Annotated in this window: 37 protein-coding genes and 1 pseudogene (2 of these 38 running past the window's edge); 15 read left to right on the forward strand and 23 right to left on the reverse strand. The window is 71.9% G+C overall.

The features are described 5' to 3' along the window. The 4 genes in view from cydC to BUE48_RS23575 are tightly spaced (at most 49 nt apart) and all read right to left on the reverse strand, a layout consistent with a single transcriptional unit that may run on beyond the window. On the reverse strand, nt 1–954 hold the 5' portion of the coding sequence (gene cydC, locus BUE48_RS23560) for a thiol reductant ABC exporter subunit CydC (protein ID WP_286991064.1). Its footprint begins 834 nt before the window's first position; only the first 954 of its 1,788 coding nucleotides appear in the window; its start codon is at nt 952–954; its stop codon lies beyond the left edge, outside the window. Next, nucleotides 951–2,816 (reverse strand): ABC transporter ATP-binding protein/permease, encoded by a 1,866-nt coding sequence (locus tag BUE48_RS23565; RefSeq protein WP_286991065.1) that lies wholly within the window; start codon nt 2,814–2,816, stop codon nt 951–953. The genes cydC and BUE48_RS23565 overlap by 4 nt, the downstream gene beginning before the upstream one ends. A gap of 23 nt (nt 2,817–2,839) precedes the next feature. Continuing rightward, complete coding sequence (locus BUE48_RS23570; RefSeq protein WP_012855042.1) at nt 2,840–3,586, reverse strand: cytochrome d ubiquinol oxidase subunit II; 747 nt, start codon at nt 3,584–3,586, stop codon at nt 2,840–2,842. A 49-nt stretch (nt 3,587–3,635) separates the two neighbouring features. After that, a complete protein-coding gene (locus tag BUE48_RS23575; protein ID WP_286991066.1) occupies nt 3,636–4,820 on the reverse strand; it encodes a cytochrome ubiquinol oxidase subunit I in 1,185 nt (394 codons plus the stop codon). Between the two features lie 79 nt (nt 4,821–4,899). On the opposite strand from BUE48_RS23575, the gene BUE48_RS23580 reads away from it, so the two are divergent. Beyond that, a complete protein-coding gene (locus tag BUE48_RS23580; protein ID WP_012855044.1) occupies nt 4,900–5,250 on the forward strand; it encodes a helix-turn-helix transcriptional regulator in 351 nt (116 codons plus the stop codon). 12 nt (nt 5,251–5,262) lie between these two features. Here BUE48_RS23580 and BUE48_RS23585 read toward each other — a convergent pair whose 3' ends face one another. Continuing rightward, entirely contained in the window at nt 5,263–5,925 is a 663-nt protein-coding gene (locus tag BUE48_RS23585) for a permease prefix domain 1-containing protein (protein WP_012855045.1), read from the reverse strand. A gap of 135 nt (nt 5,926–6,060) precedes the next feature. On the opposite strand from BUE48_RS23585, the gene BUE48_RS23590 reads away from it, so the two are divergent. From BUE48_RS23590 to rho, 3 genes and pseudogenes are all read left to right on the forward strand, one after another. Further along, nucleotides 6,061–6,603 (forward strand): DUF4365 domain-containing protein, encoded by a 543-nt coding sequence (locus BUE48_RS23590; protein WP_012855046.1) that lies wholly within the window; start codon nt 6,061–6,063, stop codon nt 6,601–6,603. Between the two features lie 32 nt (nt 6,604–6,635). Next, a complete protein-coding gene (locus BUE48_RS23595; protein ID WP_286991067.1) occupies nt 6,636–7,763 on the forward strand; it encodes a hypothetical protein in 1,128 nt (375 codons plus the stop codon). A gap of 1,230 nt (nt 7,764–8,993) precedes the next feature. Beyond that, nucleotides 8,994–10,085: pseudogene (gene rho / locus BUE48_RS23600) on the forward strand (transcription termination factor Rho); the annotation flags it as partial. Nucleotides 10,086–10,101: 16 nt separating this feature from the next. Here rho and BUE48_RS23605 read toward each other — a convergent pair. Both BUE48_RS23605 and BUE48_RS23610 read right to left on the reverse strand, forming a co-directional pair. After that, nucleotides 10,102–11,514, reverse strand: a complete 1,413-nt coding sequence (locus tag BUE48_RS23605) for a serine/threonine-protein kinase (protein ID WP_286991068.1) — start codon at nt 11,512–11,514, stop codon at nt 10,102–10,104. A gap of 108 nt (nt 11,515–11,622) precedes the next feature. After that, entirely contained in the window at nt 11,623–13,209 is a 1,587-nt protein-coding gene (locus BUE48_RS23610) for an acyl-CoA synthetase (RefSeq protein WP_012855050.1), read from the reverse strand. A gap of 236 nt (nt 13,210–13,445) precedes the next feature. Here BUE48_RS23610 and sigE point away from each other — a divergent pair, with 236 nt between their 5' ends. The 3 genes from sigE to BUE48_RS23625 all read left to right on the forward strand — a co-directional run bounded on the left by sigE (nt 13,446) and on the right by BUE48_RS23625 (nt 15,699). Then, nucleotides 13,446–14,003 carry an RNA polymerase sigma factor SigE gene (gene sigE, locus BUE48_RS23615; protein WP_174315357.1) on the forward strand — a complete coding sequence of 186 codons (558 nt, stop codon included), beginning with the start codon at nt 13,446–13,448 and terminating at the stop codon, nt 14,001–14,003. Between the two features lie 131 nt (nt 14,004–14,134). Continuing rightward, nucleotides 14,135–14,941, forward strand: a complete 807-nt coding sequence (locus BUE48_RS23620) for an alpha/beta fold hydrolase (RefSeq protein WP_012855052.1) — start codon at nt 14,135–14,137, stop codon at nt 14,939–14,941. A 209-nt stretch (nt 14,942–15,150) separates the two neighbouring features. After that, nucleotides 15,151–15,699, forward strand: coding sequence for a YceI family protein (locus BUE48_RS23625; protein ID WP_012855053.1), 549 nt, complete (start codon nt 15,151–15,153; stop codon nt 15,697–15,699). A gap of 261 nt (nt 15,700–15,960) precedes the next feature. Here the strand turns inward: BUE48_RS23625 and BUE48_RS23630 are convergent, their stop codons facing one another. After that, nucleotides 15,961–17,325, reverse strand: coding sequence for a HAMP domain-containing sensor histidine kinase (locus tag BUE48_RS23630; protein WP_012855054.1), 1,365 nt, complete (start codon nt 17,323–17,325; stop codon nt 15,961–15,963). A gap of 242 nt (nt 17,326–17,567) precedes the next feature. Here BUE48_RS23630 and BUE48_RS23635 point away from each other — a divergent pair, with 242 nt between their 5' ends. Further along, nucleotides 17,568–19,049, forward strand: a complete 1,482-nt coding sequence (locus BUE48_RS23635; RefSeq protein WP_286991069.1) for a glutamate-cysteine ligase family protein — start codon at nt 17,568–17,570, stop codon at nt 19,047–19,049. 111 nt (nt 19,050–19,160) lie between these two features. On the opposite strand, the gene BUE48_RS23640 is transcribed toward BUE48_RS23635, so the two are convergent. The 3 genes from BUE48_RS23640 to BUE48_RS23650 form a co-directional block, all read right to left on the reverse strand. Continuing rightward, complete coding sequence (locus BUE48_RS23640) at nt 19,161–20,228, reverse strand: PucR-like N-terminal domain-containing protein (protein WP_286991070.1); 1,068 nt, start codon at nt 20,226–20,228, stop codon at nt 19,161–19,163. Nucleotides 20,229–20,592: 364 nt separating this feature from the next. After that, a complete protein-coding gene (ccrA, locus tag BUE48_RS23645) occupies nt 20,593–21,903 on the reverse strand; it encodes a crotonyl-CoA carboxylase/reductase (protein ID WP_012855057.1) in 1,311 nt (436 codons plus the stop codon). Between the two features lie 47 nt (nt 21,904–21,950). Continuing rightward, the gene (locus tag BUE48_RS23650) at nt 21,951–28,439 is read right to left on the reverse strand and encodes a type I polyketide synthase (RefSeq protein ID WP_012855058.1); all 6,489 of its coding nucleotides are present in this window, start codon (nt 28,437–28,439) and stop codon (nt 21,951–21,953) included. A gap of 299 nt (nt 28,440–28,738) precedes the next feature. On the opposite strand from BUE48_RS23650, the gene BUE48_RS23655 reads away from it, so the two are divergent. Together BUE48_RS23655 and BUE48_RS23660 are read left to right on the forward strand one after the other, a co-directional pair. Next, nucleotides 28,739–30,640 carry an MFS transporter gene (locus BUE48_RS23655; protein WP_012855059.1) on the forward strand — a complete coding sequence of 634 codons (1,902 nt, stop codon included), beginning with the start codon at nt 28,739–28,741 and terminating at the stop codon, nt 30,638–30,640. Nucleotides 30,641–30,942: 302 nt separating this feature from the next. Further along, nucleotides 30,943–32,199, forward strand: coding sequence for a glycosyltransferase (locus BUE48_RS23660; RefSeq protein ID WP_286991071.1), 1,257 nt, complete (start codon nt 30,943–30,945; stop codon nt 32,197–32,199). Nucleotides 32,200–32,208: 9 nt separating this feature from the next. Here BUE48_RS23660 and BUE48_RS23665 read toward each other — a convergent pair whose 3' ends face one another. From BUE48_RS23665 to BUE48_RS23675, 3 genes are all read right to left on the reverse strand, one after another. After that, nucleotides 32,209–34,575 carry an MMPL family transporter gene (locus tag BUE48_RS23665; protein ID WP_286991072.1) on the reverse strand — a complete coding sequence of 789 codons (2,367 nt, stop codon included), beginning with the start codon at nt 34,573–34,575 and terminating at the stop codon, nt 32,209–32,211. Nucleotides 34,576–34,713: 138 nt separating this feature from the next. Further along, entirely contained in the window at nt 34,714–36,507 is a 1,794-nt protein-coding gene (locus BUE48_RS23670) for a fatty acyl-AMP ligase (RefSeq protein ID WP_012855062.1), read from the reverse strand. A 218-nt stretch (nt 36,508–36,725) separates the two neighbouring features. Next, nucleotides 36,726–37,151: a hypothetical protein gene (locus tag BUE48_RS23675; protein WP_286991073.1), complete on the reverse strand. Its 426-nt coding sequence runs from the start codon at nt 37,149–37,151 to the stop codon at nt 36,726–36,728. A gap of 1,599 nt (nt 37,152–38,750) precedes the next feature. Here BUE48_RS23675 and BUE48_RS23680 point away from each other — a divergent pair. Next, entirely contained in the window at nt 38,751–39,497 is a 747-nt protein-coding gene (locus tag BUE48_RS23680) for an IclR family transcriptional regulator (RefSeq protein ID WP_012855064.1), read from the forward strand. A 120-nt stretch (nt 39,498–39,617) separates the two neighbouring features. Here the strand turns inward: BUE48_RS23680 and BUE48_RS23685 are convergent, their stop codons facing one another. Then, entirely contained in the window at nt 39,618–39,986 is a 369-nt protein-coding gene (locus BUE48_RS23685) for a YkvA family protein (RefSeq protein ID WP_286991074.1), read from the reverse strand. Between the two features lie 291 nt (nt 39,987–40,277). Here BUE48_RS23685 and BUE48_RS23690 point away from each other — a divergent pair, with 291 nt between their 5' ends. Then, a complete protein-coding gene (locus BUE48_RS23690; RefSeq protein ID WP_012855066.1) occupies nt 40,278–40,643 on the forward strand; it encodes a nuclear transport factor 2 family protein in 366 nt (121 codons plus the stop codon). Between the two features lie 57 nt (nt 40,644–40,700). On the opposite strand, the gene BUE48_RS23695 is transcribed toward BUE48_RS23690, so the two are convergent. Beyond that, nucleotides 40,701–41,240 carry a septal ring lytic transglycosylase RlpA family protein gene (locus BUE48_RS23695; RefSeq protein ID WP_286991075.1) on the reverse strand — a complete coding sequence of 180 codons (540 nt, stop codon included), beginning with the start codon at nt 41,238–41,240 and terminating at the stop codon, nt 40,701–40,703. A gap of 1,643 nt (nt 41,241–42,883) precedes the next feature. Between BUE48_RS23695 and BUE48_RS23700 the strand changes: the two genes are divergently transcribed. Beyond that, on the forward strand, nt 42,884–43,270 hold the full coding sequence (locus tag BUE48_RS23700) for a hypothetical protein (RefSeq protein WP_286991076.1): 387 nt from the start codon (nt 42,884–42,886) through the stop codon (nt 43,268–43,270). A gap of 671 nt (nt 43,271–43,941) precedes the next feature. On the opposite strand, the gene BUE48_RS24560 is transcribed toward BUE48_RS23700, so the two are convergent. The 4 genes from BUE48_RS24560 to BUE48_RS23715 all read right to left on the reverse strand — a co-directional run bounded on the left by BUE48_RS24560 (nt 43,942) and on the right by BUE48_RS23715 (nt 47,438). Next, a complete protein-coding gene (locus tag BUE48_RS24560) occupies nt 43,942–44,094 on the reverse strand; it encodes a WD40 repeat domain-containing protein (protein ID WP_353745310.1) in 153 nt (50 codons plus the stop codon). A 627-nt stretch (nt 44,095–44,721) separates the two neighbouring features. Continuing rightward, nucleotides 44,722–45,327, reverse strand: a complete 606-nt coding sequence (locus BUE48_RS23705) for a hypothetical protein (RefSeq protein ID WP_041440335.1) — start codon at nt 45,325–45,327, stop codon at nt 44,722–44,724. Nucleotides 45,328–45,604: 277 nt separating this feature from the next. Further along, nucleotides 45,605–46,717 (reverse strand): ferritin-like domain-containing protein, encoded by a 1,113-nt coding sequence (locus tag BUE48_RS23710; RefSeq protein ID WP_012855071.1) that lies wholly within the window; start codon nt 46,715–46,717, stop codon nt 45,605–45,607. 166 nt (nt 46,718–46,883) lie between these two features. Beyond that, nucleotides 46,884–47,438 carry a TetR/AcrR family transcriptional regulator gene (locus tag BUE48_RS23715; protein ID WP_012855072.1) on the reverse strand — a complete coding sequence of 185 codons (555 nt, stop codon included), beginning with the start codon at nt 47,436–47,438 and terminating at the stop codon, nt 46,884–46,886. A gap of 162 nt (nt 47,439–47,600) precedes the next feature. On the opposite strand from BUE48_RS23715, the gene BUE48_RS23720 reads away from it, so the two are divergent. After that, complete coding sequence (locus BUE48_RS23720; protein ID WP_286991077.1) at nt 47,601–48,944, forward strand: GH1 family beta-glucosidase; 1,344 nt, start codon at nt 47,601–47,603, stop codon at nt 48,942–48,944. Here BUE48_RS23720 and BUE48_RS23725 read toward each other — a convergent pair. The 3 genes from BUE48_RS23725 to BUE48_RS23735 all read right to left on the reverse strand — a co-directional run bounded on the left by BUE48_RS23725 (nt 48,941) and on the right by BUE48_RS23735 (nt 57,211). Continuing rightward, on the reverse strand, nt 48,941–49,237 hold the full coding sequence (locus BUE48_RS23725) for an STAS domain-containing protein (RefSeq protein WP_012855074.1): 297 nt from the start codon (nt 49,235–49,237) through the stop codon (nt 48,941–48,943). The genes BUE48_RS23720 and BUE48_RS23725 overlap by 4 nt on opposite strands. Continuing rightward, the gene (locus tag BUE48_RS23730) at nt 49,234–53,385 is read right to left on the reverse strand and encodes a SpoIIE family protein phosphatase (RefSeq protein WP_286991078.1); all 4,152 of its coding nucleotides are present in this window, start codon (nt 53,383–53,385) and stop codon (nt 49,234–49,236) included. The genes BUE48_RS23725 and BUE48_RS23730 overlap by 4 nt, the downstream gene beginning before the upstream one ends. Before the next feature lie 79 nt (nt 53,386–53,464). Then, nucleotides 53,465–57,211, reverse strand: a complete 3,747-nt coding sequence (locus tag BUE48_RS23735; RefSeq protein ID WP_286991079.1) for a SpoIIE family protein phosphatase — start codon at nt 57,209–57,211, stop codon at nt 53,465–53,467. Nucleotides 57,212–57,433: 222 nt separating this feature from the next. Here BUE48_RS23735 and BUE48_RS23740 point away from each other — a divergent pair, with 222 nt between their 5' ends. Next, nucleotides 57,434–57,671 carry the 5' end (the start) of a PEP/pyruvate-binding domain-containing protein gene (locus BUE48_RS23740; RefSeq protein ID WP_286991080.1) on the forward strand. The gene runs 2,228 nt beyond the window's last position, so only the first 238 of its 2,466 coding nucleotides appear in the window; the start codon lies at nt 57,434–57,436; its stop codon lies beyond the right edge, outside the window.

Raw genomic sequence — 57,671 nt, forward strand, 5'->3', positions numbered from 1 at the left:
CGCGATGATCTCGGCCAGGCGTTCCCCGGCGTCCGCCAGCGGCAGGACGGGCGCGAACGCCGCCAGCGCGGTGAGGGCGAGCACGGCCAGGGCCACCGGGTCGAGCACGGGACGGGCCTGCGCGACGATGACGGCCACGGTCACGCCCTGCACCGCCATTCCCATCGCGGGCATCGCCGCCCGCAGCCGCGCCCGGCGGCGCTCCAGCGCGGCCAGGTGCGCATCGGCCGCCGCGGCCGCCTTTTGGGCGCGTTCGGTCGCGTCGCAGGCCGCCAGGTCCATCGCGCCGTGCACCAGGTCGGCCACCCGCTCGGCGAGAGCGGCGCGGGCCGGGGCGAGCCGGGCCGCCCACCGGCGGGCCGCGACGGCGGACACGGCGGGCGGCCCCGCCCCGGCGGCCAGCAGCCCGGCCGCCAGGACCGGCGCCGCGGCGGGCAGCAGCCCGGCCGCCACGCCCACCGCGGCCACGGCGGTGACCAGGGCGGCGACGGCCGGCAGCAGGCAGCGCACCAGCAGGTCCACCGCGGCGTCGGTGTCGTCTGCCATCCGGGTGAGCAGGTCGGCGTTCCCCGAAGGCGGCGGGCGCGGCGGAATCAGCGCCCGCAGCAGCCCGCCGCGAACGGCCGCCTGGGCGCGCAGCGCCGCATCGTGCCCGGCCAGCCGCTCCAGGTAGCGGAAGACGCCCTTGCCGAGAGCGCATGCCCGGACCGCCACGACCGCCAGTCCCAGCGCCGCGACCGGCGGCTGCTGGGCGGCCCTGGCGATGAGCCACGCCGCGGCCGCGATCAGCCCGAGCCCGGCCAGTTCGGCGGCCGCCCCGGCCAGCGCCGCCATGATGAGCCGCCCCCACAGTCCCCGCAGCGGGCCGCCCGCATGATCGGCCTTCTTCGTCCGGTTCGGCGCTCCGCGCCCGCTCCCCGCCGGCCGCCGGGCGAACTCTGCCCGATACGTCATCCCGCAACCCCGCCGGTGATGACCCGTCCGCCGTGGAGGTGGACGATCCGGTCGGCCACGGCGAGCATCGCCGGACGGTGGGCGACGATCAGGGCGGTGCGGCCCGCGGCCTGCTCGGCGATGGCCGCCGCGACCGCCGCCTCGGTGCGTCCGTCCAGGTGAGCGGTCGGCTCGTCCACCAGCAGCGCCGTGCTCTGCGTCCGGCACAGCGCCCTGGCCAGCGCGATCCGCCGGCGCTGCCCGGCCGACAGCCCGCCGCCCCGCTCGCCGATGCGCGCCGCATAGCGGCCCGGCAGCGTCTCGATGAACTCCGCCGCCTGTGCGGCGATCGCCGCCCGCCGCACGTCCGCCAAGGTCGCCTCGGGCCGGCCGAGCCGGATGTTGTCGGCCACCGAGGCGGCCTGCAGATGGGGGCGCTGCGGGACGAACGCCAGGTGCCGCCGCCATTCCCGCAGGTCCATGTCGTTCAGGTCCACCCCGTCGATCAGGACCCGTCCGCGTTCGGGCGTCACGAATCCCATGACCAGGTGCAGCAGCGTGCTTTTCCCGCCGCCGCTCTCCCCGGCCAGCGCCACCCGCTCCCCGGGCTCGATGAGGAGATCGACGTCCTGCAAGGCGGGCTCTGCACGTCCCGGATAGCGCACCGTGACGCCTTCCAGCCGGATCTGTGGCGCGGCGCGTCCCGGCCGCCCGCATCGGCTCCGCCCGGTGGTGCCCTGCGGTTCGTGCGGCCCGGACGGGCGGCATGCCGCCGCCCGGCAGGTGTGCGGGCCGTTGCCCGGGCCATCCGGCTCCCGCCCGGCTGCCCGTTCATCCGAGCTGAACGGACGGTGCGCCGCCGCCCGGGGGGCATGGGGGTCTTCGGCCGGGCCGACCGGCTCCCGCTCCACGCGTCCGGTCGATCGTCCAGGACAGGGCCGGTCCGGACGATGCGAGAGGGCGCCGGGGGCGGGGCGTTCGAGCATGGCGAAGGCGTCGTCGGCCGCGGCGATTCCCGCCATCGACTCATGGAACCCGGCGCCCACCGCCCGCAGCGGCAGGTACGCCTCGGGGGCCAGCAGCAGCACCAGCAGCCCGGTCGTCAGATCCACCGAGCCGTTCACCAGCCGCAGGCCCACCGGCACGGCCACCAGCGCCAAAGACAGCGACGCGCACAGTTCCAGCACCAGGGACGACAAGAACGCCACGCGCAGGGTCCGCATGGCGGCGTCGCGGTGCTCTGCGGCGAGCCGGGCCAGCAGGTCGGCCTGGTGGCGGGCCCGGCCGAACGCCCGCAGCGTGGGCAGGCCGCGCAAGGTGTCCAGGAAGGAGCCGCCCAGCCGGGCCAGCGTCCGCCACTGCCGCCGGGTGACCGCCCGGGTGTGCAGGCCGACCAGCGCGCCGAACAGCGGGATCAGCGGCAGGGTGACCAGCACGATCACGGCACTGGCCGGGTCGGCGAGGCTCAGCCGGGCCAGCACTGCGACCGGCACGGCCGCGGCGACGGCCACCGCGGGCAGGTATCCGGTCAGGTAGGGGTCGAGCGCGTCCAGGCCCCGCACCGCCAAGGTCACCAGTTCCCCGCTGCGCCGGCCGGGGTCGGGCGGCCGGCGCAGCAGGCGGTGCCGCAACGCTGATTTCACCTCTGTCGCGGTGCGCCCCGCCAGTGCGCCCTGCGTCCACACCAGCAGCGCCCGCGCAGCCGCCACCGCGGCCAGGGCCGCCGCCGCGCCGGGCGGGAAGCGGCCCGACAGCAGCCCGGCGAGCAGCTCGGCCTGGACGAGGACGAGCAGGCCGGCGGCGACGGCGGCGCCCAGCGCGCCCGCCAGGTGGCGGCGCACCGCGCGTTCGGCCCGCATGAGCCGCAGCAGGTCCCCGTGCATGGGCCGCCGTACCCCGGTGCCGTTCAGAAGAAGGACGGGACGGGGCCGGCGCCGCGCCGGAAGGTGCGCCACACCCACACCTGCGCGGCCACCAGCAGCGGGACGAACGGCAGAACCAGCAGGCTCAACGTCTGCAGCGTGGCCGGGGAGGCCGCGCCGCCCCGCAGTTGCGGCGCCGCCGCCGCCAGGACGGCCAGCACCGGGGCCGGCACCAGCACCGCCGACAGCGCCGGGTTCCCGCCCGGCGCGAACCGCGGCACGCGCCGTCCCAGGAAGGCCCGCCCGTGGAGGGCGAACGCCAGGGTGAGGGTCACCCCCAGCAGCAGCCCGAGCGGATGCCACAGCGGCGCGGTGAACCCGGTGGTGATCGCATACAGGGCCATGCCCCAGCACAGCGACAGCGTCAGCGAGGCCGCGGCGATCACCGCGTCCCACAGCGTCCGCCAGGCGTCCCCGTCGAGGCGGCGGCGGAACCACAGCCCGGCGTCCCGCAGCACCCACGCGAGCAGCATCACCACCACCAGCGGGTACAGGCCGAACAGCACCTTCCCTTCCAGCAGCGGGAAGGCGCCGATCAAGACCCCGGCGGCCGCCACCAGCCATACCTCGTTGGCCAGGACGAACGGGGCGATCGCGGCGATCATCAGGTCCCGGTCACGCCGGGTGCGGCCGAGCACCGGCAGCAGCATCCCGACGCCCAGGTCGAAGCCCTCCAGCGCGAAGTAGCCGGCCGGCAGCGCCACCAGCAGGCCCAGCCAGATCAGTTCCATCGTGCGGTCCTTTCCGGTCTCCTCCAGGCCGTGCGTCCTCGGGCCGCGGTCACCGGCCCAGCGTGAGGGCGGGCCGGCCGGCCGGCGGCTCGTCCGGCTCGGGCGGGGCGCCGAGCGCCGGTGCGGCGGCGCCGCGCCGCACGATCTTGGCGATCAGCGCGTAGTCGATGACCGCCAGCAGCGTGAGCACGGTGGTGAAGCCGGCCAGCGAGGCGGTGATCATGCCGGGGGTCAGGCCCGGGGACAGGGCGTCGGCGACGGTGAGGCGGTCGCGGATCATCCACGGGTAGCGGCCCATCTCGCGGGCGATCCACCCGAGGATCGCCGCGGCGAACGGCAGCGGGGTGAGCGCCATCAGCAGCGGGTGGGTCCATCGCCAGTGGGGCAGCACTTTGATCAGCGGCAGCAGGAACAGCAGCGTCGCCATCAGCAGCGCCTCGCCGATCAGGATCATCACGCCGAGCCCGGTACTGGCCGCCGCGCCGTCGAACTTGCCCTCGGGGACGGTGGCGAACTGGGCGAACCCGAAGGCCACGGCGATCGGCACGCCGTGGACGGCCAGCACCACGCCGGTGCGCAGCGACCGGGTGAACAGCTCCCGGTCCTCGCCGGGGTGCCGCCACAGCCGGTAGGCGCTGGCCCCGATCACCACGAACGCCCCGGTCGTCAGCCCGGCGCCGACCACGTGCGGGAAGGAGAACACCAGCGCCTTGTTGGTCAGCAGCGCGCCCGCGTCGGTCAGCGCCAGGCGGTCGCCGGTGACCGCGGCGCCCGCCGGGTTCTGCAGGAACGAGTTGGCGACCATGATCCAGAAGGCGCTGGCGTAGGCGGTGAGCGTGACGATCCAGATGCAGGCCAGGTGCGCCCGGCGGGGCAGCCGGTGCCAGCCGAAGATCCACAGCCCCAGGAAGGTGGACTCCAGGAAGAAGGCCACCATCGTCTCCACCGCCAGCGGCGCGCCGAACACGTCGCCGGCGTAGTGGGTCAGGCCGCTCCAGCTCAGCCCGAACTGGAACTCCATGACCAGTCCGGTGACGATGCCCAGCGCGTAGTTGACGATGTAGATCTGCCCCCAGAAGCGGGTCATCCGCTCCTGCAGCGGGTCGCCCGTGCGCACCCAGCGGGTGTTCATCACCGCCACGACGGGCGCCAGGCCCAGCGTGAGCACCACGAACAGGAAGTGCAGGCCCGCCGTCACCCCGAACTGCAGGCGGGCCAGGTCGAGGACGTCCATGCCGCCGGCTCCCTCGTCGACATCGAATATGTAGGCAGCCTACATGTAGTATGCCTACATATTGGAGGGGAGTCCTAGCATGAACGATGTGACTCCCGATGCGCTCCGCGGCCACCTGGACGCGCTGTTGCTGTCCGTGCTGGAGCACGAGCCGCTGCACGGGTACGCGATCATCGAGGCGCTCAGCGAGCGCAGCGGCGGGGCGCTGAACGTCCCCACCGGCACCGTCTACCCGGCGCTGCGCAGGCTGGAGCGCACGGGCGAGGTCACCAGCGAATGGGCGACGGTGGGCGGACGCCGGCGGCGCACCTACCGCCTCACCCCGGCCGGCCGCCGCCGCCTGGAGGGCGAGCGCACCGCCTGGCGGGCGTTCGCCGCCGCCATCGGCAGCGTCCTGGAACCACGGGTCAGACCGTCCCAGGCGGGCTGACCGGCGAGGGCGTCAGGCCGCCGGGGCGAGCCTGACCAGCCGCAGGCAGCGGACCGCATGCCGCATCTGCACCCCCAGCAACAGCAGCGAGACCACGGCGGCGACCGCCCACGGCAGCATATGGGCGCCGACCGGACCGGCCCCGTACAGCAACGGCACGCACAACCCGAGCGTCACCGGCAGCAGCGCCTTGGCGTAGATCGCCGCCGCCCGCGTCACCAGGCGCGTCCGCCGGACCGTCCGGCCGAACCGCCCCAGCGCCAGCAGCAGCACACCGCCCACCGCCCCGGTGAACAGCTGCGTGCCGTCCAGCACCCGGGCGACCACCGCGTACCATTCGGGCGGCTGCGTCCAGCCGCCGGCGTCCCCGGGAAAGACCCGCCAGATCCCCCACCACAACAGCCAGGTCAGCGGCCCGACCAGCAGCAGCACCCACCCCAGCCGCCGCCCGGCGCAGGCGGTCAGCTCCTCCTGGTAGCCGGGCGCGACCTCCTCGATCGTCCCGAACTCGGCCACCGCCCGCCGCTCGGCCTCCTCCCGCGACAGCCCCCGGGCCTGCAGCGCCTCGGCCGCATCCAGCAGACTGTCCCGGGCCTCGACGACCATGTCCCGCTTCACCCTCGGCGGTCCCACCAGTACCCGTTCCAGCTCGGTGACATAGCCGTCGATCACCATGCCGCCAGTGTAGGCAGCGCCCTCAGCCTCCCGAATCCCCCATGCCCGATTTAGGATCAACCGTTTTCCCGTTAAGACACAGCACTAATAGACGGAATGGCTGGAAATGACACAGGGCCGCGGGACCATACCGCCGTGGGCGGAGGGTCGAAGAACAGCGTGCAGGGGGACTTCGGGGAGGCGTGGCTCAGGGTCGTCGCCGCCGGATGCGGCCTGTTGCATGGCCGCCCGTTCTCCCTGGACACGGTGAAGGCCGATATCCAGCTGATGATGCCCGGAGAAACACTGGGCATCTGCAACCCCACGGTCTTCGCCCAGGTCAAGACCACCACCGACCTTCGCAGGCTGCCGGACGGCGATTACGCCTACGACCTGGATGTGCCCACCTACGATCTGCTCCGGCGGTCCGACCACATGATTCCTCGAGTACTCGTGGTGATCGGGTTGCCGAAGGACGGGGAGCGCATCCGGCTGCGGCCCGATGGAACCCTGCTCGTCGGACAGGGCGCGTGGGTCTCACTCGAGGGGTATCCACCCTCCAGGAACCGCAGAACACAGACGGTGCGCCTGCCGGCCGCCAACACCTTGGACCGGGCAGGGCTGGAACGCATGCTTAAGGAAGTCGGAGTCCGCCGGTCGACCCCGGTACAGGACGTGGACCCTTGGGAGCTACCTTGAACGGCAAAGGCGGGACGTCCGAAAGGGAGTCCATGGGCATTCCCGACCTGGGTGCTTTCATCGGTTACCTGCGCATGGCCGGCTGGTCCCTGCAAGATGACGACGGGCGAACCACTTTGTGGACCCGGGAGCCCGGCACGCCCGGTTCCGATATAAAGGTCGTTCTTCCGGCAAGGCAGGAAGTGCGCGACTATGCAGATCGCGCATACGAGGCGCTGCGCGCGGTCGCAGCCGCCGAACGACGACTGCCGAAAGAAGTGATAACGGACATTTCTTCAGGAGGGGCCGACAATGTCGCGATCCGGCTGACCCCGGATGCTCCGCCGGGAGAGGCGCCGCTTCCGCTTTTTTATTCCGCTGTATCGGGATTGCGGAATTACGTGGTGGCCTCGGCCGCCGCGCTGTCATCCGACAGTCTGGTGCTTCCGCATCGCCGCCCGCACCGGGCGGAGGCCTATGCGGCCCGGACACGGCTGTCCACCCAGCCCGGCAGTTTCGTGCTCTCCCTGACTTTGCCGCTCGCCGAGGAACAGCCGGATGCGCCCGATGAGGGAGGGCTTTTCAAAGAGGCGACGGCCCGGCCGTTCGGGCGAAGGGTCACCTGGCGGATGCTCACCACCGCCCGCCGAGCCCAGCATCTCGCCCAGCAGGTCAGTGAGGGAAGTCGGCCGCTGACGGCATTCGGGGAGCGCGGCCCCGAGGCCGCCAACGCCACCGAGCTGGCGGCGCTGGGCTCCCTCGGCGGCCCCGACCACGAGCTCTACCAGATCCGTTTCGCGCTCTCCCCGCTGGCCGGCGAAAAAATCGCTCCCATCCGTCTGAAGATAACTTCAGATCAGCAGCGAATCCTGAAAGAAGCGGCAGATTTCCTGCGCACGCAAAAGCCTCGGGACAACGTCACCGTGACAGGTATCGTGGTGCGCCTTTTCCGAGAGCGGGAAGGGTCGAGGGAAGCAGTCATACAAGGCGTGGACGACGACTCCGGAGTCGAGCGGAGATTCTGGGTCGAGCTGGACGAGCACGACTACCGGAAGGCGATCCGGGCGCACGAGAAGGGCCTTCGGGTCATTGCGACGGGGAATCTCAAAATCCGGGGGAATCGGCGTTCGCTGCGCCCGCTTTCTGCTTTCTCCGTGCTACCTGAGAAAGCGGACGGCTGATCTGTTTCCACATCTCGTCTTCCCAGCGGCATCGCGCCCGTGGCAGCGCCGGGCCGGTGAAGTCCACGTTCACCGCCGGGGATCCGCTTTCCGAGATTCTCTATGCTGGGGCGGTGTTCGAGGCGTGAGCTGTGTTCTGTGCGGTGGGACGGTGGCCCCGGACGGCCGTTGCTGGGATTGCAATGGTGTGCAGCCGGATTTCCGCGCACCTGGAACTGACGGTCGAGGGCGGGGCCGCGGGGGTCAGTGATCGCGGGCCGTGGCGGGAGCGCAATGCCGATGCGATGGCGCTGGTCACGGCCGGTGAATGGACGGTGGGGGTGGTGTGCGACGGGGTGTCCATGGCTCCCCGGGCGGAGCGGGCGGCACAGATCGCGGCCGCCGGCGGCGCCGCCCTGGCCGCCCGGCTGCGGGAGGGGGCCGTGCCGGGCGGGCCGTGGCCGCGCCGACCGCGCCGGGGGACATCGCACCGGCCTGCACCTGGGTGGCCGGCGTCGCCGGGCCGGAGGGTCTTTGGGCCGGGTGGGCCGGAGACAGCCGCGCCTACTGGCTGCCGGACGAAGGGCCGGGGATGACCCTGACCGTGGACGCGAGCACGAGGCCCTCACCGCTTGGCTCGGCGCCGACGCGGGCCCACCGGTGCCCGGATCCGCAGCCACCGGCCCCAGGTGCCGGGGCGTCTGCTGCCGTGCACCGACGGTCTGTGGCGTTGCCTGCCCACCGCGGAGGAGTTGCGATCCGTCCTTACCGGCACGCTCTCATCCGGTGACGGACTTTTGGCAGAGGCGAGGGCGCTGACCGGGTACGCCCTTGAGGCCGGAGGTCACGACGACGTCACCGCGCTGCTCATCCCCGTCCCCGCCGCTGTGCCGCGGCGAAGCGGATCGTGATTGCAAGGCATGAGGGGGATTGAAGTGGGGCATCTCTTGCGTTGTAGTAGTAGGCGGCGGAAGGATTGCGTGCTGTAGTCTCGGGGTAGCACCGGTTTATCCCGCTTCTGCGGTGAGGTGAAGGTGCTTCATCTGGCTACCGGGCCGATCTGGGCGCCCGGTGATCGAATCTCCTTCCCGCTATGTACGTGCAGCGTGTCCATGCCGCATGTCACGTACGTGAAGTCGCCCCCTACCTAAGGATCATGCATTGACGACAATTGCGCCGCCGCAGAACGCGGCGACCCGGCGGGCCGCCCTGCCCCGGCAGCGCGGCGCCGATGACGGCGCCGCCCCGACCATCCCCTTCTCAGGTGTGCTGGCCGTGCAGGACAAACACGCATTCGTCCGGACCGCCGGGTACGTGGCCGGCCCTCAGGACGTGTACGTGTCGCTGGCCCAGGTCCAGGCCAACGGGCTGCGACCCGGCGACATCGTGACCGGCACGGCGCGCGCACCCCGATCGGCGCGGGAGAAGTTCCCCGCACTGGTGCGCGTGGAGACGGTCAACGGGCAGGAGCCGGGAGCCGAACGGCCGGAGTTCGGGTCGCTGACGCCCCTGTTCCCCCAGGAGCGGCTGCGGCTGGACACCGGGGCGATCGCGACCCGCGTCATCGACCTGGTGGCGCCGATCGGCAAGGGGCAGCGCGGGCTGATCGTGGCCCCGCCCCGGGTCGGCAAGACGATGATGCTGCAGGCCATCGCCAACACGATCACCAGGAACAACCCCGAGTGCCACCTGATGGTGGTCCTCATCGACGAGCGTCCCGAAGAGGTCACCGACATGCAGCGGTCGGTCCAAGGGGAGATCATCTACTCCACCTTCGACCGGCCGGCCACCGAGCACACCGCGGTGGCGGAGCTGGCCGTGGAGCGGGCCAAACGGCTGGTGGAGCAGGGACGCGACGTGGTGATGCTGCTGGACTCCATCACCCGGCTGGGCCGCGCCTACAACCTGGCGGCCCCCTCCAGCGCCCGCATCCTGGCCGGCGGCGTGGCGACCACCGCGCTGTACCCGCCCAAGAAGTTCTTCGGCGCCGCCCGCAACATCGAAAACGGCGGCTCGCTGACCATCCTGGCCACCGCGCTGGTGGAGACCGGTTCGCGGATGGACGAGGTGTTCTTCGAGGAGTTCAAGGGCACCGGCAACATGGAGCTCAAGCTCGACCGGGGCATCGCCGACAAGCGCATCTTCCCGGCGGTGGACGTCATCTCCTCCGGCACCCGGCGCGAGGAACTGCTGATGCCGCCGGAGGAACTGGCCCTGCACTGGCGGCTGATGAGGCTGCTGCACTCCCTGGACCCGCAGCAGGCCATCGAACTGCTGCTGGAGAAGATCAAGAACACCTCCTCCAACGCCGAGATCCTGCTGCAGATCCAGCAGAACGCTTAAGGCGGCGGGCGGGCGATCAGCGCCTGGTCGTCCGAAATGACCGCAAAATGGCGTCGTAGACCCGCTGCCCCGGTGTCCAGCGATGCGCCGGGGCCGCGAACGTGAACTCATATCCGGCCATGCGGCTGCGCAGGACGTGTAAGCGAGCGGTGAGGAACTCCCACTCGGCGGCGCCTGTGGCCAGTTCGGGCACGGCCTCCAGGCGGATGCGGCGGTAGCCGGGGTAGGCGCCGGAGGCGAGGGCCTGGCGTTCGGCCTGGCGCAGCCCGGCGAGCGCGTCCCCCTGTGCCGGAGCGATGCGCAGGTGGTGGCCGGTCGCGGGGTCCCGCCAGTGGACGCCGTCCGCTTCGCGCGAGCGTCTCCAGCCGGCGGGGACGTCCACGGTGTAGCCGTCGCCTTCGCGGTAGGTGACCAGGTGCGTGCTCTGGCCGCCCGCGGCCACCGCCGCCAAGGTGCCGTCCGTGCGGTGGCGGGCCGTCCAGGCGCCCATGGCGATCACCGTCGCGGCGATCGCGGTCACGCCCATCAAGGCGGTCAGGCGCGGGCGCCGCAACGGGAGCGGCCGCCTGGCGGGACGCGAGCGCCAGGTGTCGTCGGGGTGCTCGGCGGCCAGCTCCAGCAGCTCGGCGACCTGCGCGGCCGGCATCCGTTCCGCGGGGTCCCGCCGCAGCAGGCCGTCGATGACGGCCCGCAGTTGCGGACCGGCGTTCCAGGGCGGCGGGTACTCCCCGATGAGCACCGCGACCATCGTCGCCAGGGCGTGGGAGCGCCGGAAGGGCGAGCCGCCCTCGACCGCGGCATACAGCGTCACGCCCAGCGACCACAGGTCCGAGGCCGCCCCGCCCGGCTCGCCGAGCACCTGCTCGGGGGACAGGTAGGCGGGGGAGCCCGCGATGCCCGAGGCCATCGTGTCCACGTCGGCGCAGCCGCCGAGCATGTGGACGGCCAGGCCGAAGTCGGTCAGCAGGATGCGGCCGTCGTCGGCGAGCATCACGTTCCCGGGCTTGACGTCCCGGTGCAGGATGCCCTTGGCGTGCGCGGCGTTGAGGACCGACAGCACCGCCCGTCCTATCCGGGCGGCGCACGCGGAGTCCACCGGGCCTTCGCTGTCCAGCACCTGCCGCAGGGAGCGGGCGCGCAGCAGCTCCATGACGATCCAGGGCCGGCCGTCTTCGTTGACGACGTCGTAGACGGTGACGACCCCGGGGTGGTTGAGGGCGGCGGTGGCGCGGGCCTCGGCGAGGATGCGGCGGTAGACGGCCTGCCGTTCGGAGTTGGTCAACCCCTTGGGGAGGACCGTTTCCTTGATGGCGACCTCCCGGTCGAGCGTCTCGTCGTAGGCCCGCCAGACGGTCCCCATACCGCCTTTGCCGATCACGGAGAGCAGCCGGTAACGCCCGGCGAGCGGTTCCTCCGCTTCGACCCTCATATGGCGGTTTCTTGCGCATAGGGGCTCAAGGCACCCTCAGCGACACACCATCAATCTTTGACCGCCGAGCCCCTTTCGCCCCTTTCGGCTCCCGCGCGGCCGCTCTCGTCAGGAGCCGGTCTCGGCGAGCACCGAGCGGGCCCACCGGTAGTCGGACTTGCCCACGGCGGTGCGCCGCACCTCGGGGACGAGCTTGAGCCGGCGCGGCAGCTTGTAGCCGGCCAGCCGGCCGCGGCAGTGCTCCACCAGCTCCTCCAGCGTCGGCTCGGTGCCGGGACGGGGGGCGACCACCGCCGCCACGCACTGGCCGAACCGCTCGTCCGGCGCCCCGACCACGATGCAGTCGTCGACGTCCGGGTGGTCTTTCAGGGCGACTTCGACCTCTTCGGGGTAGACCTTCTCGCCGCCGGTGTTGATGACCAGCGAGCCCCGGCCCAGCAGCACGATCGTCCCGTCCTCGGCCAGGGAGGCGTAGTCGCCGGGGATCGCCCAGCGGGTGCCCTCGGCGTCGGTGAAGAAGGTGGCGGCGGTCTTCTCCGGGTCGTTGTAGTAGCCCAGCGGGATGTGGCCGCTGCGCGCCAGGCGCCCGACCTGGCCGGGCCGCACCGGTTTGAGGTCCTCGTCCAGCACGGTCACCCCGGGCTTCATCTGGAAGCGGGCGGTGCCCTCGCCGCCGCCGACGGACGGGCCGCAGGCGCCGGTCTCGGAGGCGCCGTAGGTGTCGAGGAAGGCGATGTTCGGCAGCACCGCCCGGAACTCGTCCTTGGCCTTCTCGGTGAGCGGTGCCCCGCCGGAGGCGATGGCCAGCAGCGCGGAGGTGTCATAGCCGCCCTTGGCCAGCTCCCTGGCCAGCGGCCGGCCCATGGCGTCGCCGACCAGCATGATCACGTTGGCCCGTTCGGCGGCCGCCAGCTTCAGCGCGCTGGCCGGGTCGAAGTGGTGCTCGGTGTACAGGACGGTCTTGGTGCCGCCGAGCAGCCCCATCAGCGCCACCCACTGCCCGGCGCCGTGCATGACGGGCGCGCAGTCCAGCACCGCCGTCGGCGGCTGCTTGGCCTTCTCGGCCAGCTCCTCGGGGCTGCGCACCGGGTCGCCGAGGATGTTGCCGCCGCCCAGGGCGCCGAAGAAGATGTCCTCGCAGCGCCACACCACGCCCTTGGGGTATCCGGTGGTGCCGCCGGTGTACATGATGTAGCGGTCGTCGCTGGAGCGGGCGGGGAAGTCGTCGTCGGGCGAGGCCTCTTTGAGGGCGTCCTCGTAGCGGACGGCGCCGGGCACCTCGTTCTCGCCGCCGTCCTCCAGCACCACCACGTGCCGCAGCTTGGGCAGCTCGGCGCGGACCTCCTGGACGCGCTGCAGCAGGGACCGCTCGCCGATCAGCGCCACCGAGTCGGAGTCGCCCAGCACATGGCGCAGCTCGCCGGCGACGTAGCGGTAGTTCACCGGGATCGGGACGGCGCGGATCTTGAAGGCGCCGAAGAACGCCTCGATCCACTCGGCGCGGTTCCACGACAGGATCGCCACGTGCTCGCCCGGCCGCACTCCCGCAGCGGCCAGGTGGTGCCCGACCCGGCCGGCCCGCTCGTTGAGCTCGCGGTAGGTGCGGCGCTCGGTTCCGGCGACCAGCGCGAGGCGGTCGGGCCCGGCCTCCGCCAGGATCTCCAGGAGATCGGCCAGGTTGTAGCTACGCGCCATGTGACGTCCTCGCAGAGTGGGGTGGCAGAAAGCGGACTGAATCTTGCTCGGGTTCTTGCAAGTGTTCAATTACCGAGCTGTGCGGGCGGGATGATCTCCGTCACATCCCCGGGGGCGTGTCGTTGTAACGATGCACACGCCCGCTCTCCTCCTTACGCGGCTCTTATCTGGGTATAGGCATGCTTGGCGGTAACGATTTCGCATCAGAGGCGGGGGTACCGGTGAGCACGGGTTCGATGGCGTGGACGCCGCCGACCTGGGAGGAGATCGTCAACGAGCACTCCGCTCGGGTTTTCCGGCTGGCCTACCGACTGACCGGCAACAAGCACGACGCCGAAGACCTCACCCAGGACGTCTTCATCCGGGTGTTCCGCTCGCTGTCGTCCTACACCCCCGGCACCTTCGAGGGGTGGCTGCACCGCATCACCACCAACCTCTTTCTGGACAGGGCCCGGCGCAGGCAGCGCATCCGCTTCGACGCGCTGGCCGAGGACGCCGCCGAGCGGCTGCAGGGCCGTGAGCTGAGCCCCGCCCAGGCCTACGACGACCGGGAGCTGGACGCCGACATCCAAAAGGCGCTGGACTCGCTGGCCCCCGAGTACCGGGCCGCGGTGGTGCTGTGCGACATCGAGGGCCTCAGCTACGAGGAGATCGCCGCCACGCTGGGCGTCAAGCTGGGCACGGTGCGCAGCCGCATCCACCGGGGCCGCGCCCAGCTGCGCGAGGCTCTGGAGCACCGCCGCCCCGCCGCCCTGGAGACCGCCCCCAAGGCGCTGCCCGCCGTCCCCGCCTGATTCCCGGGCGACGCGCCCCGCAGCGGCCACCGCCCCAGCAAACCACTCACTGCGGGACGAGTCTCAACAACCGGAACAGTTACTCAAATCACTAGTGACCGCCAGGTCACTTCGTTCTACCCTCTGCTGCCGTGAACATTGCCTTCGAGCGACGCGGTGAGGGTCCCCCGCTGGTCCTGGTGCACGGGATCGGCCACCGCCGGCAGGGCTGGAAGCCGGTCATGGACCTGCTGGCCAAGGAGCGCGAGGTCATCGCCATCGACCTGCCGGGCTTCGGCGCCTCCCCGCCGCTTCCGCAAGGCACGCCCTACACGGTCGACACCATGATGTCGGCCCTGGCGGAGTTCTTCGCCGAGCAGAACCTGGGCCGGCCGCACATCGCCGGCAACTCGCTGGGCGGCCTGTTCTCCCTGGAGGCGGCCGACCGCGGGCTGGTCAGCTCGGCGACCGCGCTGTCGCCGGCCGGTTTCTTCAAAGGGCCGGAGCTGCGCTGGGCCGCCACCGTGCTGCGCACCTCCCGGCTGGCGGCGCACGCGCCCCAGCCGCTGATCGGCCTGCTGGCCCGCTCCCACCGGCTGCGCCGGGCCATGTTCGGGCTGATCTACGGGCACCCCGAGCACCTGCCCCTGGAGGACCTGCTGGGCGATGCGCGCGCGCTGCGCGACTGCACCGGCTTTGAGCCCGTCCTGCGGGCCGGCCGGGGCGTGCGCTTCACCGGGACCTGCGAGGGGGTGCCCGTCACCGTGGCCTGGGGCACCCGCGACCGCCTGCTGCTGCCGATCCAGGCGCTGCGCGCCCAGCAGCGCCTGCCGCACGCCCGGTTCGTCTGGCTGCCCGACTGCGGGCACGTGCCGATGGGGGATGACCCCGAACTGATCGCCAAGGTCCTGCTGGAGGGCAGCTCGGCCCCGCTGCTGGAGCCCGCCGGCACCGCCTGACCGGTCTCTGGCTCTTCGCCGCGCGGCCGTCTTCTCCGCAACGGCGTCCTCCGGGTCCGGCCGCGCCCGGAATACCGATATCTCCTATCGGGATGATGTCGGACTGCTCACGCGTTGTGCGGATCGGCGGCCTCACTTGACATTAGTTGAACTTTCAACTAGCTTGCCCGTGTTGTTGAAGGTTCAAGCACATCGCGGGAGGAACCGTCATGAGCCTGGAGACCGTGGCCCCCGGCCTCACCCCCGGCACCTACAACATCGACCCGGCCCACTCCGAGGTCGCCTTCACGATCCGCCACCTGATGAGCAAGGTGCGCGGCACCTTCACCGACTTCTCCGGCACCGTGGAGATCGCCGAGGACCTGCCCAAGTCCTCGGTCAACGTGGAGATCAAGATGGCCTCGGTGGACACCCGCAACTCCGACCGGGACAACCACCTGCGCTCGGCGGAGATCTTCGATGTGGAAAATCACCCGGTGATGACCTTCCGCTCCACCGGGCTGCGCACCGAGGGCGACGTCCACTACCTGGACGGCGAGCTGACCATCAAGGGCGTCACCCGCCCGGTGTCCCTGGAGACCGAGTTCAACGGCGTGGGCGAGGACCCCTGGGGCGGCTTCCGCGCCGGCTTCTCCGCCCGCACCACCATCAACCGCAAGGACTGGGGCGTGGAGTTCAACATCCCGCTGCAGGGTGAGAAGGTGCTGCTCAGCGACAAGGTCGACATCCAGCTCGAGGTCCAGGCCGTGCGCGCCTGACCCCGGCCGCGCCGGTTGCTCCGTGTGAAGGGCCGTCCGCCGACCGGCGGACGGCCCTTCACCGTCTCCGGCAGACTCTGCACACCATAGGGCACGGGACCGACAACGCCCCAGCCTGCGAGAAGACCGGAACCGGCCACGAGAAGCCGTCCTTAAGGCCCTGTCGCCACCGAGTCCTCTCGGGCACCCGGCCGCGGACGGCGCCGCCCCCGGCCGCGACGACCCGCATGCGGCCCGCGGAGACGACGTGGTGAAAAGGGCTCACTCCCCCTGCCGCGCCGGCTCGGGAGAAAACGGCAGGCGGAGGGCGAAGCGGGCGCCGCGGGGGCTGTCCTCGACGCACAGGGTGCCGCCATGGGCGTGAGCGATGTCACGGGCGATGGCCAGTCCCAGGCCGGTGCCCCCGGCGGATCTGCTGCGGGCGGTGTCCAGGCGGGTGAAGCGCTCGAAGACCCGCTCGCGGTCCGCTTCGGGAATGCCGATGCCGTCGTCGGTGACCGTGCAGACCAGCCGGCCGTCCTCACGGGCCACGGCGACCTCGATCTGGGAGTCGGCGTACCGTTCGGCGTTGTCGAGCAGGTTGTGCAGCAGCCGGGCCAGCTGCACCCGCACCCCGCACACCGGCGGCAGCCGGTCCGGCAGCACGGTGCGGACGGTCACCGGGGGCGTGCGGAGGGCCAGCTCGGTGCGCACCAGCTCGGGAAAGTCGATCCGCTCCTGGACGGTGCGGCACTCGGTGCCGATCCGGGCCAGCAGCAGCAGGTCGGTGATGATCGACTCCAGCCGGTCGGTGTCCCGCAGCGCGGCCCGCACCACCTCCTGCAGATCGGTGTCCTCGGGGTGCATCACGGCGTCCTCGAGGTTGGCGCGCAGCGCGGCGATCGGGGTGCGCAGCTCATGGGAGGCGTCGGAGGCGAACTGGCGCTGCCGTTCCACCGCCCGCTCCAGCCGGTCCAGCGTCTCGTTGGCGGTCCTGGCCAGCTGCGCTATCTCGTCCTCGCCGGGCGGCTGCGGCACCCGGCGGCTCAGGTCGCTGGCGCTGATCTCCGACAGCTGGGCGCGGATGGCCTCCACCGGGCGCAGCGTGCGCCCCACCACATGCCAGGTCGTCCAGGTCGCCAGCGTCGACAGCGCCAGCACCGCGGCGCCCAGCAGCGCCTCCAGCAGCCCGGTGACCAGCAGCGCGGGCATCGGCTTGGCGGCGTAGACCACCACCGAGTCCGGCGCGGTGGTCGCCCTGATCGCCTCCACCAGCATGCAGCGGTCGTAGCCGGGCATGCCGCACTCGATGTAGTCGTGGATGCGCTTGGCCGTCGTGGGCCGCAGATCGCTGACCGGGGGACGGCCCACGCCGCCGCGGGTGGTGAAGCGCACCCGTCCGTCCCGGTCCACCACCTGCAGGACCACACCCGGCGGGCCGGGCGGGATCGGCTGGGTCAGCGTGCCGTCCCGGACCGCGCCGCTCACCCGCCGTCCGGCCACCTGGATCTCATCCAGCATCCGGGAAGTGGTGACATCGCGGATGATCAGGTCGGCCGCCACCGCGAGCACGCCGAACACGAGTACCGAGATCACCGCGGCGAGCAGGGTGTCCCGGGCCCGGATCGACCGGGGTAGCAGTCGCATCTCCATTCCTTTGCCGTGGGGAGGCCGCCGCAGACCGTCATACCACCGACGGGCGGGCGGCGATGTTCACTCCGGTCGTGATCGGGCATGCATCCGGGGCGACACGCCGTAAAACCACCCGCTTGCGGACAGTTCGCAGGTGACAGTGATCATGCCGCCCGGGTAGGTGGGGACGGGTTTGACGGAGTCTGGGAGAGGAGAAGCGTTTTGTAGGTGTTCGTCCGAAATTGAAAGGCTCTCGCATGGGCAAGGACGTACCGAGATTCACCATCAGCGGCATGGACCGGCGCCGTTACCGCGACAAGGTTCGCCGCAACCTCGACGTACTGGCCCGCATGTTGCGGGAGTCGCAGTTCGAGTTCGACCGGCCGCACATAGGCCTGGAGATCGAACTGAACCTGGTGGACGGGCGGGGCGAGCCGTTGATGCGCAACGCCGACGTGCTCAAGGCCATCGCCGACCCGGCCTGGGCCACCGAGCTGGGGCAGTTCAACATCGAGATCAACATCCCGCCGCGCGAGCTGGGCGGGGGCGGCACCGGGGAGCTGGAGCGCGACATCCTCGGCTACCTCAAGCACGCCGACGGCCGGGCCCGGGAGCTGGGGGGCGCGCTGATGCTGGTGGGCATCCTGCCCACGCTGCGCGAGTCCGACCTCGGCGAGGAGTCGCTGTCGGCCAACGAGCGCTACAAGATCCTCAACGAGCAGATCTTCGCCGCCCGCGGCGAGGACATGCACATCGACATCGACGGGCCGGAGCGGCTGGCCCTGCACATCGACAACATCGCCCCCGAGGCCGCCTGCACCAGCGCCCAGTTCCACCTGCAGGTCAGCCCCGACGACTTCGCCGCCTACTGGAACGCCGCGCAATCCATCGCGGGCGTGCAGGTGGCGCTGGCGGCCAACTCGCCGTTCCTGTTCGGGCGGCGGCTGTGGCACGAGACCCGCATCACCTTGTTCGAGCAGGCCACCGATACCCGCCCGGTGGAGCTCAAGCACCAGGGGGTGCGGCCGCGGGTGTGGTTCGGCGAACGCTGGATCACCTCGGTGTTCGATCTGTTCGAGGAGAACACCCGCTACTTCCCGGCCCTGCTGCCGTTGTGCGAGGAGGAGGACCCGGTCGCCACGCTGGAGCGGGGCGACATCCCGCAGCTGGGCGAGCTGACCCTGCACAACGGGACGATCTACCGCTGGAACCGCCCGATCTACGCGGTGGTGAACGGCAAGCCGCACCTGCGCGTGGAGAACCGGGTGCTGCCCGCCGGGCCCACCGTCGCCGACATCGTGGCCAACGGCGCCTTCTACTACGGCCTGGTCCGCACGCTGGCCGAAGAGGAACGGCCGGTCTGGACCCGCATGTCCTTCAGGGCCGCCGAGGACAACCTGCACCGCGCCGCCCGCAACGGCATCGAGACCACCATCTACTGGCCGGGCTATGGGGAGGTGCCCGTCACCGAGCTGACGCTGCGCAAGCTGCTGCCCATGGCGCACGAGGGCCTGGACCGCTGGGGCGTCGATCCGGCCAAGCGGGACCGCCTGCTGGGCATCATCGAACAGCGCTGCCTGACCGGCCGCAACGGCGCCATCTGGCAGGTGGAGACCGCCCGGGCCATCGAGGAGGAGCGCGGCGTCGACCGCCATGAGGCCCTGCGGTTGATGACCTGCCGCTACATCGAGCTGATGAACACCAACGAGCCGGTCCACACCTGGCCGGTGGAGCCCTGAGGCCGGCCTCAGCGGCGCAGCGTCACCACCTCGCCGGAGGCGGCCCGGCGGGGCGGGTTCATCGCGTGCTCGCGCCCGGTCAGGTAGCGGGCGCGCAGCACGATCTCCAGCTCAAAGCGCCAGCCGCATGGCCACCTCGTTGGCGTTGCGTCCCGACTGCAGCCAGGCCAGCAGCGTCTCGGCCAGCCGGTCCTGCTGGCTGGAGCGCAGGTGCGCCAGCGGGGCCAGCCGCAGCCGCGACAGTTCCGCCAGCAGGTCCTCGTCCTGGAAGACGATCAGCGTGGAGATGTGCTCCACGCTGCGGATCACCCCGTCGGCCTCGATGATGCCGCGTTCGGCCAGCGCCAACGTACGGCGGGCCCAGTCCATGGAGCGGGCCGCCTCGGTGACCGGCACGGTGGGGCCGACCGCGGCCAGGCAGCCGCTGAGCGCCCGGTCCACCAGCTTGGCCCGGCCGGGGCCGTCCGGGTCGGGGACGATCAGGCTGGGCACCGGGCGGGTCAGGTCGGCCAGGATGTCGGGCGGGAAGGCCGGGTGGCGGGCGTCCTGGTGGTGCCGGCCCAGCGCCACCGCGGCCACGGTGCGCGGCATCGGCCAGTGCGCGGCGGCGGCCTGGTCGGCGATCAGCTCCGGGGAGGCGGGCGGATCGGCCAGCAGCATGCCCAGCAGCCGCTGGCGGCGGCGCTGCATCTCACCGACCGCGGCGGCCTGGGCCTGGGCGTGGCCGGCGGTGGCGGCGGCGGCCAGCTCGTCCTGGTAGGCCAGCAGCGCCTCGCCGAGCGCGCCGAGCACCGCGGCCGGGACGTTGAGCTGGGCGGCCCCCTCGCTGATGCGGCGCCAGGCGACCATGCAGCCGATGCGCAGCGCGGCCTGCATGGCGTCCAGGCTGCGGCCCGCGCCGGCCTCGCCGCGGCCGATGGCGTGGAAGAAGTCGGTGACCGACTCCCGCTCCCCGTCCGGGTCGGCGATGCGCTCCACGAAGTAGTGCAGCACCCGCTCGACGATCATCCGCAGGGTGCTGGAGTAGGGCGCGTCGGCCGGCCGGTCGTACTCGCGCACCCGCGCCTGGATCTCGGCGATCATGTCGTCGGCCACCGCGTCCAGGTGGGGCCGCATGTGCTCGGCCAGTTCTCGGGGCACCTCCGGCCAGGGTCGGTCGGAGCCTCCTTCGCCTGCCACAGTCAGCCTCCTCCTCCGCGACCCTTGCTCTCCGTACACACCTCGCGACCAGCTATGTAATTGGTCACTTTCACAAGAAGTGTGCCGTAAGTCATGTCCTGGGAACAGCGAAACGCCAGTCTAGGGCGGGTTGCGACCAGTTTCGGCCGTGACCAGCGATTTTCGGACAGACCATAACAGACCTGGCCACCCACCCGAAGAGCGGACATCACTCTCCGCAGTCAATCCCTCACCACGATGCGCCGCCGCCTTCACTTCCGAGCACGAGACCCTCACTCACAGAGCCCGGCGCGGCCCGGCCGGAAAAGCGAAACGGACGTGGCCCCGGGCGGGGTGCAGGGCCACGTCCGTCAGGAAAGGGGGGTCACTGCTGCCGGTAGAGGGTGATCTTGTCCTCGCCGAAGCGCTCGCGGGCGGCCGGGTCGTCGATGCCCTGGTGCTCGGCGGTGGCGCCGATGAGGATCCCGACCTTGCCGACGTGGCTGTTGGTCTGCACCGCGCGGACGGCCTCGGCGGTCTCCTCCAGCGGGTAGACCTTCGACAGCGTCGGGTACAGCCGGCCGAGCCGGAACAGCCGGTTGGTCTCCATGGCCTCCTGGTAGTTGAAGCCGTGGCTGCCGACGATGCTCTTGATGTTCATCCACAGGTACCGGTTGTCGTACTCGTGCCGGTAGCCGGTGCTGGAGCCGCAGGTGACGATCCGGCCGCCGCGGCGGGCCACGTAGGTGGAGGCGCCGAAGGTCTCCCGGCCCAGGTACTCGAAGACGATGTGCGGGTCCTCGCCGACCAGGCGGCGGATCTCCTCGCCCAGGCGGCGCCAGCCCTTGGGGTGGGACAGGCCCCGGTCGCCGAAGTCGATCTCAGAGCGGTTGATGACGTGCTCGCAGCCCTGGCGGCGCACCAGCTCGGCCTTCTCCTCGGAGGAGACCACCGCCACCGGGATGCCGCCGGCCTGCAGCACCAGCTGCACCGCGTACGAGCCCAGCCCGCCGGTGGCGCCCCACACCAGCACCACATCGCCCAGCTTCATGCGGGCGCCGTGCCGGCCGATCAGCATCCGGTAGGAGGTCGCCGCGCACAGCGTGTTGGCCGCCGCCTCCTCCCACGACAGGTGGGCGGGCTTGGGCATCAGCTGGTGGGCCTTGACGATGCAGAACTGGCCGAAGGCGCCGTAGTTGTTCTCAAAGCCCCAGGCGATCGGCTCGTTGGTGAGGACGCCGTCCTCCTGGATGAGGGGGTCCTGCTCGTCCACCACGGCCGGGGAGATGACCACCTTGTCGCCGACCTTGAAGTGCCGCACCTGGGAGCCGGTGCGCACGACCACGCCGGAGGCGTCCGAGCCGAACACGTGGTAGGGCTGGTCGTGGCGGGGGTCGCGCTTGCCGAGCTTGTTGAGGAAGTAGAAGGTCGGGATCGGCTCGAAGACGGCCGTCCACACGGAGTTGAAGTTCACGGCGGCCGACATCACCGCCACCAGCGCCTCGTCGGGCGCCAGCTCCGGCATCTCGACCTCGCCGACGTGGATCGAGCGGCGCACGTCCTTGTCGGTCGCGCCCTCGAAGATGCCGATTTCATCCAGCCGGGTGTAGGCGGCCCGGTACCGGGTGGGGACTTCGCAGTCGAGCAGCTCGTCGGGGGAAGCGCCGGCGCGTACGGCGTCGAGCAGTTCAGACATCGTTCACCTTTTCCGGGGAGGCGGAGAGCGGTCAGATCGGTGCGGTCTCACGAGCGGCGGGCGGCCTGGGCCGTGCCGCCGTCCGCCGGGCCCCCGGCCTTCGGGGCTCCGGTGGAGAGCCGGACCGCCAGGTCTGCGGCGATGACGTTCACCGCGGGCGGGTCCAGCAGGTTGAGGTGGTGCGCCCCGGGAACCGTGACGATCTCCAGGTCGGCGCACAGTGAGCCGAAACCGTTGGTCGGCTCGGGTTCGTAACGCGCGTCCTTCACCGCCCAGGGGGTCTCCTCCGGTGCACGGTAAAGGACCACTCGCCCCTCGTACGGCTCTGGCCGGTACGCCTCCAGCGAGCGGGTGTCCTGGTGGGACGTGAGCTGGTGGTGCAGCACGGCCGGGGGCAGCAGTTCGGCCAGCCCGGCCGCGCGTTCCATCACCAAAGCGAACTGCGCCTCCTCGTCGAGCCCGGCCAGCTCCTCATAGCTCAGCTCGACTCCGAGGTTGTAGGTCTCGTTGAGGTAGTCGGCGAAGGCGGCGAAGCGGCGGGCCAGCGCGTCGGACTCGTCCTCGACCTCGCGGGGGATGCCCGCGTCGAACAGCGCCACCAGCTCCACCTCACGGCCGGCCGCGGTGAGCTGCCGGGCGGTCTCATAGGCCAGCACCCCGCCGAACGACCAGCCGCCGAGCCGGAACGGGCCCTCCGGCTGGGCCTGCAGCAGGTGCTCCACATAGCGGGCGGCGCGTTCTTCGACGCTGGGGGCGTCGTCGAAGCGCTCCAGCCCGTACACCGGCTGCTCCTCGCCCAGCAGCGCGACCAGTTGCAGGTAGCAGGAGGTGGTGCCGCCGGCCGGGTGCGCGATGAAGATCGGCAGCCGGTCCGGGGCGCCCGGCCGCAGCGGGCGGACGATCTGCCGGGCGGCCTCGGAATCCACCGCCCGGATCAGCTCGGCGACCCCTTCGGCGGTGGGGTTGGCGAACACCTCGGTGCGGTTGAGCTCGCCGCCCAGCTCCCGGGCCAGCGCGGCGACCACCTGGTCGGCCTGGTGGTCCTGGCCGCCCAGCTCGAAGAAGTTCGCGGTGACGCTGACCCGCTCCAGCCCCAGCACGTCCTCGAAGATCCGCACCGCCAGCCGTTCGGCCGCATCGCGCGGCATCACATACCCGGCCTCGGCGTTGGAGACGGCGGCGGGCCGGACGGCGCGGGGGGCGCTGCGCGGGCCGATGCCCAGCTCGCCGGCGGCCCAGTCCTCCAGGGTGTCGATGCTGGCGCCCTGCAGCAGCAGCGCGGCCGGGACGGTCAGCCCCAGGTCGTGCTCGACGCCGCTCTTGATGCGCACCGCCACCAGCGAGTCGATGCCCAGGTCGGTCAGCGGCATGCCGGCGTCCAGCCGCTCGGGCGGGTAGCCCAGCACCGAGGCGATGCGGTGGCGGATCCGGGCGGCCAGGGCGTCGCGGGCGGCGTCGGGGTCCATCTCGCGCAACGCGGCCACGCCCGGCCAGTCGGCGCCGTCGTCGGTTTCCGCCCCGGCGGCCTCGACCAGGGTGGCGAAGTAGGGCATGCGCCGGATCTCGGGGAACAACCGCACCGCGGTGGCCGGGTCGAACCGGGTCACCATGGTGGCGGCCCGGTCGTAGGCCAGCAGCGCCTCCAGCGCCTCGGCGCCCTCGTGCGCGCCGATCGGATCGATCACCGCCACGTCGGCGACCGCGCCTTCGCCGCCGGCGGCGTTGTGCGCCCAGGTGCCCCAGTTGACGGTGGTGCCGGCCAGGCCGCGGGCCCGCCGCCAGGCCACCAGCGCGTCGATGGCGGCGTTGGCGGCGGCGTAAGAGGCCTGGCCGGGCGAGCCGAGCATGGCGGCGGCCGACGAGTGCATCACGAAGAAGTCCAGGTCGTCTTCGACGCCGGCGGCCTGCAGGGCCTCGTGCAGCCGCCAGGCGCCGGTCACCTTGGGCGACCAGACCCGGTGCAGGTCTTCTGCTCCCAGGTCGGCGATGAGCCGGTCGTCCAGGCCGGCCGCGCCGTGCACGACGCCGCGCAGCTTCGCGCCGCCCTCCACGGCCACGGAGATCAGCCGTTCGGCCACCCCGGGCTCGGCGATGTCGCCGAGGACGACGCCCACGTCCACGCCGCTTTCGCGGAGCTCGGCGATCACCTTCTCGGCGTCGGGGCGGGGGCCGCTGCGGCCCGACAGCACGATCCGGCCGGCGCCGCGCTCGGCCAGCAGCCGCGCGGTGACCAGCCCGATGCCGCCGTAGCCGCCGGTGATGATGTAGGCGCCGCCGCGCCGGACGATCTTGCGGGGGCGCGCGCCCTCAGGTAGCGCGGCCCGGTCCAGCCGCGCCACGTAGCGGACGCCCTTGCGCCAGGCGACCTCGGTGGCCTCCGAGCCGCCGAGCAGCTCGACGGCCAGGGCGGCCGGGTCGTCCACGTCCACGAGGGTGGCCTTCAGCGGGGCCCGTTCGAACCCGAGCACCCGGACCAGCGCCCGCACGAAGCCCTGGCGGGGCACCCCGGCCTCGCCGTCCAGGACGGGCAGCGCGGTGCGGGTGGCGATCCACAGGCGGCTGCCGCCCGGGGCCTGCCGGCTCAGCTCGGCGACGGTCAGCACCAGCTCCTCGTCCACCAGGTCCGGGGAGGGGACCAGCACGATGCCGGTGGGCGGCCGCTCGGCCGGCGGCAGGTGCCGGGCGATGGGGTGCCGGGTGACCGTTTGGCCGCGGGAGCGCAGGTCGGCGGCCAGGGCGTCGGCGAGCGGGTCGCCGTCGTCGGCCAGCACCGTCCAGGCGCCCTGGGCTCCGGACGGCTCGGGCGGCTCGGTCTCGTCCCAGCGCAGCTCGGCCAGCTTGTCGGCCAGCGGCACGGGGATGTCGTGCCGTTCGACCTTGCGCAGCGCGATGCCGGTGGCCTCCAGCAGCACCCGGCCGTCGGGGTCGACCAGCCGCAGCGAGCCGATGGTCTCCTCGCCGGGGGTGAGCGACACCTGGCAGCGTCCGCCGCGGTGGGTGGGGCCGTGCACGCGCAGGGAGCCGATGGACTCCGCCAGCCAGGTGCCCGGGTCGGCGGCGTTCGCCGCGGCGTACAGCGCGGCCAGGCAGCGGTCCAGCACCTGCGGGTGCAGCCGGTAGTGGCGGGAGCCGCGCTCGGCGGCGGCGATCTCCACGCCGGAGGCGTCCGCCTCGGCGGCGCACGGCGGCTCGTCGTCGGTCGTCACCTCGGCCTCGGCCAGGCGGACCCACTGGCCGGCGGCGTTGCGGGCGCTGATCTCCACCCGGTGGTCGGCTTCGCCGAAGGTGGTGGTGACGGTGGCCTGCTCGCCCGGCGCGAAGGTGCGGGCCACGTGCAGGCCGTGCAGGCGAACGGCGTCGGTGCCCAGCGCCTGCGCCCCGGCGGCCAGCGCCATCTCCGCCAGCGCGGCCACCGGCAGCACCGTCAGCCCGTGCACGCCGGTCTCGGTCAGCCACGGGTGGGCGGCGGTGCCGGCCTCGCCGCGCCAGGCGTGCCGGTCCTCGCCGGGCAGCTCCACGTGCACCCCCAGCAGCGGGTGCTCGTCCCGGCCGGCGGTGCGGCGGGACGGCGGCTTGGCCCAGTGGCGCTCGTGCCGCCACCGCAGCGGCGGCAGCTCGATCAGCGTCCCGGCCGGTTCGGCCACTCGGTAGCCGTTGGCGGCCAGCAGGGCTAGCTGGGCGTGGAAGGTGAGGGTGTCGTCGGTCTCCTGGCCCTTGGGGGCGCGCTTGAGGGTGTGGGTGATCAGCGCGCCGGTGCCCTCCAGCGTCTCGGTGAGCGCGGCGGTCAGCAGCGGGTGCACGCCGATCTCCACGAACGTGCGGTGCCCGTCGTCGGCGGCGGCGCTGACCGCGTCGGTCAGCCGCACCGGGTTGCGCAAATTGGCGGCCCAGTAGTCGGCGTCCAGGACGGTGGCGCCGCGCGGGTCGCCCAGGGCGGTGGAGTAGAAGGCGATGCCGGGGGCCAGCGGGGTGCCCTCTTCTTCGGCGATGTCGGCCAGTGCGGCGCGCAGGTCCGGCAGCAGCGGCTCCATCTGCGGGGAGTGCCCGGCGCCGGGGATCTTGACCGGGCGGGCCAGCCGGCCCTGGGCCTCGGCGCGGTGCAGGATCTCGGCGATCTGCTCGCTGTCGCCGGTGACCACGGTCTGCTTGGGCGAGGAGAGCACCGCCGGGTGCACCTCCGGCAGGTCGCGTGCCAGTTCCCGGACCTCCTGCTCGGAGGCGCCGATCACGGCCATGGTGCCGCCGCCGACCACCCGCAGCATCACCTTGACGCGGCGGCAGATGACCTTGACGCCGTCGGCCAGGGACAGCTTGCCGGCGACCACCGCGGCGGCGACCTCGCCCATGGAGTGGCCGATCACGGCGGCGGGGGTGATGCCGTAGGACGCCCACATGCGGGCCAGGCCCACCTGGATGCCGAACAGCGCCATCATCAGGCGGCCCGGGTGGGGGTCGTCCTCGCCGTCTTCGATGAACTCCCACAGCGAGAACCCGCCCTCTTCGGCCATGAGCGGGTCGATGTCGTCGATGGCCTCGGTGAAGGCCGGTTCCTCGGCCAGCAGGCTCTGGGCCATCTGGGGGCGCCAGCCGCCGAAGCCGGAGAACACCCACACCGGCGCGGTGGGCCTGCCCAGCGCGGTGCCGGTCACCACGGCCGGGTGCGGCTCCCCGGCGGCCAGCGCTCCCAGCCCGTCCAGCAGGCCGGCGCGGTCGCGGGCGACCACGGCGGCGCGGGCGCGGCCCCGTCCGGTGCGGCGGTGCAGGGTGTGCGCCAGGTCGCCGAGCGGGACGTCGGTGCGTTCGGCGAGCCAGCCGGCCAGGTCGGCGGCGTGATCGGCGATGCGGTCGGCGTCGATGTCCGACAGCGGGAAGGACCGGACCGGGGCGTGGTCGGCGGAGGTCTCCTGACGCGGGGCCTCCTCCAAGATCACGTGGGCGTTGGTGCCGCCGAAGCCGAAGCCGGACACGCCCGCGCGGGCCGGGTGGCCGCGCCGGGGCCAGGGGGTCTCCTCGGCGGCGACCGCAAGGCGCAGCTCGTCGAACGGGATGTGCGGGTTGGGCTCTTTGAAGTGCAGGCTCGGCGGGATCGTGCGGTGGTGCAGCGCCAGCACGGTCTTGATCAGCCCGGCGACCCCGGCGGCCGACTCCAGGTGGCCCAGGTTGGACTTGGCCGAGCCGATCAGCAGCGGCTCGTCTGCGTCGCGCCCGGCGCCGGCGCCCAGCGCCTCGCCCAGCGCCCGGGCCTCGATCGGGTCGCCCAGGAACGTGCCGGTGCCGTGCGCCTCGACGTAGTCGACCTCGCGGGGGTCGATGCCGCTGCGCGCGTAGACGTCCCGCAGCAGGGCCCGCTGCGCCTCGCCGTTGGGGGCCACCAGCCCGTTGGAGCGGCCGTCGGAGTTGACGCCGCTGCCGCGGATCACCGCCAGCACCCGGTCGCCGTCGCGCAGCGCGTCCGACAGCCGCTTGAGGACCAGCGCGCCGCAGCCCTCGGAGCGCACCATGCCGTCGGCGGAGGCGTCGAAGGCCTTGCAGCGGCCGTCGGCGGCGGTGCCGCCGCCCTGGTCGAAGGTCATGGTGACGGTCGGCGACAGCAGCACGTTGACCCCGGCGGCCAGCGCCAGGTCGGCCTCGCCGTCGCGCAGCGCCCGCACCGCCAGGTGGGTGGACACCAGCGACGAGGAGCAGGCGGTGTCCACGATCATGCTGGGGCCGCGCAGGTCCAGCAGGTACGACAGGCGGTTGGCGATGATGCTGAGGGCGGCGCCGCTGGTGGTGAACGGGTCCACCGCGGTCAGGTCGGCGGCGGTGAGGGCGGCGTACTCGGGCGCCGAGACGCCGACGAACACGCCGGTGCGGCTGCCGCGCAGCCGCACCGGGGCCAGCCCGGCGTGCTCGAACGCCTCCCAGGCCACCTCCAGCACCAGCCGCTGCTGGGGGTCCATCAGCTCGGCCTCGCCGGGGGTGATGCCGAAGAAGCGGGCGTCGAAGGCCGACAGGTCGTCCAGGAAGCCGCCCAGGCGGGTGGTGCGCGCCAGCAGGTCGCCGACTTCGGGGGAACCGTCGTCGAAGGGGTCCCAGCGGCCGGGCGGGACCTCGCGGATGGCGTCGCCCCGGCCCAGCAGGAAGCGCCAGTAGGCCTCCGGGCCGCGCAGGTCGCCCTGGGCGCCGCCGGGGAAGCGGCAGCCCAGGCCGATCACGGCGATGGGCTCATCGGATGCGGCCTGCGGCGGGGCCGGCGCGGCGGCGGGCTCGGGTGCGGCGGTGCCGGCCAGCGCCATCGCCAGCCGGTTGATCGTGGGGTGCTCCCACACCAGCGTCGCCGGCAGCGCCCGGCCGAGCAGCTGCTCCAGTTCCCCGGCGATGGCGACGGCATCGCGGGAGGCCAGCCCGAACTCCTCGACGGGACGGTCGGGATCGACCTCGGCGGCCGTGATCCTGGAGCGACGCGCGATCTGCTCGATCAGGTACTGACGGATCGAATCCTCGGTGATCCGCGTCTCGTCCGGCGCGCCCCCAGAACGATCGGTCGACTGCATGGGTGTGGTTCCCCCAACGATGAAGCCAGGATCGTTCGAAGTAAGGGAACTCACCTTGTCCTACTTTGGTCACCTCTCGATGCGCACCCAGCCCACTTTTCTCCGTGGTTACTTGTAACCACCGTGACAAGACGCAGCGGGGGTGGATGTGGGGAGATGGGATGGTCGCTATCTTATGCCCGAGTCACCCCGTTGACCGGGCAGAGGCGACTCCTTGCAAGCGAGCCGTAACCCTATAGAACGCACCGGTATAGGAGGTGACGGCGGTTTCCGGTGATGCGGGCCGCCGTCAAAACCAGTTGACTCGCGGCCGATACAGATGGGCCCTGGCCGTCGTCGCCGTCAGCGCCTTCATGATCACCATCGACAATTCGGTGGTCACGATCGCGCAGGAGACGATCCGCCGGGACCTGGGGTTGACCTACTCGGCGCTGCGCTGGGTGACGGTCGGCTACATCCTCATGTTCTCCTGCCTGATGATCGCAGGAGGCCGGCTGACCGACCTGTACGGCTGCCGGGTCACCTTCGTGGTGGGCATGTCGATCTTCACCGCGGCCTCGGCGGTCAGCGGGCTGGCCGACACCGGCGCGGTGCTCATCGGCGCCCGGGTGGTGCAGGGCGCCGGCGCGGCCCTGGCGCTGCCGGCCACCCTCGTCATGATCACCGTGGGCCGCTCCGACCGGCAGCGGGCGCTGGGACAGGTGGTCTGGCTGGGCTCGCTGTCGCTGGCGATGGCCGGCGGCCCCAGCATCGGCGGGTTCATCGTCGAGCACTGGCACTGGGGCTGGATCTTCCTGATCAACGTGCCGGTCGGCCTGGCGGTGATCGCGCTGGGCCTGCTGGTGCTGGTGGGCCGGGACAACGAGCAGGGCACCCTGCTGGACCTGCCGGGCGTGATCTTGTCGGCCACCACGCTGTTCGCCCTGGTCTACGCCTTCCACGCGGGCGGTGAGCTGGGTTTTGCCGACCCGGCGGTGCTGAGCGTGCTGGCGCTGGCGCTCATCGCCGGGATCTGTTTCGTGCTGGTGGAGTCCTGGGCCCCCGACCCGATGATCGACCTGGAGTTCTTCCGCAACCGGGCGTTCACCGGCGGGATCGCCACCTCGATGCTGTGGGGCATCGGCTTCAACGGGGTGATGTACTTCTCGGCGCTGTTCATGCAGACGGTGCTGGGCTTCACGCCCACCACCGCGGCGCTGGCCTACGTCCCCTCGGCGGTACTGGTGCTGGCGATGACGCCGGTGTCGTTCATCCTGGCCGCCAAGGTCGGCTCCCGGCTGACGATCTCGGTCGGCATGGTGCTGATGGCCGTCGGGATGGCCGCCTTCACCGCGCTGCGCCCCGGGCACGGCTTCCCCGAGCTGATGCCGGGGATCGCGCTGGTCAGCGTGGGCTCGGCGCTGACGCTGCCGCTGGCGATGTATGTGCTGAAGACGGTGCCGGACGAGCGGGCCGGGGTGGCCGGCGGGATCATCAACGTGGTCCGGGAGCTGTCGGCCGGGGTCGGCATCGCGGTGCTCGGCCTGGTCGTCGACACCCTGCAGGAGCACGCCGCCGCGGCCGGCGCCGACCGGGCCGAGGCGTTCCGGCAGGGCGCCGCGGTGGGCCTGCTGGTGGGCGCCGCCCTGGTCGTCCTGGGCGCGCTGATCAGCGCCTTCACCCTGCCCACCAAACGGGAGGCCGCCGCCTCCGACAGCGCCCGCCAGACCAAGCCCCCCGCCGAGCGCCCGGCCCCCGAGCCGGCCCGGGAACCGGCCGGCGAGCCGATCGGCGAGCAGGAGCCCGAACCGGCCGGGGCGGACCCGCCGCCGCCCCGCGAGCCGAAGCCGGTCGGCGTGGCCGCGCCGGCCTACGCCGCCCCGGTCGCCTCGGAGACCTCCCCGACCTTCCCCGAAGGCCTCCCGGTCGTCTCAGACCCTTCCGGGGCCGGCGGGGGACGTCCCAGACGGGTCACCCGGCGCTCCCCCCGCTACAGCACCTCGGCGCTGGGCGGCCCCGGCCCGTCCGGCTCCTGGCGCCATGCGGACGGCCCGTCCCGCTGGGAGCGGGCCTACCGGGCGTCGGTGGAGCTGTGGCCACCCGTCATACCCCCCGGCGAGGACGACCTCGCAGGCGACGACCGCTCCTTTGGCGCCGTGGATCCGGATCGGGGCGCAGGCCACGACCCGGACCACGGCCCGCCGTCACGGGAGGAGCATTGAACCTCTTTCGACACGCCACCCCCGCAGGCCGCAGGTCAGGACGTCACGGCCGGGGACGATGCCGCGCCCCGGAGCGTCACCGTGCCGGACGCCATCGGGACTCCCATCCCCTGCGCCTTGGGCCGCGTGCCGGAAAAGGCCCATCGGTGATGAGGGCGTCACGTCGGATCATCGCAAGAACCGCCCGCGGCGGCTGTTGGGAAATCCACAAAATTCCGGCGCCGATTGGCGGTCCGGCCGTATGGAACGCCGAGCCGGGCCTGCAGTAGCGTGCCGATCCGCCCATGGACACGGGAGGGCCCTTGCCCCGCAAGATCGTGCTGTATGCGCTGGGGTCGCGCGGTGACATCCAGCCCTGCGTGGCGCTCGGCCGGGCCCTGAACGCCCGGGGCCACCGGGTGCGGGTGATCGCCGCCGCCCGCTACGCGGACCTGATCGCCTCCGCCGGGCTCGACCCGGCGCCGCTCAGCGTCGACCCCGCCGACCTGCTCAACACCGAGGAAGGGCAGCGGCTGCTGGCCGGCGGCCGCAACCCGGTGGCCTTCCTGGGCGGGCTGCGGCGCGTGCTCGGCCCGCTGGCCGAGCGGCTGCTGGGGGAGATCCTGACGGCCGCCCGCGGCGCCGACCTGGTGCTGGCCCCCAGCGCCGGATGGCTGGGGGAGCACATCGGCGAGCACCTGGGCATCCCCTCGGCGGTGATCCACTACCAGCCCAGCCATCCCACCGGGGCCTTCCCGCACCCGCTGCTGCCGCAGGCCCGGCTGCTGGGCCGGTGGGGCAACCGGGTGAGCTTCCAGGCCGTCGATCTGCTGGCCTGGGCGCTGATCAGGCATTTCGTCAACCCGTGGCGGCGCGGGCAGCTGCACCTGCCGCCCGCCTCCCTGCTGGGCCTGCCGCGCCGCGTCTACCGCGAACGCCCGGTGCTGTGCTGCTTCAGCTCCGCCGTGGTGCCGCGCCCCCGCGACTGGCCCTCCCACGTCCACCTGACCGGCTACTGGTTTTTGGACGAGCCCGAATACCGCCCCTCAGAGGAGCTGGCCGCCTTCCTGGAGGCCGGGCCGCCCCCCGTCTACGTGGGGTTCGGCAGCATGGTCCCGGCCGACCCGCAAAGCGCCCACCGGCTCATCCATGACGCGATCCACCTGGCCGGGGTGCGCGCCGTCGTCATGGGCGACCCCAAAAGCGGCCTGACCTCTGGTGAGGACGTCCTGGTGGTCGAGGACGTGCCGCACTCGTGGTTGTTCCCCCGCATGGCCGCCGTCGTCCACCACGGCGGCGCCGGCACCACCGCCGCCGGGCTGCGCGCCGGGGTGCCCACCGTGGTCTGCCCGTTCTTCGGCGACCAGCCCTACTGGGGGGAGCGGGTGGCCGCCCTGCGCGCCGGCCCCGAGCCGATCCCGTTCCGGAAGCTGACGGTCCGCGGCCTGGCCGAGGCCATCCGCCAGGCCATGCACGACCCGGTCATCCGGCTGGGCGCCGAGCACATCGGCCGCCGGCTGTCGGCCGAGGACGGCACCGCCGCCGCCTGCGAGGTCATCGAGTCCCTGCTGCCGGGCTGAGGCGGGGCGTCAGCTCTCCTCCTCCCAATGCCAGCCGACCCCGTCGGGGTTGGGGACGATGCGGCGGGGCTTGGCCGGCGGCGGGGCCGGCCGGGGCTGCGGCGGGCCGTCCTTCCACGGCCGCCACGGCTCGCCGGAACCGGCGCGCGCGGAGGCCCCGGCGGTGACGCGGGACGCCGGCTGCGGGCGGCGGGCCAGCGGCGGCGGGGACGGGGGGACGGGATCGTCGTCGTCGAAGTCGACCTCGTCGCGTTCCCGCAGGTCCATCTTGGCGTGCAGGAACGCCAGCGGGCGCGGCAGCCACCAGTTGACCGACCCCATGAAACGCATGGTGGCCGGGACCAGCAGGGAGCGGACCAGCACCGCGTCCACCACCACGGCGACGAACATGCCGACGCCGATCAGCTTGACCACGGTGATGCTGGCCATCCAGAACCCGGCGATGACGATCAGGAACAGGATGGCGGCGCTGGAGATGATGCCGCCGGTGCGCTGCATGCCGACCGCCACCGCGGCCCGGTTGTCGCCGGTGCGGTCCCATTCCTCGCGGACGCGGCTGAGCAGAAAGACCTCATAGTCCATCGACAGGCCGAACACCACCGCCAAGACCAGCACCATGCTGGTGGCCTCGACCCCGCCGTTGGGGGTGAAGTTCAGCACCCCGGCCAGGTGGCCGTACTGGAAGCCCCAGACGATCACGCCGAAGGACGCGCCGATCGACAGCACGTTCATGGCGATGGCCTTCAGCGGCAGCACCACCGAGCCGAAGAACATGAACAGCAGCACGAAGGTGAGCGTGCCGACGTAGGCGGCCATCTTCGGCAGCGTGTCCAGCAGGCTGCTCATCAGGTCCATCTGCGCGGCGGTGGTGCCGCCCACGTCGATGTGCATGGGGAAGCCGTCGTTGGTGAGCGTCATCCCCCGGATGGTCTTGACCAGCGCCTGGGCCTGCTCCGACATCGGATCCAGGTCGTGGGTGACCGAGATCCGCACCGCCCCGTAGTCCTCCGAATAGCCGGTCAGCTCGGCCCGCACCACATGCGGCAGGTTCTCCAGCCGCATCCGGAAGCTCTCCAGGTACGGCGGCACCACATCGTTCTTGCTGGCCGGACGCCAGTTGCGCGGCACCAGGTCCCCGGAGACCACCACGTCGATCGGGTCGGCCGAGCCGTTGGGGAACTCCCGCTGCACGGTCTCCACCACTTGCCGGGTGGGGCTGTCCTTGGGCAGCACCCGCACGTCCACCGAGGTGAAGCGCACGTCCAGGAACGGGATGAACAACACGCTCAGGATCGTCAGCGTGACGGCGAAGTACGGCAGCGGGCGCCGCATCACGCTGTGGCCCAGGCGGTACCAAAAGCCGCTCTCGGGGCTGCGGGGGCGTTTGCGGGCCCGCCGGCCGCGCACCTTGCCCAGCTCCACCTTCGGCCCCAGGATCGCCAGCAGCACCGGCAGCAGGACCACCGCGCCGAACACCGCCACCATCACGGTGGCCATCCCGGCCAGCCCGAGGGTCCGCAGGAACATCTGCGGGAACAGCAGCAGCCCGCTGAGCGCGGCGGTCACCGTGACACCGGAGACGGCGATGGTGCGCCCGGCCGTGGCCATGGTGATCATCAGTGCCCGCTCCCGGTCGCGGCCCCTGGCCAGCTCCTCCCGGAAGCGGCTGACGATGAACAGCGAGTAGTCGATGGCCAGCCCGACGCCCATCATCGTGACGACCTCCAGGGCCATCGCGGTGACGTCGGTGACGTAGGTGACCACGTGCAGCACGGCCAGCCCGCCGACGATGGCGAACACCGCCACGATCAGCGGCAGCACCGCCGCCATGACCGCGCCGAACACCACCACCAGCAGCACCAGCAGGATCGGCAGCGTGAAGATCTCGGCCTTGACGATGTCGCTGACGACCAGCTGGCTGAACTCCAGGGCGTACGGGATGGTGCCGCCCATCCGGCTCTCCAGCCCCGGCGCCTGCAACCGGTCCTGCACCGCCGCATAGGAGGCCAGGCGGGCGTTGTCGTCCTTGCCGGCCAGCTTGATCGACACGAACGTCGAGTGCCGGTCCCGGGAGACGAAGGCGTCGGCGGCCTCCCCCTGCAGCGCCCAGTAGGTGACGATCTCCGGGACGTGCTGCTTGGGCAGCCGGGCCACCGTGGTGATCACGGCGGCCTTGAAGCGGGGGTCGTCCACCGTCATCGTCTCGCTGCGGTACAGCATGAGGATGTCGGGGGTGGTGCTGGTGAAGTAGTTGACCCCCAGCCGCGCCACCAGGGTGGACTCCGCCTTCGGGTCTTCGAAGCCGCCCTGTTTGAACTTGGCCAGCACCCCCAGGCCCCACAGCCCGGACACCACGGTGAGCAGCACGATCAGCATCAGGCTGATCCACCGTCGCCGGTGCAGAATCCGGCCGAGGCCCGCGAGCAATGATCCTCCTCAGTCCTACCGCGGCCCCGGTGTCGGGCGACGGCGCGCCGACTGCCGTGCGGCGCGGGGGCGGGGGCGCCGGGGACGCTAGGCGTTGGCGGCCAGGCGCGCGGCCGTGGTCTGCAGCTCCCCGTTGAGGTAGCGCTGCCTGGTCGCGGACCGGGCCACCTTTCCACTGGTGGTACGTGACACTACGCCAGGTTCGACCAAGACGAACTCGTGCACGCTCATCTCGTGCTCGACGCTGATGGCGCTGCGCACGGCGTTCTCGACCTCCTCCAGGTCGAGCCGGCGCAGCGGGACCCGGCGGTTGCGCTCGGCCACCACGACCAGCCGCTCGGTCTCCTCCCCCTCGACGGCGAAGGCCGCCACGTGGTCGGGCCGGATGGCCGGGTGCGCCTCCTGGACGGTCAGCTCGATGTCCTGCGGGTAGTGGTTGGTCCCGTCGACGATGATCAGGTCCTTGATGCGCCCGGTGACATACAGCTCGCCCTCGTAGATCACGCCGTAGTCGCCGGTGCGCAGCCACGGGCCGGCGGGCAGGTCGCCCGGGTCCTTCAGGACGCCGCCGAAGGTCTCCTGGCTGCGCTCGGAGTTGCGCCAGTAGCCGGCGGCGACGTTGGGGCCGTGCACCCAGATCTCCCCCACCCTGCCGTCCGGCTGCTCGGTGCAGGTGTCGGGGTCCACGATCGCCACGTACTGGCCCACCGGGCGCCCGCACGACACCAGCGCGTTGGTGCGCGCGGCGCCCTCCTCGGCCGGGACGAACTCGCCCTTGGACAATCGGTCCCGGTCCACGGTGACGATCTTGGGCGGGGTCTCGGTGTCGGCGGCGGCGGAGACGAACACCGTCGCCTCGGCCAGCCCGTAGCCGGGGGCCTGGGCGCCCTTGCGCAGCCCCGTGGAGGCGAACGCCTCATAGAAGCGCTCCAGCGTGGCCGGGCGGATCGGCTCGGCCCCGTTCAGGCAGGTGACCAGGCCGCTGAGGTCCAGGCCGGCGATCTTTTCGGGGTCGACCACGCTGGCCACGTAGTCGTAGGCGAAGTTCGGCCCGGCGGTGTAGACCCACTCGCGGCCGGAGAGCATCTCCAGCCAGCGCATCGGGTTCATCAGGAACGACACCGGGTCGGTGTAGATGACGTGGTCGCCCTTGACCATCGGCAGCGCCATCGCCGAGATCAGGCCCATGTCGTGGAACAGCGGCAGCCAGCTGGCCAGCTCCGGCCTGGGGTGCTCGGGCGCCCAGCCGGCCCACAGCTGCTTGGCGTTGGCCTCCACGTTGCCGTGGGTGATCTGCACCCCGGCCGGGCGGCGGGTCGAACCGGAGGTGTACTGCAGGTAGGCCACCTCGTCCAGGCCGATCGGCTCGTCCTGCCACTGCTCGCCCAGCGCCGGGTCGATCTCGTCGGCGTAGATGATGTGGCGGGGCTGCTGCACGTCGTGGTCGGCCAGGAACTTCTCCACGTGCGGTTGCGCGGAGCGGGTGGTGACGACCACCGCCGGCTCGGAGTCGGTGTAGGCGCCCAGCAGCCGCTCGGCGTGGCCGGGCAGGTCCGGGGAGAACAGCGGGACGGCCACCACGCGGGAGTACATGGCGCCCAGCATGGTGAGCATGTACTCGTGCCGCTGCGGCAGCAGCAGCGCGGCGCGCTCGCCCGGCTCGGCGTGGCGGCGCAGCACCACCGCGGTGGCCCGGGCCCGGCGGACGGTCTCCCCCCAGCTCAGCGTGATCGGGGTGCCCTGCGGGTCCGACGAGTAGTCCACGAAGGTGAACGCAGGGGCGTCGGGCTTCTCGGCCGCCCAGCGGCCGATCAGCTCGATCAGCGGCCTGCGGTCGGGGGCGTCGGGGGACAGTTCCGCAAGCAGCGCACCCAGTGCCATGGTTCGTTCTCCCGGTAGAGGGCCGGAAGGCGCCGGAGGAAGGGGCACCGCCGGCTGACGAGCAAAGAAGCCGGTCCGAGCGGCCCGCTCGTCCCGGCGGCGGCGATCATCGCGCCGCAAACTACCGAATGGCCGCAGGCGCCCGCATCGTTCACCGCGAACATTAGCGGAGGAGTCCTTTGTCAGGACGGTGATAACGACCGGCCCTCTGTTGCGTCTCAGCGGCTTGTTTTACCTGCGATGATGCGTCGCCGCCACAGTCCCAGGTACGCGGCGATCCACAGCAGCGCGGCCTCGGCCGCCAGCACGATCCCCAGCACCACCGGCCAGGGGGTGCCCTTGTCCTCCCCGGCCGGGGTGGCCAGCGCGACCCTTCCGTCGCCGATGTTCGGCGGCTGATCCACCACCGGCGGCGGCGCCGACGACGAGGGCGAGGGCGCCACGGGGGGCGTCGGCGTGATCAGCGGCAGCGGCATCTCGCCCGGCGCCCGTCCCGGCGGGGCGGGCGCGGCCCCCTGCCCCGGCTGCACCGGCAGGACCGGCACCTGCTCGGCGTTCACCTCCGGGGCCGGCGGCTGGGGGACGGGGCGCTGCGGGGCGGGCTGGTGCGGCAGGGGGTACTGCTGCGCGGGCTGCCGGGGCACGGGGTATTGCCCGTCCGTCCCGGTGCCCGGGGCATGCCCCTTACCGCTCTCGCCCGGCTCGGCCGCGGGCTTTCGCGGCTGCTGCTTCGGTTTTCCGGCCGCCGGGGACCGGCCCGGCACGCCCCCGGTGGCCGGCGCCGGAGATGAGCCGGCGGCGCCGAGCTGCCCGTCCGGCGCGACCGGAGACCGGCCGGGCTCCCGGTCGGTCCGCCCGCCGGGGCCGCCCGTCCCTCCAGAGCCGCTCGGCGCCGGAGCCGGGACGCCCGGCACCGCCGTCCGGTCGGGCGTTCCTTGGAAGCCCTCCGCGGTGCCCGGCGCGTTCCCCCGTCCCGCGCCCGGGCTCACGGTGGCGCCGCCCGGCGTCGTGTTCGGCTGTGCCGTCATCCCGCTCCCGGGCCGGGGCGGGCCGCCCGGCGCTCTCCTCGACCCGCCGGGGGCGGGCGCGGTCCTTGGAATCACCGGCGCGGGCCGGGGCTCCTGGGGCCATTCGGCGTGCCCTTCACCGCTGCCGTCTTCTGCGACGCGCCCACTGGGGGCCTGCTGCCGGTGGGACTTCCCGCTCTCTTGCTCCGGCCGCCCGGCACGGTCCCCGACGCTGTTGGAGGTGCGTTCACCGGGGGCTTTCTGCTGCCGGGGCTTCTTGCCGGCGCGCCCCTCGACGCCATCAGAGGCGGATCCTTCGCCCCCTGCGGTGCGTTCACCGCGGGGCTTCCGCTGTTGGGGCTTTTCGTTCTTCCGCTCCAGCCGTTCGGCATGGCCGCCGACGCCACCGGAGGCGGGTCCGTCGCCCTTCACGGCACGCTCGCTGCGGGTTTTTCCGCTCTCCCGCTCCGCCCGCCCGGCGCGTCCCTTGGCGTCCTCGGGAACGGGCTCATCACCGGTTCTCCCGGCAGAACGGTCCTGGCGTCTTGAGCGGCCGGTGGACTCGCCCGCGGTCCCGGCTGGCCGAAGGGGACGCACCCGCACGGTCAGGGTCGAGCCCGAGCGATCCTCCACGGTGGTGACGACGGTCAGCCCCGATGCCCGGGTGGACGTCCGGAGCGTGACCCGCATCGTCACGGCGTGCTCCACGTCGCCGAGCGTGCAGCGCAGCGGGCCGCCCGGCTCGGCGGGAACGCAGTAGGAGGGGTGATCGCCCCAGTGCGGCGGCCGCGCGGGGCCGCTTCCGGACACGGCGCGAAGGACCACGGTGACATCGCGGGCCACCGGGCCGTGCGGCCGGACGGTGACGGCATAGGCCGCCGACCCGGGTTCGGCGCGGGTCTCCGGCGGCGCCGCCTGCAGGGCCGCGGCGACGGGCAGGGGCGGGCCTGCCAACGCCAGCGCGCCGGCCAGCCCCGCGCACGTGAGCGCGCGCCCGGTGGTGCGCCCGGAGGAAGGGGTCAAGGCCGGCTCCCCCAGTGCCACGATCGCCGTCCTTCCACACGGTGAGGTGCTCGCCAGGGGGTCGGCGCGTCCGGCGCCGGGCCTTGTGAGTATTGCCCGGCGGTCGCGGAGCGTAACGCCCGATCCTCGTTCCGCAGAGCGAAAACAACTCTCCGTAAGATGGGGACGCCCGCCGATTCACGGGACCGGGCAGTCCGGGGAGAGGAGTCGTCGGTGGCCGAGGCCGTAAGGTCCCTGGAACGCGCCTTCGATCTGCTGGAACATCTGGCCGACGCCGGGGGCGAGATGGCGCTGTCGGAGCTGACCGACCGGTCCGGGCTGCCGATGCCGACCATCTACCGGCTGATGCGGACCATGGTGAACCGGGGCTATGTGCGGCAGGGGCCGTCCAAGCGCTATGCGCTGGGGCCGCGGCTGATCCGGCTCGGCGAGAGCGCCACCCGGCTGCTGGGCAGCTGGGCGCGGCCCGCGCTGGCCCGTCTGGTGGACGAGGTCGGGGAGACCGCCAACATGGCGGTGCTGGAGGGGGACGCCGCGGTGTACGTCGCGCAGGTGCCCTCCCGGCACTCCATGCGGATGTTCACCGAGGTGGGACGGCGGGTGCAGCCGCACTGCACGGGGGTGGGCAAGGCGCTGCTGGCCCAGCTTCCCCCCCAGACCGTGCGGGAGATCATCGGCCGTACCGGCATGGCCGCCCACACCCCGCACACGATCACCGACCCGGATGTGCTGCTGGCCCAGCTGGAGCACATCCGGAAAGTGGGCTACGCCATCGACGACGAGGAGCAGGAGATCGGCGTGCGCTGCGTGGCGGTGCCGCTGCCGGACGCGCCGACCCCGACGGCGATCTCGGTCTCCGGCCCGTCCGGCAGGCTGACCCGGGAGATGGTGGCCGACGTGGTGCCGATCATGCGCCGGGTCGCCGCGGACTTCGTCCGCGACCTGACACCGGGGCAGTGAGCCTTCTCACCGCACCGTCTCTGCAGGTCGAGACGGGTCATCGCGGTGAGGGCCGATGCCATGTGGCCTGGATACGTCCCGGCACCTAAGGCCACGCGTCGGCAAAGGTTCGATGACCGCTCACCGCGCGCCGGCGGCGACCTCCCCGGTCAGCACGCGGGGACGGCCGCGCCGCCAGTGAACGTAGTCGCCCGTGGCCGACACCAGCGTGCCCAGCATCCACAGCGCCACGCCCAGGTCGTCGGCGACCCCGAGGAAGGGGATGAACTCCGGGACGGCGTCCAGCGGGGAGACCAGGTACACCAGCCCGGCGGCCAGCAGCGCCAGCCTGCCGCGGCCCAGCCCGCGGTACTCGCCGCGCAGCACGTCACGGATCATGCCGGGCAGCGCCCGCAGCCGCGCGCCCAGGCCCGGGGCCCCCGGCCGGGTGGTCTCGCTGTAGATCCGCCACGCCTGGCCCGCCGCCACCACTCGCCGGCTCACGCGCATGATCGTCCTCCGAAAGCAGGGGGTGGACGCGCCCCCGAGGCGCCCACGCTCTGATAAGACGCCCCAAACCCCTCATTAGTTCCCATCTCGGGCGCACCGGCCTGCTAGCGCGTCCTCGCCGGGCGGGTCAAGACAGCCGCGACAAGTGTTCGGCCGCCCTTCTGGCAAAGACGCCACATTTCCGCGCGATCTCGTCATTCCCTCTGGAAGCCGCAGCTTGCGGGATGTAGCGTGCGCCACTGTCGATCTTCGACCGGTCCCGGAGCTCTTCACCCCCTTTGGGAGCCCGTAATGGCGCACGCCACGACCACACTCGAGTCCATCGTCCGCAGCTACTACGAGCACGTCGACGCGCACCGGCTGGAGGAGATGCTGGCGCTGTTCGACGAGAACATCGTCTACGAGCGGCAGGGCACTCCGACCATCGTGGGGATCGAGGCCCTGCGGCGTTTCTACGAGCACGAGCGCATCATCGAGTCCGGCCGGCACTTCCTGGACCAGGTGCTGCCCGGCACCGACTGGGTGGCGGTCCGCGGCCGGTTCGAGGGGCGGCTGCGCGACGGCCGGCAGGTGCGGCTGCGTTTCACCGACTGGCACCACTTCCGCGACGGGCGGATCGTGCGGCGCGAGTCGCTGTTTCCCGACGAGGCGGTCTGAAAGCGGCCGCCCGCGGCGGTCACGGCGGCGGTTGCGCCGCCGTGACCGGCCCCGGCCTCACGCCTTGGCGAGCACCTGGTATTCGACCGGGACGACCCCGGCGCGGGTGCCGCCGATCGAGGCCATCGCGGCGCGCGACAGGTCCAGGCAGCGCCCGCCGACGAAGGGGCCGCGGTCGTTGATGCGGACGACGACCGACTTGCCGTTGTTGAGGTTGGTGACCTTGACCTTGGAGTTCATCGGCAGGGTCCGATGCGCGGCGGTGAGCGCGCCGGGATCGAACCGCTCACCGCTGGCGGTGGTCTGTCCTTCCCAGTAGTAGGACGCCCGGCACTTGCCGGAGCCGACGACCCGGTAACGGGTTCGCTTCCGCTTCTTGCGCACGGCAGGGCTCTGCCGGGCGGTCTTCGACGCGAGTGCGGGTTCAGAGGTCTCCCGGTGCGCCGGCGGCCCTCCGCTCGGCGGGCCGGGAACGACGGGCGGCACCGCCGCGGCCCGGGCCGGTTCGGTGCCGTTGCGCAGCACCCAGGCCCCGGCCGCCAAAGCCGCGAGCGCCGCAGTGGAAACGATCAGGACGGTGCGAAGACGAGCACGCACGAAAAGATCCTTTGATCGGGGACAGGACCCCGGACGCCTCCGCCGCCCGCCCCGGCGCTGTGGTCACGCCGCGCAAAGGGCGCCACGACGGCGGTGCGCGTTTTCCCACCCGCTGCGACCGAAGCGGCCGGCGGACGAAAAAACCGCGCCGACCCGGCTGCGCACAGGGGATGAATCGCCCCCGCCCGCAGGCCGGCAGGCCCGCGTCATTGCGGACATGTAATTGCGTCCGGCAGGCGCGGCATCGGTTTTTTCGCATTCCGGTGTCTCCGGTTCACCGAGACCGCGCACAGGTCCAAGACCGTACGCACTCTCCGCCACGGCGCAAGACCCCGCAGGGGGTTTTGTGGGGTTTGTCACGCCATTCTTGCGCAATATGAATTCACTCATGTGCACATTGTGACCAAATTCAAGATCATTTTTACGCGCACCACCATGCCCATCTCGCGGAGATAACAGAACTATATCCGCCAGGAAACAGCAAGGGGCACCCAGTCCGAGACTTCCCGAGCACACCCCCTTTGAGCTGCTGTTTCACACTTTGACGGACCCGCCGCCCCGGGAAGGGTCGAGACACTCGGCGAGACTCTCTCACCGCCTTCGAACAGGACATACCAGGACGAAGCACGCGTTAGAGGGGTCGGAGGAAGCGGTGCCGCTGCTCTTCGACCATGGGCGTGCCGGAGAACCGTAGAGACGATCGGTGACCCGTCACCCCAAGGGGATACGCCTGGGAGCGGCCATAGCCACGGTCACCTTGGATGCCGAGCCGGGGGTCTTCGGGTTGCGCCAGGGACCCTTCGGTCCGCTCCACCGGCCTGCGGCCGAGGCCGCCCAAGGTCGTGGCCGGTTCCGGAGGCGAAAGTCGGCTGCTATCCGCGCCCCGCCATGCCTTCACGGTGGCATCGCGGCTCGCGGAGGTGGCGGCCGAAGACGACATCGCCGAGGCCGAGTGGATCACCTGCGGCATCACCGAGCACCCCGAACGGACGGAATGGGCTGTGGCGGACACTGCTGAAGAACCACCAGCGCTACTACGACCCCTGCATCGGGCGGTACCTCAGCCCCGACCCCCTAGGACTCGCCCCCAACCCGACCCGCACGCCTACGTTCTCAACCCCACCACCCGGGCAGACCTTCCAGGCCTGGGCCATGCGCTCCAGCACAACGGCGGGCGGCGGTAGAGGTCGTAAGCGGCGACCTGAGGAATCTACGGAGAGGACTCGGTCTACCGTCCGGACCGGGCGAAACCTTACACCGCGTGACTCTCAAGGAAGAGATAAAGGAACACACTTTCGCCAGGCTCGACCATAAAGAGAATTCCTATCATGGCATGAACGGCGGGACTCCTCGCCCTACTCCCCATCCTGGAAATGGCATCGCGCGACCCTCCTAGGAGGACCCCGCAGAGGGGATGTATTTTCTCAAGAAAAGACCTTCAGGCACAGCAGGGGAAACCATCCTCTACGTCGACAGGGATGTGTGTCCGCACTACTTCAACAGCATGGCGGGCTATGCGAGGCGGCTGAACCTGGATTGCCTTAAGGTGCGGGAACAGACAAAATACGGGGCGATCCTCATGGCGGGCTACTACGCTAGGGCAATAGACAAGTTCATCAGATTGCGATGACGTCGGAAGTCCGATGCCCACCATATCCATACAGCACTATGACTACCACAGCCCCGACGACCACAGAAAAGTGAGGATAGAGGAGCTGGATGAGGTCTTTCACTCTATCGATCACTCCAGCCCCTTCACCATCTCCTGCGAGGATGAAGAAGCAGAAAAGTACTTGATGATCGACGTTGACGGCGATTACGCCTTGCCCGAGTACTTGTACGAGGGGACATCATACTTTCTCGAGACATCCGATGAAGAAGAGATGCTCGAGATGCATGTGGGCGGGCTTCTCGAAGAATACCCAAGACGGAACATGATTCCTCGTGAGCAGACATTGGAGTTGATACGCCGCGCCTACCAGGACATGGACGCCGCCTTTTATTCATACAACTGGATCCCGAATGAATAGTGGGGCTCCCTGAACGGAAATCACCGTCCAGCGTCACCCGAAGGCCGGCGGGGTCCAGGGGGTGACGCCGAGCCCACCGGGACTCCCGGCGAGGCTTGCTCAACGATCGATACCGCCGAGACCCGGGAGGCACGCGCAAGGACACTGGGAGAGGGCGAGGCAGCGGCGGGCGACGCACGGAGTGCCACACCACCGGAGAGCAGGGAGATGCGCCTACAGCGAGCGGACGAGCACACCCTCACCCCAGGGTGACACGGCACGGTGCAGTCCCGGGGACGAAGCATGCACCGAGGGCACCGAGAACGTCGGGGACATCACGTCGTTGCTCTCTGCAAATCGCAAAGACCTTGACAACAGATGCCCTCGCCACCGGATCCACCCAACATCCAAGGGCTCGGGGTTCCCTACCGTGCCATGCTCGACGTTCCCCGTCCTGCGGGCCGGTATCCGGTCCGGCTGCTTGCGGCCTACCCGGCACCTCAAGGGGACTCCGATGCCTTGGGGCCGTTCCGGCAAGCGCCGCTGGTGTGGTGCACCGCCTTCCGGGTGCGGCACCGATTACCCGCCCGGCTCGGTGTGTCATGTCACCGTGAGCCCACGGCGGGATCGGCGCGTCCACGCCGCCCTGCTCCCGGGCAATACCTGGGGCCAATTCTCATTATGAGAGAATTTCAGTTCGCTACCCGCCGTGGCTTCGCGGTGGAGTCGTCGCTTGCGGTGGCGAGGACAGTGCCGTTAGGACTGAAAGCCACCAACCAGATTAGGCGTCCATATTCGGTGCAGGCTGCAAAAAGCCAGCCAGTCCCGGCCTCACACACTTTCACAGTGTCGTCACCACCTGCAGTGGCGAGAGTGAGGCCATTCGGGGCTGAACATCAGTGAGTTGACCCACTCTTTGTGCCCGGTGAGGGCGGCACGGAGACGGAGCCTGCCGTAGTCAATGCCCGTCTGGCCTCCGGTGGGGCTTTCTCAGCGAAAGTCACTGCCAAGCATCGTTGAGGACGGGTGCGGCTTGGACGATGGCGCCGATCCGGCTTCGGGCTCATAGTGGCCTGGCCCCAAGGCCTTGGCGCCGTCTGAGAGGGGCGGCGTCTTTTCCCCGGACGAGCAGGCGCTTACCATCCGGTCATCGGCGTGAGTGGCGACAGCCAGGAGACGGGGGTCCGGATCCGACCGGCACACCGATTCGGCGGCGAAGACGCTCCCAGCGGTTCTGCGGCTTTCAGGGGCGACGCCGCAACGCCTTCCGCATTCCCGGCGCCCGGTTCGCCCTGGTGCGTCCCGTTCGATTTCGCTTGAAGAACCTCAGGGAACCCTTTCGCCACGTGGTCTCATACGCCTGGGACGGGAGCCCCGGCGGGTCCCGGTGCCGGGCCGTCGCAGGCCGCGGCTTCGTTCCCGTCGGTGGCTTACCCGTCCCCGACTGCAGGAGAGCTGCGTGCTGAACAGGCTCAGTCCTCCGAGAGCGCCGACCCCGGTTCATACGAGGGAGGAAGAGTCCCCGTGGTGCCGGGGAGGCCGCCGAGCAGTCCGCTCAGGCCGCTCGGCAGGATCGCCGGCAGCGTCTCGCCGGAGGCGGTCGAGGTCTCGTCCGCCGGGTCCGGGGTTCGCCGGGCGTTGGCCGGTGGGCTCACCCGCGGGCTGCCCAGGGCGCCGAACACCGGCTGGCCGGGCTGGACGGCGCCGGCGGGGTCGGCGGCGGGCGGGGCGGTCGGAGCCGCGAGCCGGCCGTTCGGCCGTTGCGCCTGCTGGGCGTCCGGCCGCAGCAGCGGGCCGCCGCACAGCCGGCTGCCGAGGCCGGGGGCGGACAGGCACGCGGCACGCGCCGGGTCCAGGCCGAAGGAGCGGGTGGCCGTGCCGAGGGCCTCGTGGCCGGTCAGGGCCGACAGCAGCGTCTCGGTGGCGGACTTCGGCCAGTCGGTCTCGGCGCGCCGCCCCTGGTCGAGGGTCTGCACCGGGACCGCAACGGCGCCGGGCCGCGGTGCCGCCATAGCGCGCGCCGGCACGGCCGAGCCCGCCATCAGCACGATGGCCGCGGCCACCGGAGCCAGTGCCAAGGCCCGGATCAGATTACTGAAAGATCGATTCACCTTTCCCCCCGAGAATGTGCTTGACCTGGTGTATGCGCCGCGGCCCAAGCGGCACCATCGAGCGGGCACGCTAGTACATCCGCAGGTCAAGCACAACGAATTCGAAGAGGAATTTGTGATCCTCCGGTGAGGAAAGTAAAACGACCGGCCGCCGCGATATTCCGGGTTTTATGGCGGCAAGTCCGGCAGGCAAAAAGCAAAGGCGCCCGGCGCTGCGGCCGGGCGCCCGGTGCGCTCAAGGCCCTTACTCGGTCTCGCCCGCTCCCAGCGCGATGGCCTCGGCGACCTCCTTGCGCCGGGCGGCCAGTTCCCGCTGGTGACGCTCCTCGTCGTAGCGGTCGGCGATCTCCTCGTCCTGCTTCATCAGGGCGGTCAGGTCGGCCTTGGCGTTGTCCAGCACGCCCATGGCCTCATAGGCGTCGCGCACCCGCTGACCCCACAGCCCGATGTCCTTCACGCAGGGCACGATCCGGCTGAACAGCAGCGAGGTGTACAGCGAGTACATGTCGGACCTGTCGACGTACTCCATGCATTCCTTGACCGGCAGGCCGAGGTTCTCGAAAACCTCCCGGCCCTTGAACCGGTCGCGCATGAGGTAGCAGCCCTCGATCACGAACTCCTCGCGCTCGGCGCGCTCCTTGTCGGTGAGTTCGGCGTAGTAGTCCTTAAGGGCCAGCCGGCCGAAGGCCACGTGCCGCGCCTCGTCCTGCATCACGTACGCCAGCAGCTGCTTGACCAGCGGGGTGGTGGCCATGTCGCGGTACAGGCCGAAGGCCGCCAGCGCCAGCCCTTCGATGAGCACCTGCATGCCGAGGTAGGCCAGGTCCCAGCGGCTGTCGTCGAGGGCCTCCTTGAGGAGCTTGGCCAGGTCCTGGTTGATCGGGTAGTACATCCCGATCTTCTCGTGGATGAACTTGGCGTAGGCCTCCACGTGGCGCGCCTCGTCCATGCACTGGGTGGCGGCGTAGAACTTGGAGTCCAGGTCGGGCACGGTCTGCACGATGCGGGCCGAGACGTTCAGCGCGCCCTGCTCGCCGTGCAGGAACTGGCTGAACAGCCAGGAGCCGTTGTGGCGGCCGAACTCCTTGCGCTCGGCCTCGGTCATCTTCTCCCAGATCTCCGAGCCGAACAGCGGGTTGAACTGCTCGGGGAACCCGGCCACGTTGGTCGGGTCCACCTCCTGGTCCCAGTCGATGCGCGACTGGGCGTCCCACTGCTTGTCCTTGCCCTTTTGGTACAGGGCCAGCAACCGGTCCCGGCCGTCGTCGTACTCCCAGGTGAAGCGGACGTCCCCGGCCATGGGGACCTTCCAGATGTCATCGGGGAGTTCGGTGACGTAGTGGTCGAAAGAGCTCATGGGAAGCCTCCTCGGTGAGGCGGGGGGTGGCGCTCCCACCGGCCTTTACAGGTCTTCCTAGCATGTAAAGTGAGCTGCGACCATACTTCGGCGGCCATCACCTCACTGAGTGACCACATGGTCATTTTGGGTGTCGCAGATCACTCCCGCCCGGGCGCCGTCCCGCTCAGGGAGTGTCGATGTGACCGGCCAGGTACCCGTGGATGAGCCGCTTGGCCTCCGCCACCGTGGCCGGGTCGCCGTCGGGGTTGTTGCGGAAGGCCATCTTGAGCACCGCGTCGGCGGCCTCCACCGCGATGGCGATGGCCCGCGCCAGCTCGGGGGTGTCGGGCACGCCGAACGCCTCCACGATCAGCTTCCGCAGCCGCCGGGCCACCACCGAGTTGTTGTCGGCCGTCTCCTCCAGCAGATTGACGTCGGCCACGTCCCCGAAGCGCAGCGTCCGAAAGCCGGGGACGGTGCGGTTCATCTCCACGAAGATGTCGATGATCCCGCCGACCGGGTCGGACCAGTGCTGAAAGTCGCCCTCGGCCAGCAGCCGGGAGACCCGCTCGCCGAACATCTCCAGATTGCGCAGCGCCAGCGCCTGGGCCACCGCCCGCTTGTCGGGGAAGAACTGGTAGACCGAGCCGATCGCCACTTCGGCGCGCTGGGCGATGCGGGTGGTGGACAGGCCGTCATAGCCGACCTCGTCCAGGATCTCGGCGCAGGCGTCGAGCATGCGCTGGACGCGCTCGGCACTGCGGCGCTGGGCGGGACGGCGGCGTAGGGGGGTCGACCGGGTGGGCGTCACGTTCTCATTCTTCCCTGTTACCGGCGGTCTTCGAACCGTTCCGCCCCCCGCCATAAAATGCGAGTTTTCCTCACTTCTTCGGGAGGCCCGATGGCGTTCACGGCCGATTTCCGCTGGGGCGTGGCCACCGCCGCCTACCAGATCGAAGGCGCCGTCACCGAGGACGGCCGGGGCGCGTCGGTCTGGGACACCTTCTGCCACGAGGGCGGCCGCATCGCCGGCGGCCACACCGGCGACGTGGCCTGCGACCACTACCACCGCTGGCCCGAAGACCTGGCGCTCATGGCGGACCTGGGCGTGGACGCCTACCGCTTCTCCATCGCCTGGCCCCGGGTGCAGCCAGGCGGGCGCGGCCCGGCCAACCCCAAGGGCCTGGACTTCTACGAACGGCTGGTGGACGGGCTGCTGGAGCGCGGCATCACCCCCTTCGTCACCCTCTTCCACTGGGACCTGCCGCAGGCCCTGGAGGACGCCGGGGGCTGGCTGTCGCGCGACACCGCCCACCGCTTCGCCGACTACGCCGCGCTGGTGGCCGGCCGGCTCGGCGACCGGGTGGAGCACTGGATCACCCTGAACGAGCCCGTCGTGGTCACCGCCTACGGCTACGCCTTCGGCGTCTACGCCCCCGGCCGCACCCTCCTGCTGGACGCCCTGCCCACCGCCCACCACCAGCTGCTCGGCCACGGCCTGGCGGTCGCCGCGCTGCGCGAGCACGGCCGCCGGCAAAAGATCGGGCTGGCCAACCACTACTCCCCCGCCTGGGCGCAGGATGAGTCCTCCCCGGCCGACCGGCGCGCCGCGCAGATCTTCGACCTGTTCATGAACCGCCTGTTCACCGACCCGGTGCTGCACGGGACGCTGCCCGACCTGTCGGCCCTGGGCGGCCCCGACCCGGCCTCCTACGTCCGCGACGGCGACCTGGCGGCGATCGCCGCGCCGATCGACTTCCTGGGCGTCAACTACTACCAGCCGACCCGGTTGCAGGCCCCGCCCGCCGGCGGCCCGCTGCCGTTCGAGATCGTCCCGATCACCGGGCACCCGGTCACCGGCATGGGCTGGCCCGTCGTCCCGGACGCGCTGCTGTCACTGCTGCGCGACCTGCGCCGCACCCACGGCGACGCCCTGCCGCCGATCCTCATCACCGAGAACGGCTGCTCCTACGACGATGCGCCCGGCCCCGACGGCACCGTGGACGACCCCGAGCGCATCGACTTCCTGCGCGCCCACCTGCAGGCCGTCGAAACCGCCCTGGCCGAGGGCATCGACGTGCGGGGCTACTTCGTCTGGTCGCTGATGGACAACTTCGAATGGTCGGAGGGCTACGGCCCCCGTTTCGGCCTGGTGCACATCGACTACGACACCCAGCGCCGCACCCCCAAGACCTCCTTCGCCTGGTACCGCGACCACATCGCCCGCGCCAGGCGCACCTCTTAGGCCACGTGCACCGTGGTGAGCACGTCCAGCCCGGAGATCGTCAGCACCGGCCGCAGCAGGGACGGCACGATCAGCTCGATGTGCCGGACATGGGCGAACAACGCGGCCAACGCGGCGCTGTCCAGGTAGTGCACCCCCGTCAGGTCGATCACCAGCAGCTCGTCGTCGCCGGCGGCGCGGGCGATCGCCTCGCGGAAGGTCTCCACATTGCTGAAATCGATCTCGCCGGCGACGGCCAGCACCGGGGTGCCGTCGTCCCGCCGGCGAACGGTGAGCTGCAGTGGCGTGGTCATGGGGCGATCCCGATACGCATATCGACGGTGGTTCCGGTAGGGCCGTGCTCGACGGCGACCCGGTGTATCAGCGCGCGGATCAGCGCCAAGCCCCGGCCGTGCCCCTGCCCGCCGCCCTGGTGGGGGAACTGCCAGCGGCTGGAGTCGGCGACCGTCACCTGCAGCTCCTCACCGGTGACGGACGCCGTCAGGCGCACCAGCCGGCCCGGGTGGTCGCCGCGGCCGTGCTCGACGGCGTTGCCGCACGCCTCCCCGGCGGCGGTCAGCACCCGCTGGGTGAGTGCCGGCCCGAGGTTGAAGCCCTCCAGCCAGCGGCGCAGCTCGGCGCGGACGGCGGCCAGCCGCGCCGCGTCCGCGGGGAACGACAGGTGCAGCCCGTGCGGGCGGCGGTACAGCAGCAGGGCCGCGTCGTCGTCATAGCCCTTGCCCTCTGGGATCAGCCGGGTCATGACCTGCTGGGCGAGGTCTTCCAGCGGCAGCCGGCGGTACCGCCGGGCCACCGCGGCGGCCTGGCCGATCCCCACGTCCAGGGAGCGGTCGCGGCGTTCGATCAGCCCGTCGGTGTACAGCAGCAGGGTCGTCTCCGGCGGCAGCAGGTACTCGCCGTCGGGCCTGGGCATGCCCGGCACCACCCCCAGCGGGGTGCCGCGTCCCTCTTCGAGCAGGTCGGTGCGGGCGTCGGCGTGGACGGCGATGCCCGGCAGGTGCCCTGCGCTGCTGTAGGTCAGCCGCCCGGTGTGCGGGTCCAGGACGCCGCAGAACACGGTGGTGCCCACCGCCCCGGGGACCATCTCGGCGAAGCCGTCCATCGCCGCCAGCGTCAGCGCCGGGTCGGCCAGCTGCAGCAGCAGGGCGCGGCAGGCGCTGCGCAGCTGCCCCATGACGGCCGCGGCGGACACGCCCCGTCCCACGCAGTCGCCGACCACGATGCCGATGCGGCCGTCGGGGAAGCCGAACGCGTCGTACCAGTCCCCGCCCACCGGCAGCGGCCGGGCCGCCGGTTCGTAGCGGGCGGAGAACCCGCCGGGAAGCTCGCCGGGGCTGAGGATGGCGCGCTGGAACGCCAGCACGATCTCGCGCTGCTGGCTGACCACCGAGATGTGCTGCAGGGCCTGGCTCAGATATCCGCACAGTGCGATCAGCAGCGGCTGGTCCTCGGAGGTCAGCAGGCGGTGCGGGTCCGGTTCGATCCAGATCACCAGCGGGCCGCCGAAATGCTCCAAGGTGATGCCCACGCCCGCGGGGTCGGCGAAGGAGACCGGGCGCAGCGGCGGGCGGCGGCGCAGGTCCTCGATGGTGGCGCGCACCGGGGCGGGCAGGTCCTCCCAGCCGATCTCCGCCCCGCCGGAGATCACCTGTACCCGGTCGCCTTCGTCCCAGGTGGCCGCGATGATCCGCGCGGGCTCCCACAAGCCGGCCATCTCCTCCAGCGCCGCCCGCAGGGTCTGCGGCAGGGAGTCCGTCCCCGACAGCCGCAGGCTCATGTTGGCCAGGGCCATGTCGCGCTGGGCGGCGGCCCGCTCGGCGGTGATGTCGCGCAGGGTGCCCACGATGCGGCGTTCCCCGGTGCCGGGGGTGAAGACCTCGTTGTAGGCGGTGGCCACCCACACCCGGCGCCCGTCGCGGTGCCGCAGCGGGGTGGTGTGCCTGCCCTTGGCGCGGCGCGTCATCCTGGAGACGAGCTCGGCGGTCCGGCGGTGCGCCTCGGGCTCGGTGTCGGGGTCGGGCCACCAGGGGAACGGCTGCCGGTAGGGCAGTCCCTCGGGGCCGAAGCCGAGCAGGTCGGTGAACGCGTTGTTGATCTCGATGACCTCGCCCTGCTCGTTCATCACGAAGAACGCCTCTTGCAGGGAGTCGAACAGGGCGCTGCGCCAGGCGGCGTGCTGGCGCCGCAGCCGGTGCATCTCCACGTTCGCCCGCACCCTGGCCAGCAGCTCGACCGCCGAGAACGGCTTGACCAGGTAGTCGTCGGCCCCGGCGGCCAGCCCTTCGGCCGAGTGGCGCTCCCCGGCCAGCGCCGACAGCAGCAGCACCGGCACGTCCGCGGTGCGCGGGTCGGCCCGCAGCCGCGACACCAGTTCCAGGCCGCCCATGCCGGGCATCATCACGTCGCTGATGACCAGGTCCGGCGGGTCGGCGCGGGCGGCCCGCAGGGCCTGCTCCCCGTCGGCCACCGTCTTGACCCGGTAGGCGGGGCGCAGCAGCCGCCGCAGGTAGTCGCGCAGGTCGGCGTTGTCGTCGGCGACGAGCACCCGGGCCCGCTCGCCGGCCGACACCGCCTCTCCCACCAGGTGCGGTTCCGCCGGGCCGGAGACGTCCGTCCATTCGTCTTCCCGGTCCCCCGGCAGCCAGCGCAGCGCCTCTTCCACGTACGGGTCGGCGGTGGGCGACACTTCCTCCTCGGTGGAGGGGACCAGCTCGCCTTCGGGCAGGTGCGCATGCCCGAAGGGCAGCCGGATAGTGAAGGTGGTGCCCTTGCCCAGGGTGCTGTCGACGCCGATGGTGCCGCCGTGCAGGTGCACCAGTTCCCGCACCAGCGCCAGCCCTATGCCGCTGCCTTCGATGGAACGGGTCTGCGCCGCCTTGACCCGCTGGAACCGTTCGAACACGCGGGGGAGGTCTTGCTCGGACATGCCGACCCCGGTGTCGGAGACCCGCAGCACCGCCTGCCCGTCCTCGGCGCGCAGCCGGACGGTGATGGAGCCTTCGAAGGTGAACTTCAGGGCGTTGCTGAGCAGGTTGAGGACGATCTTCTCCCACATGCCGCGGTCCACGTACACCGGTTCGGGCAGCGGCGGGCAGTCCACCTCCAGCCGCAGCCCGGCCTTGTCCACGGCGGCCCGGAACACCCCGGCCAGGTCGGCGGTGAAGACGGCCAGGTCGGTCGGCTGGTAGCGGGCCTCCATCCGCCCGGCCTCGATGCGGGCGAAGTCCAGCAGCGTGTCGACCAGCCTGGTCATCCGCAGCGCGCTGTGGCGGATGATCTCCAGGTTCTCGCGCACCCATTGGTCGGCCGGTCCCAGCCTGGACCGCAGCTCCTCCAGCGGCCCCACGATCAAGGTCAGCGGGGTGCGGAACTCGTGGCTGATGTCGGTGAAGAAGACGGTCTTGGCGCGGTTCAGCTCGGCCAGCTCCTCGGCCCGCCGCTGCTGCGCCCGGTAGGTCAGCGCCCGGCTGATCAGCGCGGACGTCTCCTGGCCCAGCAGCCGCAGAAAAGTGCGGTAGCCCTCGTCCAGGGGGCGCCCGGCGCCGGCCGCCAGCACGATCACCCCGGCCGGCCGGCCGTCCTCCCCGCCCGGCAGCGGCAGCACCATCGCCTCCCGGGGCGGCACGGGCCAGCCGCCCGACGGCAGCTCCCCGAACCGCTCGGCCACATCCGCCACGACCACCGGCCGCCCGGTGCGCATCACCTCTTCCAGCGGCCACCCGCCCGGCCCGTCGTCGCGGGGCCGCGGATCGATGCCCGGCGGGCTGGTCGCCACCAACTCCAGCGCGTCGCCGCCGGGCTTGCGGGCATACAGCGCGGCGAACGGCGCGTCCCGTTCCGCCTCGCGCAGCGTCTCAGCGGCCAGCCGGCACGCCTCGGGCACGCTGCGGGGCGTCTCCGTCAGGCTCCCCAGCCGCCGCAGGGCCTCCAGCCGCCGCCTGGCGACGACCTGCTCGGTGGTCTCGTCGCAGACGGTGAACACCCCGGTGACCGCGCCGTTGCCGTGCAGCGGGCTGGTGGAGAAGGTCCAGTACGTCTCCTCCCGGTAGCCCTGCCGGATCACCTCCAGGGGGACGTCCTGGGCGCCGATCGACACCCCGCTCTCCAGCACCTGCCGCATCGACGGCTCGATCAGGGGCCATGCCTCCGCCCACACCTGCTCGCCCGGGCTCCCCAGCGCCGCCGGGTGCTTGCCGCCCAGCAGCGGCCGGTAGGCGTCGTTGTAGATGCACCGCATCTGCGGGCCCCACCACACGACCATCGGGTACTGGGAGTTCAGGCAGATCCGGCAGGCCACGCGCAGTTCCGCCGGCCAGTCCGCCGGGTCCCCCATGCCGACCGCCGCCCAGTCGAACTCGCGCACCAGGCGCACCATCTCGCCGTCTTCGGCGGACGCCTGGCGCACCAGCGCTGCCGCATCCTCGTGCGCGCCATCGCCCATCGGTCCGTCTCCCACCCGGCGGCTCCCCACAGAGTGACACTTCTACCCAAAACGGACACATGTAGTAGTGCCGGTCGGCTCAGCGGGCGGCCGGGCGGCGGTACAGCAGCAACGCCACATCGTCTTCGAAGCCGCCGTCGGGACGCATGACGGCCATCAGCCGCTGGGCGAGCTCCTCCGGCGGGGCGGTGCGGCCCTCGCGGACCACCGCGGCGATCTGCCGGATGCCGGCGTCCAGGGAGCGGTGCCGGCGCTCGATCAGCCCATCGGTGTACAGCAGCACGGTGCCGCCGGGGCAGAGCGCGCAGGTCGTCGTGGACCTGGGCAGCTCCGGCAGCACGCCCAGCGGCAGGTCGCCGCCGCCTTCCAGAAGCTCGGTGCGCCCGTCGGGGTGGACGAAGATCCCCGGGGGGTGGCCGGCGTTGCTGTAGACCAGCCGCCCGGTGCGGGTGTCCAGCACGCCGCAGAACATGGTGGTGCCCATCGCGCCCGGGATCCGGCCGGCGAACCCGTCCATCGCCGTCAGGGTCCGCGCCGGGTTGGCCAGCTGCAGCAGCAGGGCGCGGCAGGCGCTGCGCATCTGCCCCATGACGGCCGCGGCCGACACCCCGTGCCCGACGCAGTCGCCCACCACGATGCCGATGCGGCCGTTGGACAGGTCGACCACGTCGTACCAGTCCCCGCCCACCTGCAGCGGCCGCACCGCCGGCTCGTAGCGGACGGAGAACTCGGTCGGCAGGGCGCCCGGCCCCAAGATGGCGCGCTGGAACGCCAGGATCATCTCCCGCTGCTGGCCGACCAGGGAGATGCGCTGCAGCGACTGGCCGATGTACCCGCACAACGCCACCAGCAGGGACCGGTCCTGGGAGGTGAACGGCAGCACCGGGTCCGGTTCCAGCCAGATCGCCAGCGGGCCGCCGGGGTACTCCAGCGTGATGCCCACCCCGGCGGGCCGGGCGAAGGTGATCGGGCGCAGCACCGGGCGGTTGCGCAGGCCCTCGACGGTGGCCAGCACCTCCCCGGGCGGCTCCGGCAGGTCATCGGGGATGCTGCAGAGCACCTGGGGCCGCCCGGCGGGATCCCAGGTGACCGCCAGCGCCCGCCGGGTCTGCCACAGCCGGGCCAGCTCGCCCAGGGCGATGCGCAGGTTCTCCGGCAGGCTCTTGGCGTCCGACATGCGCAGCCCCAGATTGGCCAACGCGGCGTCGCGCCGGTTGGAGAACCACTCGGCGGTGACGTCCCGCATGGTGCCGACCTTCATGCGGCGGCCGGTGTCGGGGTCCTCGACCTCGTTGAGGGTGATCGCCACCCACAGCCGGTGCCCGTCGCGGTGCGTCACCGGGATGATGCGGCTTCCGCTGCTGGCCCGCACGCTCTCGATGCCCTCCCGGGGGCCGGCGGTGACCGCGTCGGCCCACCACGGCTGCACGGGCCGGTACGGCAGCCCTTCGGGGCCGTAGCCGAGGATGTCGGTGAAAGCGGAGTTGATCTCGGTGACGACGCCGTCTTCGTCCATGACGAAGAACGCCTCTTGCAGGGAGTCGATCAAAGCGGCGCGCCAGCGGGCGTGGTGGTTGCGCAGCCGGGCCAGCTCCACGTTCGCCCGCACCCTGGCCAGCAGCTCGGCGGCCGAGAACGGCTTGACCAGGTAGTCGTCGGCCCCGGCGGCCAGGCCCTCGATGGAGAACTCCCCGGCCAGCGCCGACAGCAGCAGCACCGGCACCCCGGCGGTGCGCGGGTCCGCCCGCAGCGCGCTCACCAGCTGGAAGCCGTTCAGCCGGGGCAGCAGCACCCCGCTGACGATCAGGTCCGGCGGGTCGGCGCGGGCGACCTCCAGGGCCTCCTGCCCGTCGCCGACCGTCTGCACCGCATAGCCCGGCCGCAGCAGCCGCCACAGGTAGCCGCGCAGGTCGGGGTTGTCCTCGGCGATGAGCACCCGGGCCGGCGGGCCGCTGGGACGGCCCACGGAACTGGGCCGGAAAGGCGCGGTCGGTTCCGCGCGGCCGAGCGGGGCCTGCGGTTCGATGTCCTCGGGGACGTCCCCGGACACCCAGTGCAGCGCCTCCGCCACATACGGCTCGGCGAGGCCGGACACGCCCCGGTACTCGCTCTCCGGGGCCAGGGACGCCTGGGGGAGGTGGGCGTGCCCGAAGGGCAGCCGGACGGTGAAGGTGGTGCCCTTGCCCGGCGTGCTGTCGGCGGTGATGGTGCCGCCGTGCAGGCGCACCAGCTCCCGCACCAGCGCCAGCGCGACGCCGTCGCCCTCGATCGAACGCGTCCGGGGGGCCTCGATGCGTTGGAACCGTTCGAACAGCCTGGGCAGGTCCTTTTGCGACACCCCCACCCCGGTATCGCTGACCTGCAGCACCGCCTGCCCGTCCTCGGCGCGCAGCCGGACGGCGATGGAGCCTTCGAAGGTGAACTTCAGGGCGTTGCTGAGCAGGCTCAGCACCACCTTCTCCCACATGCTGCGGTCCACGTACACCGGTTCGGGCAGCGGCGGGCAGTCCACCTCCAGCCGCAGCCCGGCCCGTTCGATCGCGGTGCGCAGCATCCCGGCCAGGTCGGCGGTGAAGACGGCCAGGTCGGTCGGCTGGTAGCGGGCCTCCATCCGCCCGGCCTCGATGCGGGCGTAGTCCAGCAGCGTGTCGACCAGCTTGCTGAGCCGCAGCCCGTTGCGGTGGATGACCTCCAGGTCCTTGCGCACCCACGGCTCGGCGTCCTGCAGCCTGGCCCGCAGCTCCTCCACCGGCCCCATGATCAAGGTCAGCGGGGTGCGGAACTCGTGGCTGATGTCGGACAGGAACACCGTCTTGGCCCGGTCCAGCTCGGCCAGCTCCTCGGCCCGCCGCCGCTGCACCTGGTAGGCCAGCCCCCCGTTGACCAGCCCGGCCGCCTGCCGGGCCACCAGGTCCAAAAAGGCGCGGTATTTGCCGTCCAGGGCGCGTCCGGCACTGGCCGCCAGCACGATCACCCCGACCGGCCCGAAGGCGTGCTCGCCCGGCAGCGGCAGCACCATCGCCTCCCGGGGCGGCACGGGCCAGCCGCCCGACGGCAGCTCCCCGAACCGCTCGGCCACATCCGCCACGACCACCGGCCGCCCGGTGCGCGCCACCTCTTCCACCGGCCACCCGCCCGGCCCGCCGTCGCGGGGCCGCGGATCGGCGCCCGGCGGGCTGGTCGCCACCAGTTCCGGTCCGTCGCCGTCGGGGTCGCGGGCGTACACGGCGGCGAACGGGATGTCCCGCTGTTCCTCCCGCAGCGCCTCGGCGACCAGCTCGCACGCCTCCCGGACGCTCCGGGCCGTCCCCACCTGCGCCCCGAGCCGCTGCAGGACGGCCATCCGGCGTTCGCCGACGACCTGCTCGGTGATGTCGTGGCAGGCGGTGAGCACCCCGCCGACCGCGCCGTCGTCGAACAGCGGGCTGAAGGCGTACGTCCAGTACGTCTCCTCCCGGTAGCCGTGCCGGTTCAGCGGCAGCATCATCCGGTCCAGCCAGGTCGGCTCCGCGCCCTCCAGCACCTCCTGCAGCCTCGGCCCGAGGATGTGCCAGACGTCGCTCCAGACCTGCGCGCCGGGCGCCGCCAGCGCCGGCCTCCGGTCGCCGAGCAGTTCCAGGAAGGCGTCGTTGTACAGGCACCGCAGCTGCGGCCCCCACCACAGGACCGCCGGATGCCGCGAGGTCAGCATGATCCGGCACGCCTCGCGCAGCTGCACCGGCCAGTCCGCCGGGTCCCCCATGCCCACGGCCGGCCAGTCGAGCTCGCGCATCGACCGCGCCATCTCGCTGTCGCCGGGGAACACATGGTCGCGGTCTGTCTTCATATCCGTCCTCCGGGTCCCCGTCGCCGGGCCGGGTGCCGGCCTCATCCCCTCGTTCCGCCGCAGAACGCCCCTACCCACAAGCGGGCCTCCCGCCCCCGCTTGTGCGGGTGAGGCGTCCGCTCGTCCCGCCTGCTTGAGGTGGGACGGAATGCCGGTGCCCTGCCGGGGTACCGGACAGGTTCCGGCGGGCCGCCGTCCGGACGGTCGCAAGGGGGCCTCGGGATGAACGTGATCGCGCTGACCCGCATCGAGCCGGGCATGGTCGAGCTGGTGGGCGGCAAGGCCGCCGGGCTCGGCGGGCTGATCGGGGCCGGGGAGCGGGTGCCCGACGGTTTCTGCGTCACCACTGCCGCCCACGACGCGGCCCTGCGCTCCGGCGGCGAGATGGACGCGGCGCTGCGCGCGGAGATCGCCGCCGCCTACCGGCATCTGGGGGGCGGCGCGGTGGCGGTGCGGTCCA

Origin of the sequence: Thermomonospora sp. CIF 1 (genome assembly GCF_001896795.1) — a bacterium.
GTDB lineage: Bacteria > Actinomycetota > Actinomycetes > Streptosporangiales > Streptosporangiaceae > Thermomonospora > Thermomonospora curvata.

What these genes read in the sequence shown, in the direction of transcription:
- BUE48_RS23565 (WP_286991065.1), bottom strand. Translation starts at nt 2,816, where the DNA reads ATGCACGGGGACCTGCTGCGGCTCATGCGGGCCGAACGCGCGGTGCGC.
- BUE48_RS23570 (WP_012855042.1), bottom strand. Translation starts at nt 3,586, where the DNA reads ATGGAACTGATCTGGCTGGGCCTGCTGGTGGCGCTGCCGGCCGGCTAC.
- BUE48_RS23575 (WP_286991066.1), bottom strand. Translation starts at nt 4,820, where the DNA reads ATGGACGTCCTCGACCTGGCCCGCCTGCAGTTCGGGGTGACGGCGGGC.
- BUE48_RS23580 (WP_012855044.1), top strand. Translation starts at nt 4,900, where the DNA reads ATGAACGATGTGACTCCCGATGCGCTCCGCGGCCACCTGGACGCGCTG.
- BUE48_RS23585 (WP_012855045.1), bottom strand. Translation starts at nt 5,925, where the DNA reads ATGGTGATCGACGGCTATGTCACCGAGCTGGAACGGGTACTGGTGGGA.
- BUE48_RS23595 (WP_286991067.1), top strand. Translation starts at nt 6,636, where the DNA reads ATGGGCATTCCCGACCTGGGTGCTTTCATCGGTTACCTGCGCATGGCC.
- BUE48_RS23605 (WP_286991068.1), bottom strand. Translation starts at nt 11,514, where the DNA reads ATGAGGGTCGAAGCGGAGGAACCGCTCGCCGGGCGTTACCGGCTGCTC.
- BUE48_RS23610 (WP_012855050.1), bottom strand. Translation starts at nt 13,209, where the DNA reads ATGGCGCGTAGCTACAACCTGGCCGATCTCCTGGAGATCCTGGCGGAG.
- sigE (WP_174315357.1), top strand. Translation starts at nt 13,446, where the DNA reads ATGGCGTGGACGCCGCCGACCTGGGAGGAGATCGTCAACGAGCACTCC.
- BUE48_RS23625 (WP_012855053.1), top strand. Translation starts at nt 15,151, where the DNA reads ATGAGCCTGGAGACCGTGGCCCCCGGCCTCACCCCCGGCACCTACAAC.
- BUE48_RS23630 (WP_012855054.1), bottom strand. Translation starts at nt 17,325, where the DNA reads ATGCGACTGCTACCCCGGTCGATCCGGGCCCGGGACACCCTGCTCGCC.
- BUE48_RS23635 (WP_286991069.1), top strand. Translation starts at nt 17,568, where the DNA reads ATGGGCAAGGACGTACCGAGATTCACCATCAGCGGCATGGACCGGCGC.
- ccrA (WP_012855057.1), bottom strand. Translation starts at nt 21,903, where the DNA reads ATGTCTGAACTGCTCGACGCCGTACGCGCCGGCGCTTCCCCCGACGAG.
- BUE48_RS23650 (WP_012855058.1), bottom strand. Translation starts at nt 28,439, where the DNA reads ATGCAGTCGACCGATCGTTCTGGGGGCGCGCCGGACGAGACGCGGATC.
- BUE48_RS23665 (WP_286991072.1), bottom strand. Translation starts at nt 34,575, where the DNA reads ATGCTGATCGTGCTGCTCACCGTGGTGTCCGGGCTGTGGGGCCTGGGG.
- BUE48_RS23670 (WP_012855062.1), bottom strand. Translation starts at nt 36,507, where the DNA reads ATGGCACTGGGTGCGCTGCTTGCGGAACTGTCCCCCGACGCCCCCGAC.
- BUE48_RS23685 (WP_286991074.1), bottom strand. Translation starts at nt 39,986, where the DNA reads ATGCGCGTGAGCCGGCGAGTGGTGGCGGCGGGCCAGGCGTGGCGGATC.
- BUE48_RS23690 (WP_012855066.1), top strand. Translation starts at nt 40,278, where the DNA reads ATGGCGCACGCCACGACCACACTCGAGTCCATCGTCCGCAGCTACTAC.
- BUE48_RS23700 (WP_286991076.1), top strand. Translation starts at nt 42,884, where the DNA reads ATGCCCACCATATCCATACAGCACTATGACTACCACAGCCCCGACGAC.
- BUE48_RS23710 (WP_012855071.1), bottom strand. Translation starts at nt 46,717, where the DNA reads ATGAGCTCTTTCGACCACTACGTCACCGAACTCCCCGATGACATCTGG.
- BUE48_RS23715 (WP_012855072.1), bottom strand. Translation starts at nt 47,438, where the DNA reads ATGCTCGACGCCTGCGCCGAGATCCTGGACGAGGTCGGCTATGACGGC.
- BUE48_RS23720 (WP_286991077.1), top strand. Translation starts at nt 47,601, where the DNA reads ATGGCGTTCACGGCCGATTTCCGCTGGGGCGTGGCCACCGCCGCCTAC.
- BUE48_RS23725 (WP_012855074.1), bottom strand. Translation starts at nt 49,237, where the DNA reads ATGACCACGCCACTGCAGCTCACCGTTCGCCGGCGGGACGACGGCACC.
- BUE48_RS23730 (WP_286991078.1), bottom strand. Translation starts at nt 53,385, where the DNA reads ATGGGCGATGGCGCGCACGAGGATGCGGCAGCGCTGGTGCGCCAGGCG.
- BUE48_RS23735 (WP_286991079.1), bottom strand. Translation starts at nt 57,211, where the DNA reads ATGAAGACAGACCGCGACCATGTGTTCCCCGGCGACAGCGAGATGGCG.